The sequence below is a fragment of the Rhodococcus sp. 66b genome (genome assembly GCF_002076325.1).
Classification (GTDB): domain Bacteria; phylum Actinomycetota; class Actinomycetes; order Mycobacteriales; family Mycobacteriaceae; genus Rhodococcus_F; species Rhodococcus_F erythropolis.
This window is the reverse complement of sequence record NZ_MUZB01000002.1, coordinates 172,351-230,021: the sequence shown is the minus strand read 5'-3', so window position 1 is coordinate 230,021 and position 57,671 is coordinate 172,351. Positions and strand designations below refer to the sequence as shown.

Sequence of the window (57,671 nt, the reverse complement as noted above, 5' to 3'; positions counted from 1 at the left end):
CGGCGTGAAATACAGCCGATTCCACACCACGGCTCTGTGCTCGCCGACGCGTGCCGCCACACTGACCGGGCGCAACCACCACAGTGTCGGTATGGGTGTCATCTCCGAAATGGCCAACGCGGCACCGGGATACAACGGTACCCGCCCTGCCTCTGCCGCCACGGTCGCACGCGTCCTGCAGGGAAACGGCTATGCGACGGGCGCTTTCGGCAAGATGCACCAGACCCCGACGTGGGAGACCACCGCTGCCGGGCCGTTCGATCGGTGGCCGGTCCGTGAGGGTTTCGACAAGTTCTACGGTTTTCTCGGTGCCGAGTCCGATCAGTTCACCCCGGTTCTCTACGAGGACTTCACGATGGTCGACTTACCCAAGACGCCACAGGAGGGCTACCACCTGTCCGAAGATCTCGTCGACCACGCGATCGAATGGGTCGAGGGCGTCAACACGATGGACCCGGACAAGCCGTGGTTCTGCTACCTCCCCTTCGGCGCGTGCCACGCTCCACTCCAGGTCCCGGACCGCTACCTGGACAAGTACGTCGGCGAATTCGATCACGGGTGGGATCGCCAACGTGAGATCACCCTCCAAAAGCAGAAGGAACTGGGCGTCGTCGCTCCTGACACCGAGTTGGCCCCCTGGGCTCCGGGGCTCCCGCACTGGGACGAACTCGACGACGACCAGAAGAAGGTCTCGGCCCGTTTGATGGAGTTGTACGCGGCATTTCTCGAGCACACCGACGACGAGGTAGGCAGGCTCGTCGACCGGTTGCAGGAAATGGGTGTACTCGACAACACTCTGGTGCTCTACATGCTGGGTGACAACGGCGCCTCCGCCGAGGGCGGCATGGAGGGCTCGTTCAATTACCTCGCCGGCCTCAACGGTTACAAGAGTGCGACATCCGACGTACTGGCGCGCTACGACGAGTTGGGGACCGAAACCAGCTACCCGCACTATCCGGCGTCGTGGGCTCTGGCTCTCGACACCCCGTACCAGTGGGCCAAGCAGGTTGCGTCCCACTACGGCGGTACCCGAAACGGTCTGATCGCCCACTGGCCCAAGGGGATCGACAAGCCAGGAATCAGGGAGCAGTGGCATCACTGCGTCGACATCACGCCGACAATCCTGGAAGCTGCCGGGATTCCGGCACCGACCAGCGTCGACGGGGTCACCCAGAAACCGATGGAAGGCGTGGCGATGAACTACACCTTCGCCGAGCCCGACGCCGAAGAGCGCCACACCACACAGTATTTCGAGATCTTCGGCAACCGCGGAATCTACGATCACGGTTGGACCGCAGTCACGGCCCACCGCGCACCCTGGCTGATGGCCACTCACGGCCTCGAGCTCACACCGATGAGCGAAGACCGCTGGGAGCTGTACGACACCTCGGTCGACTGGTCGCAGGCCCGCGATCTCGCGGACGAGCATCCCGAGATCCTGGCCCGGCTCAAGGAAAAGTTCCTCGTCGAGGCGGCCAAATATCAGGTGTTGCCGCTGGACGACAGAACGGTCGGTCGCCACGCCACCGCGGAATCACGACCCCCGCATCCGATGATGGGCCGAAAGACCCTCACGCTGTACCCACACATGAACGGCCTGGTCGAGAAAGCCGCGCCGACGTTCTTCAACCGCTCGTACACGCTGACCGCGAGTCTGGGTAGCGTCGCCGACGGCATGCTGGTCAGCCTCGGTGGCCGGTTCGGCGGATTCGCTTTGTACATACTCGATTCCGTCCCCGTCTACTGCTACAACTTCAGCGGCGGTGGTCGGACCTTCGTGCGTGGGCGCAACCCGCTGGCACCCGATGCGCGCGAGGTGTCCGTCCACTTCGAGTACGACGGCGGCGGAATCGGCAAGGGTGGAACCGTAACCCTGAGCGTCGACGGCGAGGTGGTCTCCGAGGGCCGGATCGAGAAGACCACTCGGGCGATCTTCAGCATGAACGAACAGCTCGACGTCGGCATCAACCGGGGAAGCCCGGTCGCGGAAGAGTTCGCGGACAAGGGCACGTTCCGCTACGGCGGCAAACTCAACAGCGTGACGATCGACTTACGCTCCACCCGCGACGTGGTGTCCGCGGAGGAACGGGAGAAAATCTCACTCGCCGTGCACTGATCGAACAGGCGACGCTCGCCGATTGTGCAGCCGCACGCGATATCTGCCGTGCGGCTGCACAATCGCCCTGCGTCTATCCGACCGTGTACATCTGCAGGCACGGCCCGACCCGGCGAGCTTCCAGGATGTCGCGCGCCTTCTCACGCGCTGCGTTGAACTCCCAGGGCGCAGTGGTGCCCGGCACTCCGAATCGATATCTGCTCAAGGCACATGAACGCTGCGGTTCCGGTAGACGATCCAAGGCAGGTACCGCGTCGACGGAGAGCCCGCGTAAGTAGGAAACGTCTATGCTCTTGCCGCCCTCGAACCGCTCCACGTTCTTTTGCGCGATGTACGCATCGGGGTTGAACACCGCGAAGGCAAGCAGCGCGACGGCCGAAGTGGCGAGAACAGCTGTGGGCAGCCACTTCCCGGACATCCGAATACCTGCGACGAGCAACAACACGAACACGAAGCCAAGAAGCAGCTCTGTCGCGAAGACGCTGACCCGGAGCACCGTGAAACCGTACTGATTCTCGTACAACCACATCCGGTGCACAGCGGACGCCACGATCACCAGGCTGAAGACACACAGGGCACCTAGGAGTCCGCGGGCAAGACGCCTCGATCCAGCGTCGCGGCGGTCGATGTACCGCACTGCAACGGCGATGACGAGCAGCGTCAGCACGGTAACCGCCATGAGCTGCCAGAAACCCTCACGCGCGTAGTCCGCGTAGGTCAGTCCATCGGTCACCTGCACGTGCTCGTCTCCCCCGAACAGCGTCTTCGTCTGTACTGCAACAAAACCGAGGAACAGCACGTTGAGCACTCCGAGCGGGACCGCCCACTCCCACATCGGCAACGGCGTCGCCGGCGCAGGTGCAAACGCGTCCACCGTCGGCGTTCTGCGACGCAGGTACACCGCAACCAGCGTGCCGAACGCCATCACGACGCCGGCAAAGATCCGTGCTCCCGGGTTCGACACGGAGATGGCAGGAGCGAAGCCGCCGAAGATCTTCGCGAACTCCGGATCCGCACTCACGAACAAAGATCCGAAAATCAGCAGGAGAAGAATCGACACTGCGCTCACGACGACAACTCGCGCCGCCGGCACCCGCGGAGCAGAGCGGGTAGCAAGTTTTCGACGACGAACGAAGTTGACCGTACGGTGGGGTGCCCGCCAGGGAGCGACCGTTCCCAGAAGTATTCCGGTCCACGTCCGCCCGCCGATCAGAGTCCACGTGAACAGAACCCACGCAGCTACGACGCAGAGGAACACCAACCACTCCGCACCGCGAACGGCGGCAACGCCCAGAAGTGCGAGCATCCCCATCGCGGCGGCCCACTGCGTCGCAGACATCCGCGGCGGCGTCAGAATCCCGAACACGATCACCACGCCGACACCGACGATGACGTACGCGATACTCACGAAACCTGGATCGAGGATCAGGGCCGCCAGCGCCCCAACGCCGCTCGCGCCGACGAGCATCGAGCGGGTGGCCATCGACGTGCGATCGGGACGCCAGAACCGGCTGGGTCGCTTGGGTTTTGCAACCGGTATCGGCGCTTTCGGCGGAATGACTATTGGAGCGCTCATGTGATCTCCCATGTTTCGGGTTCAAATTTCGGGTTCGGAACTACGGGCGAATGCCTGATGAAGGCATGCGCCATCGCGAGATCTCTCGATCTCGTTGGAAACTTTGATTCAGCTCTGCGGCAGCACTACTCGAATGCAGCAGCCCGACTGGGCATCGACGACGGCGATCCTGCCGTCATGTAATTCGACCGCCCACTTCGCGATCGCGAGGCCGAGCCCGGTACCCCCGTCGGTCGATCCGCCGCGGATGAAGCGGTCGAACACTCGCTCACGGGCTTGTGGCTCGATGCCGGGGCCGTCGTCGTGGACATCGAGCACCAACTCCCCTGCACTGCCGGTACGTACTCGGATGACAACTTTCGTGTCGACGTTCCCGTGCTGAACCGCGTTGTCCACCAGGTTGGTCACCACCTGATGGAGGCGATCCGGATCGGCTACCACGGACAATTTCGGAGGCTTGACGTCTATCTCGATGTCGCCCGCACTCACACTCGACAGCTCACGTAGGAACGGCTCGACCTCGAAACGGCGGCGCTTCAACGGCATAGCGCCGCCCTCGAGTTTCGAGAGGTCGAGAAGGTCGGCCACCAGCGCTCCCAGTCGTTCCGTCTGCCGCAACGCCGATTTCATCATCGCCGGATCCGGTTCTTCGACACCGTCGACAACGTTTTCGAGCATGGCTTGCAAAGCGGTGATGGGCGTCCGTAATTCGTGGGAGACGTTGCCGATCAACTCGCGGCGGTACCGGTCGTCGGCCCCGAGGTCCTCGGCCATCCGATTGAACGCATGGGCGAGTTCGCCTACCTCGTCGCGGGAAGTCGCTCGTACCCGCCGCGAATAATCGCCGCGCGCCATCGCCTTCGCCGCGGCTGTCATCTCGCGAAGCGGTGACGTCATTCCGTGTGCGAGCACTTGTGTAACTCCGAGAGCGACAACCAACGCCGTCAGGAGAGCAAAACGAAACGGTTGTTGCGACGTCAGCCAGAAACCGCCCGCGGCGAACAACAGCGCTGCGACAACCAGGAGGCCGACCTTCACTTTGAACGATCGCATCGGGTCCAGCGGCCGCGGCCACCGTGCAAAGAGTCGGTCGACGCCGCTCATCGCGGCACGTCCCAGGCGTACCCGACGCCGTGAACGGTCCGGATCACGGAAGGTCCGAGCTTGCGTCGTAGAGCCTTGACGTGGCTATCGACGGTCCGACTACCCGCTCCCTCACCCCAGCCCCAGATCTCCTCGAGCAGCGACTCCCGCGGGATCGCCGCTCGCGGCCGCTCCGCCAGGTAGGCGATGAGATCGAATTCGGTGCGAGTCAGGTGGACTTCCTGCGTATCACGACGCACTCGACGTTCGGTCAGGTCGATCACGACGTCGCCGAACTCGAGCAAGTCGGCCACCGGGCGAGCAGCGTGCTCCGCACGATCAGCGCGCCGAAGCAATGCCTGAACACGGGCGACGAGGACACGCATGCTGAACGGCTTGCTCAGATAATCGTCGGCCCCGACGCCGAGACCGATCAGCATGTCGGTTTCATCGGCACGAGCGGTCAACATCAGCACGGGCACCGGGCGCACGGCCTGGATGCGGCGGCAGACTTCGAGGCCGTCGAATCCCGGCATCATCACGTCGAGCACCACTAGGTCGGCATCCATCTGCTCGCAACGGGTCACAGCACTGGGACCGTCGAATGCCAACTCGACGTCGTAGCCCTCGGCACGCAGCCTCGCTGCGATGGACTCGCAGATACTGACCTCGTCGTCGACCACGAGCACTCTTCGCTGACTCATGGAACTGACTGTATTCGGCCCTCGTGGATGAACCTGGGAGGACTTGTGAAGGTTCTGTGCAGGTTCTAGAACCTGCGGATGTTGTTGATCGGCAGATCCGCCAGCGGCTTCAGTCCGGTCGGAACACCAACTCCGTAGGCGTTGAACACCATTCCGAATCCGGCGTAGATGCCGACGTGCGTCGCACCGGGGTAGAAGGTGACGACATCGCCGGGCGCGAGGGCCCACCGAGGAACCGGCTGTCCGACGTTGGCCTGCTGTTGGCTGGTCCTTGGCAGATTCACTCCTGCCTGCCGAAACGCCCATTGCACCAGCCCGGAGCAGTCCCACGAGTTCGGCCCGACTCCGCCCCATTGGTAGGGCTTTCCGGTCTGAGTGCTCGCTGCTGCCAGCGCGATCAGGCCTGCCGGACTCGGAATGGGGAGGGCGGCTGATCCGCTGCTGATGCTTCCTGCGCTTCCCAGGCTGCCGGAGCTCCCGCTACTGCCGCCGCTACCGAGGCTCCCCGGGTCGGCCGAGGCGGGGGCAGCGGAGAGCAACAGGACGCTTCCGGTCAGCAGAGCAGCGACCGTTCCCGTGCGGAGTGTCGACTTCTTCATGCATCCGTCCTTCGTGGGAGTCGTTTCGGCGCGCGGCAGCGCACCTCGATAGCCGTGAACTGGTAAGACACGTGAAAACAAACACTTCGTTCGGATGTTAACGGCGTAGACGTGGTGTTCGGACAGGAATCATTGATCCTATTTGTCGGTTTTCGACAAACAGGCCTTACGTCCCGGCCTGGCAAAGATCAGGGAATGATCGGGGATTTCCTGGATCCGTCGGAGCCGGCGGATCCCTAGATTCGAAATCATGCGCTCATACCTCCTTGTCGCCGCGGTCATCATCGGAGCCACCACGGCGCTGATCGGTTGCTCGACGCTCCAGCGCGCAGTGGAGATTCAATCGGATCTCGACGGACTCACCAGGTCGGGTGTCGTCGGGTCGATCGCAACACTCGACGACGGCACCACGACGGCTGTCATGACCAGCGGCGTACCCAATCGGACCAACGGCGATTCGATCGGCAAGAATGATCGGGTCCGGATCGGAAGTGTGACAAAGACATTCACCGCTTCACTCGTCCTGCAGTTGGTGGCCGAAGGCAAGGTCGACCTCGACGCACCGATCGAGCAGTACCTCCCGGGCCTACTGCACGGCAGTGACATGGACGGCAGTGACATGGACGGCAGTGACATGGACGGCAGTGGCACAGACGGTAGCGCAATCACCGTGCGGCAACTGTTGCAACATCGCAGCGGCCTACCCGAGTTCGCCGGAGAACCCGGCGCCGACGAATGGATTGCCGCAAACGAGGACCGAACGCTGACGCCGTCCGCCGCGGTCGCCATCGCCCTCGGCAAACCGGCGCAATTCGTCCCCGGAACGTCGTTCGTCTACACCAACACCAACTACATCGTTCTCGGAATGCTCGTCGAATCGGTGACCGGCCGCAGCTACGCCGACGAACTTCAGTCTCGGATACTCGACCCGCTGGACCTGGAAGACACGTACCTCCCGGCGGCCGGTGAGCGCGACATCAGGGGCGATCACCTGACGGGCTATCAGGATCTCGATGGTGGCCTGACCGATGTTTCCCGCACGGAACCGTCGATCCCCTGGTCTGCCGGAGCGATGGTCTCGACGGGCACAGACCTGAACGCCTTCTGGCGTGCGCTACTCGACGGGCAGGTGGTGCCGGCCGAGCAGCTTGCCGAGATGACCACCCCTCAGGTCGGCGCCACCGAAGCCGAGGGGCTCGGGTACGGGATGGGCGTCGGCGCCACCGAACTTCCCTGCGGCGTCACCTATACCGGCCACAGTGGCGGGATCTACGGGTACTACACGCTGTCCGGTGCGACGCCGGATCGTGCGTTCACCGTGACGCTGACGTCGACGCCGAAGGACCAACCGGACACCGTCGCGATACTCTCGCACGCGCTCTGCCCCTGACGCTGTTACCAGTACTGATGACGCTGCCCGTCGGTATCCGCGACGAAGATGACCGCGTCGGCGCCGTCCAACTCCGAAGGTTTCAGCGGCAGATGCCCTGGCAGGATCGCTTCTCCCGCGGTGATCGACGGGCCGAGCGCGGCTAGCAGGGCCGGAGTCGAGAACAGGGCACGCCGACCGGTCGCATCGGCCAACGCTCCCTGCAGAGTGCCCGGATCACTGTCGGGGTTGGCGTCGGTTGCCAAAAATACGTAACGCTCCCCGAGGACAAGTCCGACAAGTGAGCCGGCGCTCCCCCAACTGACCACGTCGCCGTTGACCGGCATGTCGGACGGCACTCGCAAGAGATGGGCATTGTGTGCGAACAGCAGGCTCGGCCCGCGTCGCTGCTCCTGGGCGACGACCGCCAGCAGGTTCTCGGCCATCATCTCGGCACGCAGACTGAGCAGTGTTCCGATGCGATCAGGAGCGGAACTCGCCATCGCGGAGTGATAGCGCAAGAGCCCCAGAGCGGTGCGTGAATGTGCAAGGGCCAGGTCGTACCCGGCCGGGTCGGCGGGTCGCAGCACTGGTGCGGCGCGCCGCAGGACGCTGCCGAGGTCGTCCGCAATGATGCGCAGAGCGCGAGCATGATCGGAGTTGCCGACGGACGCAGCCGGATCGAACATCGCCGCCGGGTTGGTCCAGTCGGCGTCCTGACCCAGTAAAAGGTCGGCGTCGTCGAGAGATTGCGGCCGCAACGCGGCGGGCAGGAAGTCACCTGCCGCAGACAGTGCGCGGCGCGGGCTCGGTGCACCGGAGTACTCCACCGGAGCGTCGAAGCCGTAGAAGCGAACTCGGTCAGCCGGAGCGCGGCCGTCGTTGTACTCGCGTAGCCATTCGACGAGTTCGCGGTTTCCCGGTACCGCACCGAATCCGTGGCTGAAGCCTGTGGCGAGCACCTTCTCGATGTCCGCCTCTCCCCCGTTCACGTAGCCGTCGACAAGCAATGCCGCAAAGACATCTGTTTCGAGCACGATCGACCGATATCCTCGTTCGACCAGTTGGCCGAGAAGTTCGTTGCGCAGCAACGGAAAAGCCTTGATCCCATGAGTCGGCTCGCCGAGAGCGAGCAGAGCCGGCACCTCGGTTCGTGCTGCGAGCAGTTCGTCGACGGCACGACCAAGACTTGCCGCGTCTTCGAGTTGGCGGCCGAACTCACTCAGCGCTGGGGCAGTGGACATGATCATCCCTTTCGAAGGTGGACTGCCTTCGACAGTATCGTTGAAGATTCGGGTGAAACTTTTACAACAATTACCTGGGGCATATCGTGAAAAGCCTCAATCGGAGGTGATCAGTGCGGCCCATCGACCTTGCCCGTGAACACGGGTTGTCCGCACAGGCGATCCGCAATTACGACGACGCCGGCGTCCTTCCTCCGGCCGAGCGCAGCAACTCCGGCTACCGGCGATACACCCCAGTGCACGCGCAGGCCCTGCGCACTTTCCTCGCATTGCGCGGCGGTCACGGCCACCAGCGGGCCACGGAAATCATGCGTGCGACCAACCAGGGCGACACCGAGTCCGCCTACCGCCTGATCGACAGTGCACACGTGACACTGCTCGCCGAGCGAGGAACTCGCACCGAGGTAGCCGCAACGCTGGGGACTCTGTCCACCATGGCACCGGCACTGGTGCACGGTCCAGCGCTGACGGTCGGTGAGCTTGCGCGCCGTCTCGGCGTTCATCCGGCGACACTGCGCACGTGGGAAGAGCACGGCATCCTGCACCCCGAGCGCGAACGAGCAACGGGTTATCGCGAATACGGTCCGGAGTGTGTGCGCGACGCCGAGATCGCGAGGCAGCTGCGGCGCGGCGGCTACCGACTGTCGCAAGTCGCCCAGTTTCTCGATTCGCTGCGCGAGGCCGGCGGAGCGGACTCATTGGCAGCGTTCCTCGAATCCTGGCAAGACCGGCTGGCCACACGCAGTCGCAACCTTCTCGCCGGCGCGGCTCAGCTCGATGCCTATCTCACGATGCTGGATCAGACCTAGCCGGGCCGTCGTCGACGCAACCTATTCTCGCCCTGTGACGTCGCCCGGCTTCTTGTCCTCCCGCAGACCCCGCCAACTCGGGTGGCGAAGGCGTCCGGTCGCCGTCCAATCCATGAACCGCGCCTCACCGACGAGTTCAGGCCTCACCCACACCGCACCCTTGCGGTCATCTGCTGGAAGTTCCTCCTCGAACGGACTTTCCTTCTGACGCAACGGTTCCAGCAACGCAAGCAGTGACTCCAAATCACGATCACTGAAGCCGGTACCGACGCGCCCCACGTAGGTCAATCCGTCCTCACCCGGAATTCCCATGAGCAGCGCCCCGATCCCCTGCGCTCGATTGCCCTGCCCGGTGCGCCACCCACCGATCACCACCTCTTGGGTGCGCCAGTTCTTCACCTTGATCCAACTCGACCCCCGCCGCCCTGGAAGGTAGACCGATGCACGACGTTTGGCGACAATCCCTTCCCACCCGGCATCGGTACTCACCTCCAAGGCGTTCTCCGCCGTGCCCTCGATCTGCGGTGGTACCTCGAGCTCACCGACCTTGCCCGCCAACGCATTCAACACGGTGCGGCGATCCGAATAGGACTTCCGCAACAAAGACACTCCGTCGAGGTACAGAAGATCGAAGGCCAGGAACACCGGTTCCCCACCTCGCTGGAGGAGGCCGAAATCTGTAACTCCCGCGTCGTTGTACGCCACCACCTCACCGTCGAGAACCACGTCATGACCGTCCAGCACCTCGGCCAACCCGGCAAGGGCTGGATAGTCCCGGGTCTTGTCGTTACCCGCGCGACTGCGAAGCGACATTGTGCCCGAATGATATTCGAGAATCACTCGAATCCCGTCCCACTTTCCTTCGAAGGCCCACTCCTGCGGGTCGAGACCTTCGAGCGTTCCAGCGGTGGCAAGCATCGGCTCGAGATTCTTGGGAAACTCCGTTCCGAAACTCGCGTTCTGATCCTTCATCAGATGCATCAACCACTGATCACCCTTTGTCCGGATCAGCGCGAAGCGTCCCTGCACCCGCTCCCCACTCAAGCGCACGATCACCTCGTCTTCACGCCACTTCTCGGTCTCGTATGTCCCGGAATCCCAGATCGTCATCGAACCGCCGCCGTACTCCCCCTTCGGAATCGTGCCCGAGAACGTGGCGTATTCGAGCGGATGATCCTCGGTGTGCACGGCCAACCGATTTTCTCCGGCACTGGTCGGCACACCCTTCGGGACTGCCCAGGACACGAGCACACCATCCCGCTCGAGACGAACGTCGTAATGCAATCGTCTGGCGTGATGTTCTTGAATCACAAAGGTATTGCCCGCTGTCTCCTTGTCCACTGCAGCAGGGATCGGCTCCGGTGTCCGGTCGGCCGACCTCTTGTTGCGGTAGTGCGTCAACGTATCGGCTACAGACGCCGAGACCGGCGGATCCAGATCGCCCAGCAGATCACCGTCGGATTCGACGCGCTCCAGAACCTCGTCGAACAGCAGGTGGCGCAGTTTCGGATCGTCGAGTTCGTCCCAACTGCGCGGCGCGGCAACATAGGGTTGATCGCGACCACGCATCGAATACGGCGCAATGGTGGTCTTGGCTGCGTTGTTCTGACTCCAGTCCACGAAGATCTTGCCTGCCCGGACATTTCGCGCCATCGTCGCGGTGACGAGATCCGGGTGAAGCTTCTCGAGCCCGGTGGCGATCTGCTTGGCGACAGTCGACGCACCACTGCCGTCCAAGGCTCGATCCAGTGGAACGTAGAGGTGGATTCCCTTGCTACCACTGGTTACCGGATAGGCCGTCCACCCCAGAGTTGCGACCAGATCTCGAATCGACCTCGCCACCTCGGCGCACTCGGACAATCCGACGCCCTCACCCGGGTCGAGATCGAATACCAGTCGTGTCGCCGGACCACGCTCGGAACCGTCGAATCGCCATTGGGGAACGTGTAATTCGAGTGCCGCCTGTTGCCCCAGCCACGCCAGGGATGCAACGGAATCGAAAATCGGGTAAGTGACGACGCGATCAGAATGTTGCAGCGACGCACGCGTGAGCCACTGCGGGGCAGACGACGCCAGGTTCTTCTCGAAGAAGGACTGACCGTCCACACCGTTGGGCCAACGCTTACGAGTACCAGGTCTACCGACGACATGCGGAAGCATGACTGCGGCGATACGGGTGTAGTAGTCGATGACTTCGGCCTTCGTGGTGCCGCTCTCGGGGTAGAGGATCTTGCCCAGATTGGTCACGGACACGGTTGTGCCGTCGAGAGTGATCTGACCCCGATCCGTCGTTGCCATCTCCTCATTGTGCTGGATAGCGCTGCGTCTGGCAGTAGAAATCTGATGGATCGGAAACCTGCCGCTGCGCCAGGCCACGGGCAAGACTGGATTCTCGATGGGAGAGGAGACCACGATGACAGTTCGCAGTTCCGTGGAGCCGTTGGTGGACAACAACTGGCGGATGTTCGCCACCTGTAAAACAGTGGACCCGGCGGTGTTCTATTCGCCGGGTGAAGAGCGCGGACGCAATCGGGCTGCACGGGAGAGTTCCGCGAAGCAGGTGTGCTTCCGCTGCCCGGTCATTCGGGACTGCCTGACCTTTGCACTCGAGACCGCTGAACCGCACGGAGTCTGGGGTGGGACGACACCGTCGGAGCGCCTTGCACTGCGACGCTCAGCTGCGTGAACTCCGCTCACACGAGACCCCCGTCACGTCCAGACCGGACAAACAGGCAAGATGGCCTAGTGCCTATGACACGACGCGCAGTTGCCGTGACCGCGATCTTCGCTTCCTCGATCTTGTTGGGCTCGTGTTCGTCGCAGCCGGAGGCACCTGCGGCAGCAGATACCACCACCACGGTTCCCGAGGCGTTCACCAAACTTCCCTCGACGACCGCAGTGGACAAGTGCGGACCCCAGAGCGGGACCACCCTCGAAGACGGTGTCCTGACCATCGCCACTGACTCACCGGCGTACGCGCCGTGGTTCGTCGACAACGATCCGTCTAACGGCAAAGGCCTCGAGGGTGCGGTGGCCCGGGCGGTCGTCGACAAGCTCGGGTACAACACCGACCAGGTTCGCTTCACCACTGTCGCCTTCAACGACGCATTGAAACCAGGCCCCAAGGATTTCGACTTCGACGTCAATCAGTTCACGATTTCCGGGGATCGCCGCGCGAACGTCGACTTCAGCTCGCCGTATTACGCAGTGGCGCAGTCGGTGATCGCCTCACGCGGAAGCAAGGCCGCCGGTGCAAAGAATCTTGCGGATCTGGCCGGCTACCGTTTGGGCGCTCAGACCGATTCCACCAGCCTCGCGGCGATCACCGACACGATTGTTCCGACCACTGCGCCACGCGAGTTCGCGACCACGGACGACGCGAAAGCTGCGCTGGCCGCGGGCGAGATCGACGCATTGGTCGTCGACATCCCGACCGGATTTCACATCACCGAGAACGAACTGCCCGGGTCGGTCATCGTGGGTCAGTTTCCGCGGCCCAACGCAGTCACCGAATTCTTCGGTTTGGTGCTCGAGAAGAACAGTCCGCTGACCGAGTGCGTCTCCGCGGCAGTCGATGCGCTCTACGCCGACGGAACCCTCGAGAAGCTCGCAACCGAATGGATCACCGACAGCGCCGACGCACCCGTTCTCGAGTAGTTCAGCCGGCGCGCCCACTGATCGCGCCGACGAACACCTTCGGGATGTCTGCCGGTGTCGGAGCGAAGTGACTGCTACCGCCGGTGAGAGTCGAAATCTGCTCGAGCACATCGGTATCGGCGTCGTCGGTGACACCGATGGTGATGATCGGTACCGGCCGCGTCGGGTCCTGCTCGCGAGTCAGGGTGTCGAGAAGTTCCTGCAGGGCGATACCCGACGGATCGTCGTTGGCACCGTCGGTAAGCAGAATCACCGAATTGATCGAGGCCGGATCGTAGGACTGTTGCATGGACCGATACGCGGCGAGAACGCTGTCGTACAAACCTGTTCCGCCGCCGACGATCGAAGAGAGGTTGTCGATCCGAGACAGCAGTTTGCTCCGATGATCCGTGTCACCTTCGGTTGCATCCATACGGGCGACAGGTTCGAGTTCGCGGTAGTCCGTCCCGTCACCGAGGTCTACGGAGAACGCCCAGAGACCCAATTGTGCGTTGGCAGGAAACATTCGGATCGCGATGTCACCGGCCTGCGCCGTCGCGGCCATTCGAGTGACCCCGTCCTGCATGTAGTCCATGGACCCCGAGACGTCGACAACTGCCAGCGCGCGAGAAGGCCTGGACAGAATCTCGTACCGCGCAAGCGCTTTGGTGACCACAGACGGATCGGACGGCACCAGCGAGCCAACCTTTCCCACTCCACCGGCTACCGGTGGAGCCTGATCCGCGCCGCGGAACCCGAGGCCGGCAAGTACGGAACGCCCGGTGTCCGATGCCAGCGCTGCCGCCAGCAGTTTGCCGGCGTCGTCCGCCGCCGACGAGTCTGCACCCACACTTGCCATCGGGTAGTCCATGAAGACCGAACCGGACGACGGTACCGACGCGGTGAGTCGACTGTCCGCATGTGCGGCGAGATAAGCCTCGAAGGTCTGCTCGGTAGTCACCGCGGTTCCACCGGACGCGTCCACGGTTTGGATGCGCCCGGTCGAACCGGTTTCCTTCAGATTTCCGTACTGCGCTTGTGCCACCGGGACCAGGGCTGCCGAGATGGATGTGAGGTCCCCGCCCCGCGACTGGGTCTCGGCAAAGGCCGCCACGATCGGCGCGCTGGAGACGGCACTGGTCAGGGGATCGCCGATGTGCAGCGATGGAGCGCCGAGGACATCCGTCCATGCGCCGGGTGCCTCGGTACCCGGCGCAGAGACGGCGACAACCGGGGTGGAGGCGACCGAGTTACTGATCCGGCGAATCTCCTGCCCGCTCGCCGAAACCTTGTCCAGCCATTCGCTCGAATCAGGGATCCACAGTGCGGGCGCCGTACCGTCGGCGATCGCCGCGACGGTGAGCACGGGATCTTGCGGCGTCACGCTGAGCGAGCTGCATCCGAGATCCGCGGCGGGGATGGCAGCGGCGACAGCTTCGAGCCCCGAGGCGATCGACGGATCGGCCGCCACGGTCACGGTTTCCGGGTTGTCACAGTTGGTTGCCGTCGCAGCTGCGGCGGAGCCCGCACCGAGTTCTCCCTTGTCGCTGACGCTTTTGAACGTCACGGCGAATGCTGCCGTTCCACCGACTGCAACTACCGCCAAGAGTCCGATCAGAACCTGCACGGATCGAGGCATGGACGCAGGTGGTGCGCCGTACCCATGACGAGACGACATTGATCGAATCCTTTCCGGCGGGACCCGCATCAATAACCAACTGATGCCCGGTTTATCCCGCCGAAAAGAATCCTAACTCATGTTAGCGGTGAAGTAGCTCTATGTGGAAATCTCCACAAACTAGGTGTAGATCTGGACAAACTGGGCCAGTGACTTCTCCACATCGCCTTTGAGCGCCCGCGCCACACTCGAACCGATCGGGCCGAACAACGGCGCGCCGCCCAACTCGACTGTCAGCGCGAGTTCCGACCCGTCACCCTTTGCCTTCACGTCGAGTTCGAGACCGAGCTTGACCCCGCCCTTGCCGTCTCCCTTGAGCGAGATCGCCTTCGGGACGTCGTACTTCTTGATGGTCCACCGAACACGGTTGCGCAGGCCTTTCACCGTCACGACCGAGCTGATCTCGGTGCCGACACCCAATTGCTCGGGAAGTTCACTGCGCCATCCGTCGTGAACCACGAGCCAGTTTTCGTAGCCGCTGAGATCGGAGGCCTTGTCCCACACTTCTTGAGGAGGAAGCGGAACGTCGATTTTCACTGTGAGCTTTGCCATGGCAGAACAATAAGCCCCGTGCGCCTTTTCCGTAACCAGAGGTACCAGAAAGACGCACGGGGCTTTGCCCCTCTTAGTGGCTGACAGCCTTTTCGACGCCGACGCCGGTGAGGGAGCGAACTTCCATCTCCGCCTGCTTTGCCGGATCTTCGATCTTGTTGCGTCCGATGTACGTACCGACGATGCCGAGGACGAATGCCAGCGGGATCGAGACGATGCCGGGGTTCGAGAGCGGGAACCAGGCGAAGTCGGAGTTCGGGAACATCGACGACGGCTTGCCCGACACTGCCGGGGAGAACACGATCAGCGTCAAGCAGCTGACCAAACCGCCGTAGATGCTGAAGAGCGCACCGGTGGTGTTGAACTTCTTCCAGAACAGCGAGTACAGCAGGGTGGGCAGGTTCGCCGAGGCCGCCACTGCGAAGGCGAGGGCCACCAGGAAGGCGATGTTCTGCCCCATCGCCATGATGCCGAGAACGATGGAGACGAGTCCGATGACCACGACGGTGATTCGAGAAACTCGAACCTGCTGCTCCTCGGTTGCGTTGCCGCGCTTGATGACACTGGCGTAGATGTCGTGAGCGAACGACGCCGAAGCGGTGATCGCGAGACCGGCAACGACGGCGAGGATGGTCGCGAACGCCACCGCGGAGATGATGCCGAGGAAGATGGTGCCACCGAGCTCGAAGGCGAGCAACGGAGCGGCCGCGTTCTCCTTACCTGGCGCTGCCAAGATCTTGTCCGGTCCGACCATGCTGGCCGCGCCGTAGCCGAGAACCAGTGTGAACAGGTAGAAGGCACCGATGAGCGCGATCGCCCAGGTCACCGAGCGGCGAGCTTCCTTGGCAGTGGGCACCGTGTAGAAGCGCATCAGCACGTGCGGCAGGCCCGCAGTGCCGAGCACCAAAGCGATTCCGAGAGAGATGAAGTCGAGCTTCGTCATTCCGGAAAGACCGTACTTGGCACCGGGTCCGAGGATGTCTCGTCCCTGCACACCCTTGGTGGTGGAACTGTTGACCATGTCCTGCGCATTGGCGAGCAACTGAGAGAAGTTGCCGCGCACTGCCCACAGAACGAGTACGAACATGATTCCGGCTCCGGCAACCAGCAGAACTGCCTTGACCATCTGTACGTAGGTGGTGCCCTTCATGCCGCCGACCAAGACGTACACGATCATCAGCACACCCACGATCGCGACGACGATCGACTGTCCCACCTTGCCGTCGATGTTGAGCAGCAGGGCGACAAGTCCACCGGCGCCGGCCATCTGGGCAAGAAGGTAGAAGAGGGAAACGGCCAGGGTGGACAGGGCTGCCGCCATGCGCACCGGACGCTGCTTGAGCCTGAAGCTCAGGACGTCGGCCATCGTGAATCTGCCGGTGTTCCTGAGCAATTCGGCGACCAGAAGCAATGCAACCAACCAGGCCACAAGGAATCCGATGGAGTACAGGAAGCCGTCGTAGCCGTACACGGCGATCGCACCTGCGATACCGAGGAACGATGCCGCCGAGAGATAGTCGCCGGCGATGGCGAACCCGTTCTGCGGGCCGGTGAACTGCCCACCGCCGGTGTAGAAGTCGGATGCCTTCTTGGTGGTCCGGCTGGCGCGGATGACCAGCGTCATGGTCACGACGACAAACGCGAGGAAGATCGCGATGTTGAAGGCGGGGTTTCCTACGTCCGTTCCGGACGCGGCGAGTGTGGTGATCACTGTGCGGGACCTTCCAGTTCTTCACGGATGGCGGCGGAGCGGGGATCGAGCTCACGACCGGCGAACTTCACGTACCACGCGGTGATGGCGAAGGTCGTGACGAACTGCCCGAGGCCGAGGATGATGCCGAGATTGATGTTGCCGAGGACCTTGGTGGCCATGAAGTCGTGGGCATAGGTAGCCAGGACGACGTACACCGCATACCAGAGCAGGAAGAATGCAGTGATGGGGAAAACGAACTTGCGCAGACGCGTTCGGAGTTCCTGGAATTCGGGACTCGCTTGCATGTCTATGAATGCCTGGGCATCCGGGGTACGTCGCTCTTGCGGCGACCCCTCACTGATTTCTGCTGTGGACACTGCCGGCTCCTCGCCTCGCGTGTGAAGTGAACTACGCACAGACGTTAGTGAGATCGGAGTCACATGAAGATGCTGTGGCGCCAGTCACACGGTGAGCAGTCGCGCGCTGCGCCGAACGGTCAGGCAGGCGCGACCAACGGCAGAGGGTTCGGGCGGTGAAAGTCAGGGTTGGCGGAGATCGTCTTCGCGATCGGAGCCCATTCCGAGCCGTTCCGGGGCGTGCATCCGCGTGAAGATTCGCGCAATATCTGCCGGTATCTGCTTCGACGACACCTTGCTCACGACGATCATCGTGAGGAACGCCAGCGGCACGCTCACCGCGGCCGGGAACGCGAAAATGGCTGCCGGCCAGCCACCGAGGACGTCCTCCGACAAACCACCCAGGACGGCGACAGTGGCGGCAGTGCCCGCAACACATCCACCGACCACCATCCCCGCCCCCGCGCCGACGGCAGTCAGACCGCGCCACCAGATACCCAACACGAGCAGTGGGCAGAGCGTCGACGCGGCGACCGCGAACACCAACCCGACGGTTCTCGAGAGGTCGACCGACACCACCGCCAGCGACAGCACGAGCGGAACGAGCCCGGCCAGGAGCGCTGCAATACGGAAGTCTCGAACTCGTCCGCGGAGAACATCGGTACTGACGACGCCCGCGATGCTGACGAGCAATCCGGACGACGTCGACAAGAAGGCGGCAATGGCACCTGACGCGACGAGGGCTGCCAGCAGTTGTCCGCCCCACCCCGAGAACACCGAACCCGGCAGCAGCAACACCGCGGCGTCGGAGGTGCCCGTGATCAGAAGTTGCGGAACGTACAGGCGAGCGAAGACGCCGAGGAGGGTCGGAAACAGGTAGAACACGCTGACCAGACCGACAACTGCAAGCGAGGTCAGACGAGCGGCCCGGCCGTCGGGGTTGGTGTAGAACCGGACGAGAACGTGAGGCAGGCCGAGCGTTCCGAGGAAGGTCGCGAGCATCAGCGAGTACACCTGATACATCGGGTGCGGCCCGCCGAAACCCCAACCCGGGGTGATCCAATCCGAGTTCTGCGCGGGCGCTCCGGCGACGACGGGAACCGCGGCTCCCGCGTCGAGAACCATGGACATGCCTTCACCGAGGGTGTGCTCCCCCGGGCCCAGTGTCACGGTTCCTTCGACCACTCGCCCGTCGACTGTGCCGCCGCTGACCGTCACCGGCTCCGATACCTGGACGACGACGTCGGTGGTGATGTCGACGGTCGTCGCAGTGGTGACCGTCGGCGGCATCGACGCGCCGACGTCGTGATGATCGCCGAAGAAGTAGAAGGTCAGTGCCACAGCGGGAATCGCGACGGCAGTCAGTTTCAGCCAGTACTGGAAGGCCTGAACGAAGGTGATCGATCGCATCCCGCCGCCGACGACGTTGGCGATGACGATGACCCCGACCGCGACCCCGCCGATCCAGCTGGGAACCCCGAGCAGAATGTTGAGCGTCAGTCCCGCGCCTTGGAACTGTGGAATCAGATACAGGATGCACACCATCGCGACGACGAGCATTGCGAGCTTGCGCAATCGCGGTGAGCCGAGACGGAATTCGGCGAAATCGGGGACGGTATATGCACCGGAACGCCGAAGCGGTGCTGCGACGAACAGCAGCAGGGCGAGGTATCCGGCGGTGAATCCGATGGGATACCAGAGGGCGTCGGCGCCGTATTTCGCGACCAGCCCGGCCACGCCGAGAAACGAAGCAGCGGAGAGGTACTCACCGGAGATGGCCGTCGCATTCCACCGCGCGCTGACGGTTCTGGACGCGACGAGAAAGTCCGAGGTGGTACGAGCGAGCCGAACGCCGTAGATTCCGATAGCCACGGTTGCCACGGCCGCCGCAACGATGCCGAGCACCGTCAGCACCGGGATAGGTTGTCCTCCCACAGCGCCGCGCTCAGTCGTCCACGATGTCGTTGAAGTCCTGCTCGTTTCGCTCCGCACGACGCACGAACACCCAGCCTGTGGTCAACAGCAAGGGATACACGGCGCCGCCCATCACGAGCCACGGCAACCGGATGCCCAGGACTGCGACCTCCGACAGTGTCGGGAAGAGATGCGTCAGAAGCGGTACTGCACACAGGAGCCCGGCTGCGACGACGGCAAGGCGAATCGCCAGCCCCAACTGCGCGCGAACGAGACCGCGGATCATGGCGTCGCCGACTTCGGTCTGTTCCTGCACCTCCACCCGCGTACGGACGATCCGTGCGCCACTACGTTGCGCCAACACAACGCGCTCACGCTGCGGAGGATCGGACTGCGACGTCACCGTGACAACCAACTCTGCTTGGGCGCACGAACCAGTCGATCCTTGAGTTCACGGGTGTGTCTGCGGCTGACCGGAAGTTCGACGGCAGGCTTGTCTCCGTGCGGGCGCAGACAGACCACCAATCCGCTGCCTACTGTGCGGATGCCGGTGACCAGCGCCAAAGACACCAGGTAGGAGCGGTGCACGCGCAAGAAGCCCGCGTCGGCCCAGCGTGATTCGAGTGTCGAGATCGGGATGCGTACCAGGTGCGACTTCCCGGCGGTGTGCAAACGCGCGTAGTCCCCGTCGGCTTCCACCCACTCCACCGAGGAGCGTTGAACGAGCGTCGTGACGCCGCCCAGTTCCACCGGGATCACCTCGTCGGTGGACGCAGCTTCGGGCTTGTTCTCGCTCTTGGTGCGCCCGGCCAACCCCACGATCCGTTGAACGGCCTGAGCGAGACGCTCCTCTCGGAGCGGTTTGAGTAGGTAGTCGACGGCACCGAGGTCGAATGCATCAACCGCTCGATCGTCGTGCGCTGTCACGAACACCACGGGTGGTGGCGTCGCGAAGTTGGAGAGGATGCCTGCCAGTTCGAGACCGTCGAGTCCGGGCATGTTGATGTCGAGAAATACCGCGTCGATGCTTCCACCGCGCAGTATCCGCAACGCAGTCGTCGCATCCGATGCCGTGTGAACGTGCGCCACCGAGTCCTCGGCGCGCAGCAAGAAGGCCAGCTCGTCGAGGGCTGGTTTCTCGTCGTCGACGGCAAGGACGGTCAGCTGGGCATCAGTGTCAGTCTCGTTCACAACAGGTCCATGTTCCCACGACGGTTTCAGCCTGATCATCGAAGGCGAGAATCAGACGTGAATACCCTGCTTGAACTTGGGAACACGCATGCTGACCTTCGTACCGGCACCCGGCGCTGTCTCCACCACGAGTCCGTAGTCGTTGCCGAACGCGGCACGAAGTCTGTCGTCGACGTTGGCCAAACCGACGTGAGCAGCTTCGCGTGCGCTGGGTCGTCCCGATCCCGACTCGATGGCGTCAAGTGAGCCGGAACGCAGTAGTTCAGGGTCCATCCCCACACCGTCGTCCTCGACGCTGATGATGCAGTCAGGTCCCTCGTCCGCGGCCACGATGCTCACGGTCCCGCCCTCCGGCTTACTCGAAATGCCGTGACGAACCGCGTTCTCGACCAGCGGCTGGAGAGCCAGGAAGGGAAGAACCACGTTGAGCACTTCGGGTGCTATCTGAAGGCGGACGTTCAGCGCCTCCCCGAATCGCGCGCGTTCGAGGGTCAGGTAACGATCGATGTTGCGTAGCTCGTCGGCAAGCAGGGTGAACTCACCCGCAGATCGGAACGAATACCGGGTGAAGTCCGCGAACTCGAGGATCAGTTCTCTGGCCCGCGCCGGGTCGGTTCGAACGAACGACGCGACCGTGTTGAGCGCGTTGTAGATGAAATGGGGACTGATCTGCGCGCGGAGGGCACGCACTTCGGCGCGATCCAACAGGGCTCTGGACGCGTCGAGGTCGGCGAGTTCGATCTGGCTGCAGGCGTATCGAGCCACCTCGGTGACCGCTCCGAGCATTCCCGGCCACGGGTCTTCGCTGGTGACGATTCCCAGCACGCCGACCACGCCGATGTCCTCGATCAGCAGGGGCTGAGCGATCAGCGCTCGCACATGGTGATCGCTCGGTCCGCGCACCAGGTCCGAGTGGGTGACGAGCACCCGGCGTTCGCCTTCGATCGCGCGAATGGCGGCGTCGTGGAATTGATCGGACAACGCTTCGTGACGGCCGTCCCACGCCAGCAGATTTCCGGACGCGTCTGCGAGGCCCAGACCGGAACCGCCGGTCAGCTCGCGTAGGTGAGGCGCCGCCTCGGCGGCCGAATTCTTGTCGAGTCCACGCCGAAGTGGCCGCGCGGCAAGTGAAGCCGTATGGAGCGCGGCATGGACGGCACGCTCGGTCGGGGTGGTCACCTCACGTCTGGTGCGCATCCACACCGCTGTCAGTGCCCCGGCCACTGCGAGAATCAGCACGCTGAGAAGCGCGACCACGGCCGGACTCAACGCGAATCCTCGTCCAGTTTCCGGATCAGTGTTTTCGGAGCCACCGTGCGGTACGCATCTTCGACGACGTCGGCTACGTCGTTCCAGAATTTCTCGTCCTCGGTCTCGTCGGCACTCGGAACGTCGAGGTACACACCGATCCATCCCCGGCCACCCACGTACGGGGGGACGAAGAACCTCGTCGGATCGCGACTGACCCAATCTGCCTGCGCCCCAGGTGGGGCCGCGGCCCAGATCGCGAGGCGATCGTCGTGGTGGTGATCTGCCATGGTGACGAACTGCGGCGCTTTGCGCACGAAAAACGACGATTCACCGTGGCTGACCCGCTCGGTTGCCTCTGGCAATGCCAGTGCCAGAGCGCGGATTCGTGCCGACGCCGTCATCGATTCACGACCCGCAGGTATTCGGTGCCGGAACACCTGCAAATCGATCCTTCACCCACGCAACAGCTCCCGGCACAGCGGCGCCGTCCGCGTGACCTTCGCCCGGTCGCGCCTGGAATTCGATGACGTCACCTTCGGCGCAGGCACGTTCGACGGCCGCCTCGGTCCATTCCGGACGGATGAGGTTGTCATTGGTACCGACGACTACGTACATCGGACCGCTCGCGCGTTGACGTGGGAGAGCAACGTCGCTGAGCCACGCGTGAATTCGGTCCGCGTCCTCAGCGGTAGCTGGCCTGGTGTCGGCGGGCGTCACCTTTCCGACAAGACCCAACTTCTCCGTCGCGCGAGAGGTCAGGCACGAGGTGAGCAGGTCGTAGTTCTGCTCGAATGCGCCGCGCACGTAGTCGGTTCGTTCGAGCTCCGGATGGGTGAGGGACAGCCCTTCGAGTACATAGGGCAGCAGCAGTTGCTGAGGCAGTGACAGATTCACCTCGGAATCACTCGAGATGATCGGCGAGATGTCCGCTGCCGGGGACAGGTTTGCTGCACCGACGAATTCGAGTCCGTCGCCATAGGCGTCGGCTTCCTCGGCCGCTGCCCAGGAAGCCTGCCCGCCTTGGGAAAGCCCCAGAGTTGCCCACCGAGTCGAGGTGTCCGGAACGACGTTGCGCGCCGCTCGAACCGCGTCGGTGACGTTGAACGCCGCGGTGTCCGGTTGCAGGTAAGGATGCGGGTCCGGAGTGCCGAGGCCCTCGAAGTCGGAGACAGCGACCACGTATCCCGAGTCGAGAAACGGCGCGACCAGGCCGATCGTGCCGAAGAGGGTCGGCGAGGTCGACGGCGCGCAGTCGTCCGAAATACCCGTCGTGCCATGGCCGATGGAGACGATCGGCCAACCGCCCTCCGGCGGCGTTCCAGGCGGTGTGAACACGGTTCCCGATACCTGGGTCTCCCGGCCGTCGATACCGGAGGTGGAGCCGTACAGGATTTTCACCGCGCTCGCTCCGGACGCCGCCACTTCGGCTGTGCTGGTGAAGGGTTCACTGTCGAACACGACGCCGCGTTGCGCGCTGCTCTCGACCGGCGGGGTAGTCGTGGTTGCGTTGTCGGTGACAGAGACATCTGGCGAGGCATCCGATCCGCAGCCGACGCTCACGAGAAGCGCGCTCGCCACCACGACTCCCCAGCCTGCGCGTACCCTCGAACTCCGAACCGTCATACGCAGTGTTCCCCTCTATTTGCCCGCGCTGCCTGCTCGGCGACGCCTGACACGTTCCTCGGCTGCGGCCTCTTCGATGTCGAGTCCTTCCAATACGGTACGCAATACCTCGTCGTCGAGATCTCCGTCGTCGCGCGCGGCGATCAGTGCGACTCGCTGCGAGCGAAGGGATTGATGCCGGAATTTGTCGAAGAGCGCTCCCGCATTCCACAAGGCGGCCTCGCGATCGGCGTCCTCGTCGACCTCCTGGAGTTGAAGCCTCGCCTGCATCGAGCGGCGTACGCGCTCGACAATTGCCTGCAATTCCTTTCCGTCGATCCCCGACGGAGGGTGCGCAGCCGCGTCTGCCAACGCCTTCTCACCGGCTTTGCGAGAAATGTTGCGTGCCAACTCCATCTGTTCCTGAGTACGCAATTGTTCATAGGGATCCGCGACGTCGAGACGACGAATCAGGAACGGCAAGGTCGATCCCTGGATGAGCAGTGTCCCGACCGCGACGATGAACGCGATCGCCTGAATGACGCCGCGTCCGGGGAACGGCTCGCCGGACGAGAGCGCGAACGGGATACCGCCGGCCGCAGCAAGAGTGACGACACCACGCATTCCCGCCCACGAGACCACCAGATTCTGTTTCCACGTCAGTTGATTCTCGCGATCACGGCGCAGGGTTACACCGAATCGCACACGGGAGTAGCTCAGGAACAGCCACACCGGCCGAATCACGATGACCACGGCCAGGACTGCCAGACCGTACGCGAACACGTGAAGCACCGGAAGCCCGTCGGCGACAACATCGTCGATCACGAAGCTCAGTTGCAGCCCCATGTACGCGAAGACGAACATCTCGAGGAGCGTGTCCAGGCTCGACCACACCGAGCGCTCCTGCAGCCTGGTCATGATCGACGCGTCCGTCGAATAGTGTCCGATCACCAGACCAGCAACCACGACGGCCAGAACACCGGACGCGTGTAGTTCTTCAGCGGCCAGGTAGGCAGCGAACGGAAGGACCAGCCCCAAGCCGGTTTCGAGTGGAGAGTCGTACATGCGGGCGCGAACGAACTTGACGACAAACGCGAGCACCAAGCCGACGACAACGCCGCCGATTACTTCGTACGCGAAGAACAACAGGGGCGAATCCGTCGCAATTCGCGTTCCGGTCACGGCAGCGACCGCGACGGTGAAGAGGGTCAGCGCGGTCGCGTCGTTGACGAGCCCTTCGCCCGTGAGGATGGCGATGACTCGCTTCGGGAGCCCGAGTTTCTGACCGACCGCCACCGCGCTGACGGCATCGGTCGGCGCGATCACAGCTCCGAGCACGAGGGCGGCGCCGATAGTGAACTCGGGAACCATCCATTCGGCGAAGAAGGCAACCACGAACGCCGTCACCAGCACCATTCCGACGCCGAGACGCAGAATGGGCGCAAGGTTGCGTTTGAAGGTCGCGACCGAGAACTTGAGAGCGGCCGAGTAGAGAAGCGGCGGCAGGACCACACCGAGAATGACGTGGGGGTCCAGTTCGGGCCGCGGCATACCGGGGATGAAGGAGGCGACCGAGCCCACGGTCACCAGGACCAGCGGGGCCTGCAGGTTTCGTCGATTGGACAGCCCGGTGACTGCGATGGCGGCAATGACAACCAGCAGAATCCAGGTGAAGTTCACGCGTTCATTCTGCCCGCCGACCCTGGGAGTTCACCCAGCGGACGCACAGAAGCCCGCAACCTTTTCGGTTACGGGCCCCTGAGCAACGGTATGGCCGAATCCGGTTTTACTGCTTTTCGGGAACAGCCTTCTTGGCGGCCTCGGCTGCCTTGTCGATCTGATCGCCGTACTTGTTTCCGGTCTTGTCGTCGGCGATGTCGGCCACCTTGTCGATCGCGTCGTGAACCTTGTCGGAGTTCTCCGCTGCGAGCTCCTGGCCCTTTTCGACCAATCCCTTGACGTTGTCCAAGAAACCCATGTCCGTGTCCTCTCCCGGTGCTGACGCACATCCTTCGGCGGAATCGTTCCTCCGCGCCCTTCGATTCTCACAGGTCGACGGCCTCTACGCCAGAAAGCAGGTCCGTGCGTTCGAGCCGCGCGCAACTCGAGGTAGCGTTAACCCGCCAATAGCTGATTGATCACCCATCGACATCGACAGGTGCCCGGATTGAATGCAGGACTGCGCGGGACGGGGAGCGACCCCCACCCCACGCGTGAACTGCTGTCCCGGTGGTGGTCGGATCGCACCGATTACACCTGGCTCCCCCGATTCCTCGACACTCGCGGGCTGACCGTTCCCGGACGCAAATTAGTCGCGGTGTGGTGTTTTCTCTTCGCGCTGATCGCGGCGACCATGCAGTTGAGCCGCTTCGGTTCCGATTCCGCCCTCGCACGGTCCATCCTCGCAGTCGGGACCATCAGCGGGGTCTATGCCGGTTGCCGTTGGGTGCGAAACGAATCGTGGCCCACCTGGCGCCAATCCGTGGCCTTTGTCGTCTGGGCCGACCTCTGGCTCGCCGTCACGCTCTTCTTCGCGGTTCGCACAGCGTTCGTCGGAACGCTGGGTTGCGTCCTGTTCATCATGATCGGCTTCTACGCGGCGATAGTTCACAGTCCGCGTGTTGCCGTGACCCACATCGGCTGGGCTCTTGCTGTCTGCACGACGCTCGCTGCCATGGCGATGTCCGAGCCGGTCAACGACGACTGGGTGGTCGTGAATCTCTATCTGATGGTTGCCGGTGTGGTTTTCTCCACCGCGTGGATTCTGCAGATCGTCTGGCTGCGCCTGACCGACGACGCACGAAACGCTCACCGGGACTACCTCACCGCGACACTCAATCGCCGCGGACTCCAGGACGAGGCACAGCATCTGCTGCGCAGTGATCGAACGCAGGCTCTGATCGCACTGCTCATCGACGTCGACTCGTTCAAAATCCTCAACGACACGCACGGTCACGTAGCAGGTGACGACGCGTTGACCGCTGTCGCTGACCGCCTCATCGCTGCCGCCGGGCCCGAGGCAGTGGTGGCGCGAATCGGCGGCGACGAGTTCGTCGTCCTGCGCGGAGTCGATCGAGGAGATATCGAACAGGTCGCCACCGAGATACATTCGGCGGTCTCGTCCGACTCCGATCCCTATCCCGTATCCGCCAGTACCGGCGTCAGCGTCTACCTCTGTCCCGAGACGGACTTACCGGATCGGGCTGTCAACGAACTGATCGAGCACGCAGACAATGCGATGTACCGGGCCAAGAAGCGCGGCGGCGATCGCATTGCCTGGGTGCAGATGTTCAGGCGCTGAAACTACTTACTCACTGTGTGCGTGGTGATGCTCGCCGGGCAGGTCGTCGGGCGTCGCGAAAATCTTCCGCTTCTCCCCGTGCAGGCGTGCGCTGATCCACCACGAGAGTTCCACGAGCACAACGCCGATAGCGCCGAGGGTGATCGCGAGCGTCGTCGCAGCGACGTTGCTCGGATCAAGCTTGAAGAACTCACGAGTGAACGGCAGCGCGAACAGGATGAGGTACCCGGCAACCGAACCGCCGATCAGAACGAGCTTCCACCACACGTACGGCCGAGCAACGACGGCCAGGACCCACACGGCGATCATGATCAACGTGATGAGTGCACTGGTTCCGGCCTGGATCTTCTGGGTCTCCGTCTGGTCGGGGCCTTGGTAAGCCAACACGTAGGAGATGAACGTGGTGATGCCGATGATCAGGCCCGACGGCAACGCCAGACGCATCACGCGGGAGACGAAACCGGTTCGGGCGCGCTCGTTGTTGGGGGCGAGAGACAAGATGAAGGCCGGGATACCGATCGTGAACCACGCCGCGATCGTGACGTGGCGGGGCAGGAACGGGTACGGCAGCGGTTCGAAGTCGAAGACCTGGGACAGGACGCCGGTGATGCCGATCAGGAACGCAAGCACCACCGAGTAGACGGTCTTGGTCAGGAACAGATTCGACACACGCTCGATGTTGCCGATCACTCGGCGGCCTTCCGCGACGACGTACGGGAGCGTCGCGAACTTGTTGTCCAGCAGCACGATCTGGGCCACGGCTCGGGTCGCCGGACTGCCCGAACCCATCGAGACTCCGATGTCGGCGTCCTTGAGGGCGAGCACGTCGTTGACGCCGTCACCGGTCATCGCGACGGTATGTCCGCGAGACTGCAAGGCAGCGACCATTTCCCGCTTCTGATCCGGTCGTACTCGACCGAACGTCGTTGCTCCGTCGAGAGTGTCCGCCAGCTTTTCCTGATCGCTGGGAAGATCCCGCGCGTCGATGGGACGGTCACCACCCTCGAGCCCGAGGGAACCGGCAACGGCGCCGACGGAAACCGCGTTGTCGCCGGAAATGACCTTGACCGCGACCTTCTGGCTCGCGAAGTACTCCAACGTCTCCTGCGCGTCCGGACGCACCTTCTGCTCGAGTACGACCAGAGCCTCAGGGGTGACGGTGCCCGGCGCGTCGGCGTCGTCGACGGGAAGGTTGCTGCTGCCGAGCATGAGCACACGAAGTCCGCTCGAACCCACTTCTTCTGCCTTGCGGGCCATCTCCGAGTCGGGATCGAGCAGCACGTCCGGGGCACCGAGCACCCAGTTGCCGTGACTGCCGTACGACTGGCCACTCCACTTCTTCGCCGAGGAGAACGGCGCGAGCGCGGTGGCTTCGCCCCAACCGGAATCGTCGGAGAGAGACTCGCGAATCGCCAGAACGCTCGCGTTGGGGCGAGGGTCGGACGCAGCCATCGCGCTCAACGCTGACTTGACTGCAGACTCCCCTGATCCACCCGGCGCCACGTCGACCTCGGACAGGCGCATGCCGTTCTCGGTCAGCGTTCCGGTCTTGTCCGCGCACACCACGTCGACACGGGCCAAGCCTTCGATCGCCGGCAACTCCTGAACGAGGCACTGGCGCTTGCCCAATCGGATGACACCGACCGCAAAAGCAATGGACGTCATGAGCACAAGGCCTTCGGGAACCATCGGAACCAGCGCTGCCACCATGCCGTTGAGCGCGGGTCGGATCGGCAAGCCGATCGTGAAGAGCTGATTGAAGATGATCAGCGCTCCCGCCGGAATCATCAGATAGGTGATGAATTTCAGGATCTTGTCGATACCGCTGCGCAGTTCCGAATGCACGAGGGTGAACTTGCTCGCCTCTTCGGCCAGCTTGGCCGCGTATGCATCTCCACCGACCTTGGTGGCGCGGTACGCGCCGCTACCTGCGGCAACGAAACTGCCCGACAGCACTTGCTGGCCGCTCGCCTTGTGAACCGGATCAGCCTCACCGGTGAGCAGCGATTCGTCGACCTCGAGTGCGGCAGAACTGACCACCTCACCGTCGACGACTATCTGGTCACCGGATCCGAGTTCGATAATGTCATCGAGCACAACATCTTTGGGCGCCATTGCCACGGCGACGCCGTCACGCCTGACCATGGGCTTGGCCTGACTCACGATGGCCAGAGCGTCGAGCGTGCGCTTGGCGCGGATCTCCTGGATGATGCCGATACCGCTGTTCGCGATGATCAACAACCCGAACATGCCGTCAATGATCGAACCCGTCGCGAGCACGATCACCAACAACACGGTCAGGATCGCGTTGATGCGAGTGAAGACGTTGCCGCGAATGATGTCCTTGACCGAGCGGGACGCCCGGTCCGGTACATCGTTGGTTTGTCCCGACGCGATCCTTGCTGCAACCTGATCGGCGGTCAGACCGCGGGCGACGTCGACGTCGTCCGGCAATCGCTCAGGCGCTACCGCCACTGCTGTCTCTTCTGAACTGGTGTGCTCGTGAGCCATGGTCAAAGATTACGCACCCGGAGCAACTAATCAGGGTTCGACTCGACCGGCAACCACGTCCGCGGCACTTCTCCGCTCAGCCCAGTGGTATCCACCACTTCGACGGCGGTGTCGGTGACAACGCGTCGATCCTGCCGCCAGGCATCGGGACCGACACTGTTGTGCCCGCCTCTGCGGCCGACTCGTTGAGGCGAATGATCGGCTCCGACCACGAGTGAAACGCGAGGTTGAAGGTCGCCCAGTGGATCGGTACGAAGACACCGCGCGATCCGTCGCCCTTGTTGAGGTCGATGTGTGTCTGCACTGCCTCTTCCGGATTCATGTGAATGTCCGGCCAGCGCACGTCGTACGCGCCCACGGGGAGAAGCGTCAGATCGAAAGGCCCATAGGTTTCACCCAACTGTTCGAAACGTGATGTGTATCCGCTGTCTCCGCCGAAGAACACCCGGTGTTTCGGACCGGCGAATACCCACGACGCCCACTGCGTCGTGTTCCGGACGAGGCCACGACCGGAGAAGTGACGAGCCTCGGTGCACGTGAGGACCAGGTCGTCGATTTTTGTCGACTCGTCCCAGTCCAATTCCACGATCCGGTTCTCGGGCACCTTCCAGTGCCGCAGGTGAGCCCCGATACCGATCGGAACGACAAACGGAGCGGTCTGGGTGCGAGTCAGAATCTTGACCGTCGCCATGTCGAGGTGGTCGTAATGATCATGCGAGATGACTATCGCATCTACCGTCGGTAGATCAGCCAAGGCCACGGGAGTGGGATGCATACGTGCGGGACCTACTGTGGCCGAGGGTGATACGCGTTCGCTCCACACCGGATCGGCGAGAACGCGGTAACCGTCGACCTCGACGAGAACACTCGAATGGCCGTACCACGTCACGGCCGCGTCACCCGCTACCGACGGCGCCAGCGGAGTGGCCAACGGAATCGGCTGACGCGGCCGACCCGTCGACCCCCGTGTAGCCATCGACTTGAACATCCCGGCATCGGTGCCCGGAACCAGAGTGCTGCTGGGCTCCGAGTTGTGGAACTGGCGGTCCCGGTATCGCGGGGACATCGCCGCGTACGGTTGCACTGTGTTTCGCGACGCCCCGATCTGCGTCGGGATTCCCCATGCGGCTCGCGCCACCCACCCTGTCGCCGCGGCAACAGCCGCAACTCCGAGAACCGTCGTCTTCTTCATTCAGACGAGCGTAGCCACTATCTGTCCCGCGTGCCTGGTGCCTGTTTTCCCTGCAACGAGCTTTACTTTCCCTTGAATACGGGAGGGCGGTTCTCGATGCGGGCGGCGCGGGCTTCCTGGACGTCCTCGCTGAGCCAGGCGGCGTGGAGGGCGTCGAGTTGCTCGGGAGACTGTTCCTCCATGGTGCCGTCGTCGTTGAGAACCATCTTCATGTGCCGCAACGACAGCGGTGCGAGATTGGCGATGCGGTGCGCCCATTCCTGAGCGTCGTCGAGGGTTCCGAGCTTGTTGGCGAGACCGCGAGTGAAGGCTTCCTCGGCGCCGATCTGTTCGATGCCGAGCAGAATGGTACGCGCCGGACCGCCGCCGACCAGCGACGCGAGCCGACGCATGGTCCACTTGTCCACCGAGACTCCGAGAGTGGCCGCGGGGATTCCGAAGCGAGCGGTCGGTGCCACGACGCGCAGATCCGACGCGATGGCCAACTGGGTACCGGCGCCGATGGCCGGACCGTTGACAGCGGCAATGACGGGGATGGGCGCCGTGTCGATCGACCGGAGCATTTCGAACAAGCGGTCGGTGAAGCCCTCCATGTAGACGTCGCCGGACAGGTCCGCGCCTGCACAGAACGCCGATCCCTCACCGGTGATGACGACAACGTGCGCATGCTCGGCGACTGCCGCGTTCATCGCGTCCCGTATTGCGATGCAGAGTTCGGCGCTGAGCGCATTACGACGCTCGTGACGCTGCAACTCGATGGTCACGACGTTGCCGTCACGGGAGAACCCGATCATGTCCGCTCACTTTCGTTTCTGGAAGGCTCGACACACGGGAGTTCCGAGGCGCCGCTACCGTCCGCATACTTCTCTGCAGCTAAGTTCTGTACATCAGGAGGTTAGATTACCGATGAGTACAGACGACCTTGCCGCACAGCAACCACACCCGGTTGACGTGGTGGTGATCGGCGCGGGACAGGCCGGACTCTCCGCCGCGTACTACCTGCGCAAGTTCGGAATCGAACCCGAATCGGGGTTCGTGGTGCTCGATCATGCGTCCGGTCCGGGTGGAGCGTGGCAGTTCCGCTGGCCGAGCCTGACACTGAGCACCGTCAACGGTGTGCACGACCTCCCGGGGATGTCCTTTGCGGAAACCACCGGTACAGACGCCGAACAAGTGCCTGCATCGGTGGCGGTCCCCCATTACTTCGAACTGTACGAAAAGCAATTCGAACTTCCCGTCCACCGCCCGGTACACACACGGGTGGTGTGTCCGAGGGAAGAGCGACTGCGAATCGAAACCGACCAGGGGGTGTTCGCGGCGCGAGGCTTGATCAACGCGACGGGAACCTGGGAGCGCCCCTTCATCCCCCACTATCGCGGGGCCGAGTCCTTCCGTGGCCGACAGCTCCATACGAAGGACTATCGAACCGCTGCGGAGTTCGAAGGCAAACATGTTGTGGTGGTCGGCGGCGGTATCTCGGCCGTCCAACTGCTCGACGAGATCTCACGCGTCACGACCACTACCTGGGTGACGCGGCGCGAACCCGAGTTCCGCGACGAGCCGTTCACGCCGGACATCGGCCGCGATGCGGTTGCCATGGTCGAAGATCGTGTACGACGCGGCCTGCCACCGGGATCCGTTGTCTCGGTGACCGGCCTCCCCGTGACGCCTGCCATCCGGGCAGCGCGAGAGCGTGGTGTGATGAATCGACTGCCGATGTTCTCCGAAATTCTTCCGAACGGCGTGAAGTGGGCCGACGGTACCGTCGTCGACGCCGATGTCATCTTGTGGTGCACCGGTTTTCGTAGCTCACTCGATCACCTGGCGCCGTTGCACCTGCGCGGACCGGGTGGCGGAATCCCGATGACCGGGCGCCTCGCCACGCAGGTCGAAGCCGACCCTCGCGTACACCTGGTGGGATACGGACCGTCGTCGTCGACGATCGGAGCCAACCGCGCCGGCCAAGCGGCGGCGCGCGAACTGACCGCGTACCTGGGAATCGGCGAATGAACAGAATACTGATTCCGGGCGAAACCTGCTGGCGCATCGAACCGGCCGACAATCTTGCCTGCATCGTCGACGCCGCTGACTACTTTCATCATGCGAAGTCCGCAATGCTGCAAGCCGAGAAGCGAATCATGTTGATCGGCTGGGACTTCGACACGCGCATCAAACTCGAACCAGGCAAGCAGACGCTCGACGGCCCCAACCGATTGGGAATGTTCCTCCGCTGGCTGGTCCGCGAGAAACCCGACCTCGAAATCCTCGTACTCAAATGGAACATCGGCGCGTTCACCGCAATTGGGCGCGGCATGACTCCCGTCTTCGTGTCCAACTGGCTGACCGACGAGCGCCTTCGGTTCGAGATCGACGGTGCCCACCCGGTTGGTGCGGCGCACCATCAGAAAATCATCGTCATCGACGACGCTCTGGCATTCTGCGGCGGCATCGACATGACGGTGGACCGCTGGGACACCTCGGATCACGTCGACCGCAACGACTACCGGATCACACCGAGCGGAAGACGTTACGGCCCTTGGCATGACGCAACCACGGCGGTCGACGGCAATGCTGCCGCGGCCATCGGCGAATTAGCGCGGGCACGCTGGAAATCCGCAACCGGAGAGGACCTCCCACCGGTCCAGAGCACTGCGACGCCGTGGCCGGTCAATTTGGCTCCTACCTTGCGCGTCGTCGACGTGGCCATCGCCAGAACGCTGCCGGAACTCGGCGAACGCACAGAGGTACGCGAGATCGAGGCGCTCTATCTCGCGGCCATCGCCGGGGCAGAACACACGCTGTACATCGAAAGCCAGTACCTCGCCTCACGCACGCTGGCCGAGGCGATTGCCGCGCGTCTACGTGAGGCCGACGGGCCGGAGATCGTTCTGGTCATTCCGCGCAATGCCGATGGATGGCTCGAACAAAAGGCGATGGACGGGGCACGCCACGACCTGCTGCATTTGCTGTGGTCGGCCGATATCCACGACCGGTTCGGTGCGTTCTATCCCGTGACCTCTTCCGGCGCACCAATTTACGTGCATGCCAAGGTCCTCGTGATGGACGATCGCCTCCTGCGAATCGGGTCGTCGAACCTCAACAACCGTTCGATGGGCTTCGACACCGAGTGCGACATCGCCGTCGAATCCGACGACGACGCCGATGTCGAGTTGCGCGCCTCGATCATCGGATTGAGGCGCCGGCTACTCAGCGAGCACCTCGACGTCACCGAGGAAGAAGTCGACGACGCGTTGAGTGAGCAGTCACTGTTGTCGACGGTTCGCGCTCTCTCGACCTCCGACGCTCGCAGTCTGCGCGAATTCGACCGGAATACAGTCGACGGCGAAGACCACGTGCTCGCTGAAAATGCACTGATGGATCCCGAGCGCACGCCGCCCAGACTGAGCGATCGAATCGAAGGATTGCGCCGCCTGCTCGGCAAACGCTGAGACTCTAGAACACGCGCACGCAGTGCCCGGCTGCCAGCGCGAGTTCTACGAGTGTTGCACCGTGAACACTCGGGACGAGCGCGATGAGAAACGTATCGCTGTCGCTGTCGAGCCAGGCAAGTGAAACGCCCGTCTCGGTGATGTTGTCGCCGACTCGAGCGAGAAGCGATTCGAGTCCGGCAGCTCGATCGAAGTTCATGGCAAGACTCTGCGCCCACTCCCACGATCCTGCCGGCGCCGACTCGAGCGCTCGTAGCTGACCGAGAACCTCGGCAGCGTCCTCGTTCCAGTCCACCCAGACCAGGAGTTTTCGGTCGTGTAACGCGTCGACGAGAGCAAACCACGCCAATTCCGGGTGCGGCTTCTCGAGCGTCTGTGAGTACAGCTCGTTCTGTACTTCGACATACCGTTCCGGATACTCGATCGCGAGCGTCACCCGGTCGATGACGACAGCGCTGTCAGGGGCGAGCAGTTCGGCGATCGCGCGCAACGCGTCGCGAGCAGGTCCACCCACTATGTCTCCAAGGTTCGATTCGGTCATCGGTGCGGTTTCCACAGTCTGACATGCGAGTGCGCCTCGTTCGGACGTGTCCTCTATGTCAGGTCCTGAGGCAGATCCTCCGGAGATTCCCGCGCGCCGCATATCAACGAGTCGACGAGTTACCGAATCGAACAACCCGGCTATCCCATTCGCCGCACTTGTCCGTTTACCCTTTCACCTGGCCTTACAATCCGGATATAGTCATCGGCGATCCATGAAGCCAACTGGGATGTAGCGAGCCAGCGAACAGTCTGTTACCGTTCAGCTAACTACCCCTTCTGGTCAAACCGGATTGAAGGGGTTCGGGCAATGACCCACGGGGGGTTGACGTGAAGGGGCCATGTTCCGCATGAAACACGATTCACACACGACAACCTCTTGGTGGTCGATCGGCGAATGGCGCCTGGGATGGAAGGTCATCGCCGTTCTCGCATTGCCGATGATCGTCGCCGTCGTCCTCGGCGCACTTCGAGTTCAGACAGAACTCGAAGAAGCCGCACAGCTGAGTTCCTCGTCCGAGCGTGCCCTCGCAGTGCCCGCGGCGATCAACCTCGAATCCGCACTGTACGAACTCGCCGAAGCCGCATCGGCACGCACTGACACCGGCCCGGCAACACAAGCAGTTTCGGACGCAATGGACCAACTGGTAGACGCCGCGCGCGCGTTCCAGTCCGACGGCGACCTCAACGACCAAGTGACTTCGGCGCTCGCCGAGAGCCGTTCCATCACCGAGGAGATCGCCGCCGGCGCGGTGGCTCCCGCACGCTTGGTTTCGCGGGTCGGCGAAGTCTCGCGCGCACTCTCGAGCACCTTCACCAGCGTCGTCGAGCATTCTCAACGCCCTGTCCTGCGCGAACAAGGTGGTCGACTCTCCGCACTCTGGGAAGCGCGACGAGCGCTGGCCGAACAACGAATCCTCTTCGGCTCCGGTGATCCGGACCAGCAAGCTCGTACGTCGATGGTCAGTGCTGCCGGTGCCGAACTGGTCGCTCTGAACAACATTCTGGCCATCGACGGGAGTAACGACACCGTCCAGACCCTCAGCAACTCTGCTCAGAACCGGATCAACGCCCTCGGATCAACTCCGTCGACCTCTCCTCTGGGGAGCCGCGTCGGCGCCGATCTGAAATCCGGCAACGACCAGTACAACAGCCTGACCGACACCACCGTCACCGAGTTCGGCGACACCGTCACCGCCGAATCCAATGCAGCACGAACCGCAGCACTCCGTGACACTGCAATCGTGCTCGGCGCGGTCCTGCTGGCACTGGCCATCGCCCTCGTCATCAGCCGATCGCTCATCGATCCGATCCGCCGGTTGCGATTTGCCGCATTGCAGGCCGCACGACGCGGACTCCCCGACGCGATCGAACGAATTCGCGCAGGTGCCAGTACCGACGAACTCGACTTCGCCCGTGTCCCGATCCGCACCCACGAGGAAATCGGCGAGCTTGCGCGCGCGGTGGACGACATGCACGGTCAGGCCATCACGCTTGCCGGCGAGCAGGCCACCCTGCGGCGCCAGGTCAACGACATGTTCGAAACGCTGTCGCGGCGTAACAAGTCCCTCGTCGACCAGCAACTCGGTTTGATCGAACAGTTGGAGCAGGACGAAGACGACCCGCGTCGCCTCGAGAATCTGTTCCGGCTCGACCACATCGCCGCGAGAATGCGTCGAAACGGCGACAACTTGCTGGTTCTCGCCGGAACCGATGTACGCCGCGCCAGGACCGCCCCCGTCGCTCTCGGCGATACCCTTCGCGCCGCGGTATCAGGAGTCGAGGAGTATCGACGCGTCGAACTCGGGCAGATCCCGCCCGGAGTCGTCACCGGTCATGCTGCCCCGGACGTCGTTCACCTCATCGCTGAGCTGCTCGACAATTCTCTGCGGTACTCCCCACCGGAGACCACCGTCTCCATCAACGCTGCCCGCACGATCGACGGCTCCATGATCGTCGAGATCGCAGATCTCGGTATCGGCATGTCGCCTGCCGATATCCTCGATGCCAACGAGCGCCTCGCCGCCGGCGGCGAGATGAGCGCGGATACAGCGCGTCGCATGGGTTTGTTCGTCGTGAGCCGAATCAGCCGTCGCTACAACATCTCTGTGCGCCTGCGCCCGACGGCAACGTCATCGACGCACAGCGGCATCACCGCAACGGTGCTCCTACCGACGTCGATACTCGATTCGTCTCGGGGACCCGAGATCCGCACGCCGCGAACCGGACCCGTTCCCACGCTCGATCGGACTCCCCCTCCCACACCGCCTGCACCGTCATGGTCACAGCCCGTCCCGACCGAATCCGCACCCCCGCGGCCTGCGACCAGAAGTTTCGCTGATCTCCCGCGTCGAACGCCCGGTAACAGTACCGATCGGACCGAGACGTTCGCCCCGATCACACCGCAATCCACTCCTACGGCAACAGCGCCTTCGGGATTGCCACGTCGCACTCCGGGCACAAGTGGAGTACCGGCAGTCAGCACCTCGACTCCGACCACTGCTGCACCCGCCACCTCGGTGTCGTCCTTCGCTCCTCTGCCCGATCCCGAGGGCACAAGCACATCGACGTCCCTTCCCGTTCGTACTCCGTCGCCGGAATTCGCCTCGCCGGCACAGGGTCCCGAGATCCCGGTGGGTCCACAACCGTCGACAACCCCGCCGCCGCGGCACCGGCTCTCAGCCCCGACGCCGACAAATACTGCGGCATTCTTCTCCTCACGCACCCGTGACGGGCTCTCTGCTCGCGCATCGGTGAGGGCTGACGGCGCGGGCGACGGCAACTCGAACGACGTACCCTCTGCTCCGACCACGATGCCGATTTTCGCCCGGATGGTGTCGGAGTGGCTCGTGGATCCGACGGCGGAGACTTCAGCGGCTTCCACCGGCAGTTCGTGGACCACCGACGCGGATCAAGGCTGGCTGGCCGCTCGGACCTCGTTCGAGATGCCGGTCACCAAGATCGCCGATTCCGGTCTGCCCATTCGAGATCGCGGAGCCCGCCTGGTTCCTGGTGCCGTCGGCGGAGGCGGTACGACACAGCGCCATGCATCCAATCCGGCGGACGTCCAACGTGGTTGGAGCAGTTACCAATCCGGAGTACAACGAGGGCGTCGGCGCGCCGCCGACCATCAGCCCGATGGCGGACAGTCTTTCGAATCGTCCACGATGTTGCACAACGATGAAGGAGAACAGTGAACACTGTCGGAGCCCAAGAGACTCCCCGCGCACTCGACTGGCTGGTTTCGGCTTTTGCCCGAGACGTGCCGGGTGTGAGTCACGCGATCATCGTCTCAGCCGACGGGTTGTTGACCGCCTCGAGCACACACCTTCCGCTCGATCGGGCGGATCAATTGGCCGCTGTCACTTCCGGACTCGCCAGCCTGTCCGCGGGGGCGTCACGCCTCTTCGACGGTGGGGCCGTCATGCAGTCCGTCGTCGAGATGGAGAACGGCTACCTGCTTCTCATGGGCGTCGGTAGCGGCGCTTACCTTGCCGCCCTCGCTGTCGCCGGATGCGACATCGGCCAGATCGGTTACGAAATGGCGACTCTCGTCGATCGCGTCGGGACCACGATGGACATTGCCCCGCGAACGTCGCAGGGTATTTGAGTTCGATGCCTCACCATCAATCCGAGTACGACGACGCCGAACCCAGCTTGGTCCGGCCGTACGCGCTCACCGAAGGTCGGACCCTGCCGTCCATCGACCTCCCGCTCGAAGCGATCATCGCGACGATCGAGGACGTGGTCTCGAACAATCTTGCACCGCAGGATATTCGTGCATCGATCGTCGCACTCTGCGAGCAGCGGATCTCGATTGCCGAGATCGCTGCCCACCTCGGTGTTCCGATCGGAGTCGTGCGGGTACTGGTTGCCGACCTCGTAGTAGCCGGATCACTGGAAATACATGCCACTCTGCGAAGCGACGCATCTCGAGTCGAGCGACGCGAACTGATCGAAAGGACCCTCAGTGGACTTCGGGCACTCTGACTCATCGTCTCGCGTGAAATCGACAAAAATCGTGATCGCCGGGGGTTTCGGTGTTGGCAAGACAACGCTTGTGGGGACCGTCTCCGAAATCGTCCCCCTTCGCACGGAGGCAATGGTCACCGACGCCAGCGACGGTATCGACAATCTCGGTTCCACTCCCGACAAGAGCACCACGACGGTCGCGATGGACTTCGGGCGCATCACTCTCGCCGACGACCTGGTCCTCTATCTGTTCGGAACCCCGGGACAGCGCCGCTTCTGGTTCATGTGGGACGACTTGATCACCGGTGCGATCGGTGCGGTCATTCTGGTCGACACGCGCCGCCTGGAAGACAGCTTCGCTGCAGTCGACTTCTTCGAGGCGCGAGGGCTCCCGTTCATTGTGGCGGTCAACCGTTTCGACGGCGCACCAATCCATTCGGCGAGCGATCTCCGGCAGGCATTGGCGCTACCCAACCGCGTTCCCATGATCGAGATCGACGCCCGAAACCGCGAATCGGCCAAACGCGCGCTGATCGCCGTCACCGAGTACTCCCTCGAACGACTTGCAGCTGAAGCAGTCGTCTAGATGAATCACCAGATGCGAATCGTCGCCGAAAGGAACTGGCATGTCGGATGAAATGCACCATTTCTCGATGGGAATCTGGCTGCTCGGGCTCGCCTACGTCGTGTCCGTGGTCGGGTCGGTAGTCGGCCTGGCGTGCACCAGGCATTCAGCGTCGGCGACGACAACCGCCACACGCATGCGATGGCTAGCCATGGCTGCCCTGTCGATCGGTGGTGTCGCCATCTGGCTGATGCACTTCATCGCCATGCTCGGCTTCGCAGTCCCCGGCAGTCCCATTCGATACAACCTCGGATGGACCGTGATCTCCGCGATCATCTCAGTAGGTGCTGTTTTTGTCGGTCTGCTGATCATCGGGACCGAATTCCGCTGGACGCGGCTTCTGATCGGCGGCGTGGTGACCGGTCTCGCCGTGAACATCATGCATTACACCGGCATGCGCGCCTTGCGCTTTCAGGGTGAGATCCACTACGACCTGCTCTTCGTTGCATTGTCGGTTCTCATCGCAGTCGTCGCCGGAACCGCTGCACTGTGGTTCACCATGGTGCTCGAGTCCACGATTCTGCGTTTTGTCGCCGGAATCATCATGGGCATCGCCGTCGTCGGTATGCACTACACCGGAATGGCCGCAGTCGAGGTTGTTCACGACGCGGCAGCCCCGGCGCCGCAGGGACTCGAAGTGTTCTCATTCCTCTTCCCTGTCTTCGTTCTCGGCCTGCTGGCGTTGGCAGTTCCGATTGTCGCCGTGCTGACAGCACCCAACCGTGCGACGGCACGGATGGAATCCGCCGCCGACGACCTGGCGTTCGAAGCACGAGAGTTCGCGACCTCGAACTGAGAGGAGTACGGGGCGAGTCGATGTGAATCGACGACGCCCCGTACATTGCGGGGATGGTGGATGCCGGACACAACCCCCCGTCGTCGGCCGACGCGGCACTGGTCGTGATCAGTGGTTTGCCGGCCACCGGCAAATCGACGATCGCGCGGGCGCTTGCTCAGCATCACAAGATCCCCTACGTGCGGATCGATACCATCGAACAGTCGCTGATCCGCAGCGGTATCGCTGATGTATCCGGGACCGCCGGATACATCACCGGGTACGCGCTCGCCGCCGAACAATTGCGACTGGGACTCTCGGTAGTGGTCGAATGCGTCAACCCAGTCGAGGCGACACGAAACGCCTGGTCCGCTACCGCACTACATAATTCGGCGCGCTTGCTCAGTGTCGAAGTCATCTGTTCGGATCCCGACGAGCATCGCCGACGCGCAGAACGGCGAGTCGTCGACATCCCGGATCTTGTACTACCTACGTGGCAGGAAATCCTGGATCGAGACTACGAGCCGTGGACCACGGAACGGCTCGTGCTCGACACCGCAATCATGAACTCCGAGAGCGCAGTACGACGAATAACTGCCAGAATATTCACCGAATGAGAGCTGCTCACAGGGTGAGAACGAAGAATGCACTGTTCGGATCTTCGCGGTAGTTTCCGAACGGTGGACACGGGACGAACCCGAATCTCGCATACAGTCGGCGTGCCGGATCGAAGAAGTCCTGTGTGCCGGTCTCCAATTCGAGTTGCCGGTAACCTCGTTGTCTCGACTCGTCCACGACGTGTTGAAGAAGTCGCGTACCCACGCCACGCCCTCGAGCTACCGATGAGGTTCGCATCGACTTGATCTCGCCACCGGTCGACGACCGTTCCTTGAGTGCAACACAACCGAGTAGATCGTCACCTTCGCTCCACAGCGTCCACATGGTCACGGAGCTATCCGTCAGCCCGGTGATGTCCAGCGCGTGAACGCTGTCCGCGGGCGAGGTCGCATGCATGTCGGCGAGATGTTCGGTCAGTAGAGCACGGACCACATCCCGACTCAGGTCGTCAATTTCGATTCGCACGGATCCTCACTGTCCTCTTCGCTTCCGGCAGCATCGAATGAAAGTATGACTGGCCATCACTTCGGCGAAGGCTTGGCCCGTACGTGGATGCGTTCTCCTTGGGGGCCGAACAGACTCAGTACCTCGACCGGGCCGCCGCCGTCACTACCGAACCAATGCGGGTTTCGGGTGTCGAATTCAGCAGCTTCACCCGTACCCATCACGATGTCGTGATCGGCCAACACCAACCGCAACCTCCCCGACAAGACGTACAGCCATTCGTAGCCGTCGTGCACTTGCGGGTCGGGGTCCGTCTGGCTTGCCGGGATGGTCATCTTGAATGCCTGCAGCCCACCGGGTTGCCGAGTCAGCGGCAATACCGTTCGCCCACTGACGCTTCGAGGCGCACTCTGGATACGTGGATCGGCGACCTGTGGTGCCGCCACCAGTTGGTCCAACGGCACTTGGTGGGCAAGCGCGATCGGAAGCAGCAACTCCAGACTGGGTCGACGCTCCCCCGCTTCGAGCCTCGACAGGGTGCTCTTCGAAATACCGGTGGACTCGGACAGCGCTGTGAGCGTGACGTTCCTCTGTGTACGAATGCGTTTGAGGCGCGCGCCGATCTGCGAGATGGCGGCATCGATGTGCGGACCGTTGACATTCATGGTGCCGAGTCTGACGACGATTCCCAGAAATGGCAACATTAGTTGCTGACGAACCTCCTCCGCGAGCAATCTGTGCTCATGCGAACACACACTGAAACAGAGATCCTCGACGCCGTGATCGTCGGCGGTGGCGCCGCCGGACTCAGTGCAGCCCTGGTGTTGGGTCGTGCTCGGCGCTCGGTCGCCGTCATCGATTCCGGCAAACCGCGCAACACACCGGCAGCACACATGCACGGCTTCCTCTCACGAGACGGCATGGCGCCAGGTGAGTTGCTCGCCGTCGGACGCAGCGAATTACAGACGTACGGAGTCGAATTCAAACGCGACGACGTAGTCAACATCTCGTGGCGCGGTATCGAACCCGGCTTTGTCGTCGAACTGTCGGGAGGCACGACGCTCGAAACTCGCACTGTGCTGGTTGCCACCGGCCTACGGGATTCACTCCCGGAAATACCAGGAATCGAGGAGCTTTGGGGGCAAAGCGTGCTCCATTGCCCGTACTGCCATGCGTACGAGATCAGCGACCAACCGATCGGCGTTCTCGGCGGCGACGCTCGCGAGATGTCACTTCACCAGGCGTTTCTACTCCGACAGTGGTCGTCGGATGTGACGTTCTTCCCCGACAATATCTCGCTCACCCCCGACGAACGCGCGCGACTGGCTGCCCGAGGAGTGACGGTTGCCGACGGATCGGTATCTGGATTGGTCTGCGAGAAAAGCAAACTGAAAGCCGTCGAACTCGACAACGGCCAACTGGTTGCGCGCTCAGCACTGTTCGTTGCGCCGCGTTTCGTTCCGAACGACGCACATCTGACGCGACTCGGCTGCAAAGCCAGCCCCACGGGATTCGTGGCTGTCGATCATTCCGGCGCCACCAGTGTTCCCGGTATCTGGGGCGCCGGCAACGCCGTCGACCCTCGCGCACAGGTAATCAATGCTGCGGCTGCAGGTTCAACCGCGGCGATCGCAATCAACGGATACCTGGTAGAGCAGGACGTCGAATCGGCTCTTCGCTCGACCGACCCTGAAGGTGGTTTCTCGGCGGCCATGGAGCAGGGCGTCTGCGAGATGAACGGCGGCAGCGCCCTTCACGGCATCTGACCGAAGCGTCTAGGTCGCGGGGCCGCCGTGCAACTTCTCGTAGGCGGCCTTCTCGGCGTCGTGGCGCGAGACCTTCTTCGGGTTCTCGAGGTCGGAAGGCAAACCGTGACGCTCGAGGCGACGCGACCTGTTCTGAGCCATGTAGGAGACCGAATAGAACAGCGCCAGAAGCACTCCGAGCAGCACCATCGACGCCCGCAGGGCCCACGGCCCGGGGAAGAGCATGAAGGCCGCGAAGACGGGAATGAACGGCACCATGCTGCGGATCAGGTGACGTGGCACAGCCCAGTCACCGATCAGGTCGTTTCGCACCCAGTCCTGCATCGAATCGGGTAACTTGCGCCCCACTGAATAACCCAACCACTGAAGGGGATTCGGGCTCGTGCGTTGCTTTTTGGAAGTCACGGAAGTCACCTGTTCGGTACGCATCGGTCTTGACGCAGTCGTCACGTTTCTTTCAGATGTGGTCATCACATTTCTCTCATTGGTCCAAAGCGCCGGCGCGGAGCGCGGCCTCGTTGACCCGCGTCAGAACGTTGTGGAGTTCTTCGAGTTCGGCGAGGCTGACGCCGAGCTTCGCGACAACCGCCGGCGGGATCTTCTCCGCCTCGTCACGCAGTGCCACACCGGCTTCGGTGAGGTCGACGTCGAGTTGACGTTCGTCGGCGCGGCTACGGGTTCGCGTGATCAACCCGGACGCCTCGAGTCGCTTGAGGAGCGGCGAGAGTGTCGGCGAATCGAGCTGCAATGCCTGCCCGATTTCCTTGACCGCCATCGGCGACTTCCCCCACAGGGCAAGCATCACCAGATACTGGGGATGTGTGAGGCCCATCGGCTCGAGCAGTGGCCGGTAGACGGACAGGACTGCCCGGTTCGCGACCGCAAGTGCAAAACACACCTGCCGGTCGAGAGCCAGCGGATCGTCCATCTGCGTCTGCGGAGCCTTCGTCGTCATGACTCCGATGTTACCAGATTGATTAGTGCAGTAACTATTATCGCACTAATCAATCTGGCGATGATCGTCACTCTTCTCCAACGTCGACGTGGGTTGCCCGGTGAGGCCCACGTGCGCTTCCGCCCTCATTCGCTCCACCATGTGCGGGTAGTGCAGCTCGAACGCCGGACGCTCGCTACGGATGCGCGGCAACTCGGTGAAGTTGTGACGCGGCGGTGGGCAGGTGGTCGCCCACTCCAGCGAGTTTCCGTAACCCCACGGATCGTCGACGGTGACCACCTCGCCGTAGCGGTAACTCTTGAAAACGTTCCAGATGAACGGCAGTGTCGACGCGCCGAGCACGAAGGCGAAGATCGTGGACACCGAGTTCAGCACCGTGAATCCGTCCGAGGGCAGGTAGTCGGCGTAACGACGGGGCATACCTTCGCCACCGAGCCAGTGCTGGACGAGGAAAGTGCCGTGGAAGCCGACGAACGTGGTCCAGAAGTGCCACTTGCCGAGGCGCTCGTCCATCATGCGACCGGTCATCTTCGGGAACCAGAAGTAGATACCGGCGTACGTGGCGAACACGACCGTACCGAAGACCACGTAGTGGAAGTGGGCGACAACAAAATACGTGTCGGTGACGTGGAAGTCGATCGGCGGACTCGCGAGAATAACGCCCGACAGACCACCGAAGAGGAAGGTGATCAGGAAGCCGACCGAGAACAGCATCGGCGATTCGAAGGTCAACTGCCCCTTCCACATCGTGCCGATCCAGTTGAAGATCTTCACACCTGTCGGCACGGCGATCAGGAACGTCATGAACGAGAAGTAGGGCAGGAGAACAGCACCCGTCGCATACATGTGGTGAGCCCACACCGCGATGGACAGAGCTGAGATCGCCAGTGTCGCGTAAACCAAACCGGTGTATCCGAAGATCGGCTTACGGCTGAAGACCGGGAAGATCTCCGAGACGATGCCGAAGAACGGCAGCGCGATGATATACACCTCGGGGTGCCCGAAGAACCAGAACAGGTGCTGCCACAACAGAACTCCACCTGACGCTGGGTCGAAGATGTGTCCACCGAGATGGCGGTCGACGAACAGTCCCATGAATGCGGCGGTCAGTAGCGGGAACGCCATCAAGATCAGGATGCTGGTGATGAAGATATTCCAGGTGAAGATCGACATCCGGAACATCGTCATGCCTGGTGCGCGCAAACAGATCACCGTGGTGATCATGTTGACCGCACCGAGAATAGTGCCGAGACCGCCTACTGTCAGTCCGAAGACCCAAAGGTCGGCTCCGACGCCGGGGCTGTGCACCGCACCCGACAGCGGGGTGTACGCAGTCCAACCGAAGTCGGCAGCGCCGCCCGGCGTGAGGAATCCGCCGAGTACGATCAAACCACCAAAAGTGAAGAGCCAGAAGCCGAATGCGTTCAAGCGCGGGAAGGCCACGTCCGGGGCACCGATTTGCAGCGGAAGTATGTAGTTCGCGAAGCCGAAAACGACGGGCGTCGCGTACAGCAACAACATGATCGTGCCGTGCATGGTGAACAACTGGTTGAACTGCTCGTTCGAGAGGAACTGCATCCCGGGGACAGCCAGTTCCGCACGCATGAACAGGGCCATCAGGCCGCCGATCAAGAAGAACACGAAAGCCGTGATCATGTACATGATCCCGATCTTCTTGTGATCGGTGGTCTTGATCATGTCGAACATCCACGACCCCTTGGGATCACGACGCTTCGGGTACGGCCGCTCCGGAATCGGCTCCAGCTCTCCGGTCCGCTCGTCCGGCACCGTTGTTGTCATGCTCGCGCGTCCTCTTTCGTGCTCGATACCACCCTCAAGAACTTTCCGCACGACCATATCGCATGTTAATAGTTAATGCACAAACTAAGTTTGGTCGACGTGGACATCAATCGAAAACCGAACGTACGCAACCTTTTGCAGATTTCGGTGAGATAAAGTCAGGCGGCGGAATAGGTCAAGGGTCCGCCACGTTGAACAAACCCGTGACTCTTCCCGACACATCGACAGCACCCGAGGCCCCCGCGTTGCGCGGCCTCTTCGAGCCTTTCGAGGTCAAATCACTCTCGTTGCGCAACCGTTTTGCGATGGCCCCGATGACTCGCGCCTTCTCTCCTGACGGAATCCCCGGCGCCGACGTGGCCGAGTACTACCGTCGTCGCGCAGCGGGCGGGGTCGGCCTGATCATCACGGAAGGCACCTATATCCCGGACCCGGCAGCCGGCCCGCACACCCGCGTACCGCGCATCTACGGTGATTCGAGCCTGGGCGGCTGGAAGTCGGTAGTCGACGCCGTGCACGCCGAGGGTGGATCGATCATTCCTCAGCTGTGGCACCTCGGAGTCGAGCGCGGCGAAAACTCGCGTCTGAACCCCGAGGTCGAAACCGTCAGCCCCTCCGGCCTGGCGCTGGACGGCACCCGTCTGGGACGAGAATTCACCACCTCGGATCTCGACACCTTGAAGCAGTCGTGGGTCGACGCCGCACTCAACGCGAAGAACACCGGTTTCGACGGGCTCGAGTTGCACGGAGCGCACGGCTACCTGCTCGACGAATTCCTGTGGGCCGGAACCAATGTCCGCACCGATGAATACGGCGGATCACTGGAAGCCCGCACCCGTTTCCCGGCCGAGGTCGTCGCCGCAATCCGAGAGGCTGTCGGAAACGAGTTCGCGATCGTCTACCGATTCTCGCAGTGGAAGTCCGGCCACTACGACGCTCGTATCGCCCAGAGCCCGGCTGAACTCGGCCGCATCCTCACTCCCCTGGTCGACGCCGGCGTCGACGTTCTGCATCCGTCGACGAGGCGCCACTGGGAACCGGCGTTCGCTGAACTCGACGGTGAAGACGGCAAGCTCGGCCTCGCTGGCTGGACGAAGAAGCTGACCGGGTTGCCGACCATCACCGTCGGCTCGGTCGGACTCGACTCCGTGTTCACGACGGCATTCACCGGCGACGCCGCATCGGCTGTCACGGGGCTGGAGCGTCTCGAAGCTCAGTACGATAGGGGTGAATTCGACATGGTTGCCATCGGACGCGCGCTGCTCGCCGATCCCGAGTGGGTCGAGAAGCTCCGCACCGGACGCGCGGACGAGCACATCGCATTCACTGCAGAACATCGCACGCACCTGAACTGACCTCGCACGACAGAACGGCACTCCCGCGATTGCGGGAGTGCCGTTCGTGGGTCTACCGGAAGTTCTAGCTGCCGAGCGTGACCGGGTCGGGGCCGATGCGGCCGGCCGGGTCGTCGAGAGCACCGATCGCGTTGATCTGTTCCGGCGTCAGTTCGAATCCGAAGACATCGAAGTTTGCGGCGATACGTTCGGGGGTCACCGACTTCGGAATCACCACGTTTCCGATCTGCAGGTGCCAGCGAATGATCACCTGAGCCGCGGTGACGCCATGAGCGTCGGCGATAGCGGTGATGACGGGGTCACCGAGAACAGTTCCCTGGCCGAGCGGGCTCCACGCTTCCGTCGCGATTCCCTTGCCGGTGTGGAAGGCGCGCAGTTCGGCTTGGTTGAACTTGGGGTGAAGCTCGATCTGGTTGAGGACCGGCACCTCACCGGTTTCACCGATGACACGCTCGAGGTTCTCGATGGTGAAGTTGGAGACGCCGATGGATCGAACCCGTCCGTCCGCCTTGAGCTTCTGGAATGCCTTGAAGGTCTCGACGTACAGGTCCTTGGACCGAACCGGCCAGTGGATCAGGTACAGATCGAGGTAGTCGAGACCCAACTTGTCGAGGCTGGCGTCGAAGGCGGCAAGCGTCGAGTCGTAGCCCTGATCGTCGTTCCACAGTTTTGTCGTGATGTACAGGTCTTCGCGGGCGATGCCGGATTCGGCGATCGCGCGGCCGACGCCCACCTCGTTGCCGTAGATCTTGGCGGTGTCGATACTGCGGTAACCGGTCTTCAGAGCGGTGGAGACGGCTTCCTGCGTCTCGTCGTCCGGAACCTGGAACACACCGAATCCCAGTGCGGGGATCGTCTTACCGTCGTTCAGAACAATGGTCGGTACAGAGGTCACATCGTTGGTCTCGGTCATATGTGGATCCAACGCACGGGCGCCAGGAGGCATTCCCCACCGAACCTCCTCTTCGCACCCTTGTCGCACCCGAAATGCCGGTCTACCTTGGAATACAAGTAATCGAATCGCCTCGAGAAAAGAGAGAGCGATGAATCTCGGATATCGCCTCGCCTACAAGGTCGGCGTCACTCCATGGGAGCACACCGGTCACGGCTTCGACGCTCAACTGTCCGGCCTTCTGGATGCGATTCCCCTCCCGGACGGTGGCCGTGCACTCGATATCGGTTGCGGCACCGGACGCCATTCCATCGAGCTGGCGCAACGCGGGTGGCACGTCACCGGCGTCGACGCCGAACAGGAACCGCTGGACAAAGCGCGCATTCACGCGCGTGAAGCACACGTCGACGTCCGGTTCCTCCACGAGGACGCGGCAGACCTGCACATTGCTGTCGACGGCGGGCACATGCTGGTGCTCGACATCGGCTGCTTTCACGGGCTCACCGATCATCAACGACGCGACTACGGGAGGTCGGTCAACGCGATCACCGCACCCGGGGCGTCCATGGTGATGTTCGCATTCGGGCCAGGTCACCGTTGGCCGATGCCACATGGCGTCTCCGAGGAGGACGTCATGCGAGTATTCGACGGTTGGTCGATGGCCTCGAGTACGGCCGCCGACGTGAGTGAATCGCCACTTCCGGTCCGTGCGGCACATCCGTGCTGGTACCACCTGGTCCGTGACTGACTGCTGTGCGCCTTTATTAACCGCCCGCGGTTAATAAAGGCGCACAGCACCGATTAACACAGGCGCACAGCGCCGGGGATACTTCTCAGGTGACTGCAACACTGCGCATCAGCGGCCTCTCTGCCTCCCGGGGAGAACGCACTCTGTTCTCCGACCTCGATCTCACCGTCGCGCCCGGCAACGTCATCGGCCTCGTCGGCGCGAACGGCGCCGGCAAGTCGACGCTTCTCACCGCACTGGCGGGAATCGGAACTGCCGACGTCGAAGGTTCGATCATCCTCAGCCCGCCAGACGCTGCGGTGGGTTATCTCGCACAGGAACCCGACCGCATCGAGGGCGAGACCGTCCTCGAGTTCCTCGGCCGACGCACCGGCGTCGCGCACGCCGAGGCGGTCATGAACGCCGCGGCCGAAACCCTGGCTGAAGCGGAGGAGGATCTGTACTCTCCGGCTCTCGAACGCTGGCTCGCTCTCGGCGGCGCCGATCTGTTCGAGCGCGCCGAGAAGGTGGTCGAAGAACTCGGGCTCGGAGTTCCGCTCGAAGCTCACATGACGGCACTGTCCGGCGGTCAGGCCGCACGCGCCGGGCTCGCGTCGCTGTTGCTCTCGCGCTACGACATTCTCCTGTTGGACGAACCCACCAACGATCTCGACCTGCGGGGTCTCGAGCAGTTGGAGCGATTTGTCGCCGAGACCCGAGCGGCGCTGGTTGTCGTGAGCCACGATCGCGAGTTCCTCTCGCGCACCGTCACGGGGATCGTGGAACTCGATCTGGCACAACAGGACATCGCCGTCTACGACGGCGGCTACGAGTCGTACCTCGCCGAACGCGAGATCGCCCGCCAGCACGCACGCGAGGCGTTCGAGGAATACGCAGGCACCCGCTCCGATCTCGAAGATCGCGCACAGATGCAGCGCAACTGGATGGAACACGGCGTCCGCAATGCGCGTCGTAAGGCCAAGGACAACGACAAGATCGGACGCGGATTGCGGACCGAGTCGACGGAGAAGCAAGCCGCGAAGGCACGCCAGACCCAACGTCGCATCGAGCGACTCGAAGTGGTCGAGGAACCGCGCAAGGAGTGGGAACTTCGCATGGAGATCGCGGCGGCTCCGCGGTCCGGATCCGTTGTCGCAACCACGAATGGTGCCAAGGTAACGCGCGGTCAGTTCACGTTCGGTCCGGTCACGACACAGATCGACTGGGGCGATCGAATCCTCGTCACGGGCGCGAACGGGGCAGGCAAGACCACCCTCCTGAACGTTTTGCTCGGCAAACTCGTCCCAGACGAGGGCATCGCGTCCTTGGGTTCCGGTGTCGCGATCGGTGAGATCGATCAGGCGCGTGGATTGTTCGAAGGTGATCAACCAGTCGTCGAGGCCTTCGGCGCTCAGGTTCCGGACTGGCCCGATGCCGATGTCCGTACTCTGCTCGCCAAGTTCGGCCTGCGCGGACACCACGTACTCAGATCTGCCGCTTCCCTGTCCCCCGGCGAAAGAACAAGGGCTGCACTTGCTTTGCTCCAAGCTCGCGGCGTGAACCTACTGGTACTGGACGAGCCGACGAACCATCTCGACCTTCCGGCGATCGAACAGCTCGAGCAGGCGATGGAATCCTTCGAGGGAACCCTCCTCCTGGTCACTCACGATCGACGCATGCTGCAGTCCACCCGAAGCACGCGCCGGTGGCGAATGGAGAACGGACAGCTCTTCGAGGAATAGCCAACCGACTCTGCTTGCGCAGACAACCCGCGTGTGCAACTATTTATCAGGCGCACGCAATAGTTGCATGCGCGGCATAGGTGGTCACGGGCGACACGATCGCCCTTCGAACCGCCACACCCAGTCTTGAAAGGCGCTCTTCAATGTTGTCGATCCCCGACCGCACACTGACTCACGGAACCACCGGCGAACCGATCACCATCCCGCAACTCGGGTACGGCGTTTTCCAGGTACCGGACGCACAGACCGAAGAGGTCACTGCCACCGCTCTCGAGATCGGCTACCGCCACATCGACACGGCCGCAATCTACGGAAACGAAGCCGGTGTCGGCCGCGCCATCGCTAGTTCGGGTGTTCCGAGGTCAGAGCTTTTTGTCACCACCAAGTTGTGGAATGACGATCAGGGCCACGACCGAGCGCTCGCCGCGTTCGACACGAGCCTCGACAAGCTCGGCCTCGACTTCGTCGACCTGTATCTGATCCACTGGCCGGCACCGGCAAAGGGCCTGTTCGTGGAGACGTGGGCCGCTTTCGAGGAGATCCTCGCCTCCGGCCGTGCCCGTGCGATCGGCGTGTCCAACTTCCTGCCCAAGCACCTCGAACTGCTGGCCGAGCACAGCTCGATCACCCCGGCCGTCAACCAGATCGAATTGCACCCCAGACTGCAACAGCACGCGTCACGGGAATACGCGCGAAGTCGCGGCATCGAAATCGAGGCATGGAGCCCACTGGGACAGGGAACTATCCTCGACGACCCGACCATCGGGAAAATCGCTGCAGCACACGGAAAGAGCCCAGCGCAGATCATTCTGCGCTGGCATCTCGAACAGGGACACACCGTTCTGTCGAAGTCGGTGACACCTGCCCGCATGCGCGACAACGCCGCAATCTTCGACTTCGCACTCGATACCGACGAGTCAGCTGCCATCGCAGCGCTGAACACCGACAGCCGTGTCGGACCCGATCCAGTCGAATTGAACTGAATCAAAACGGCTTCAGGAATTTTCGTGGGGAGTCAACGTCAGCAGCACGGAATCGACGGACTGCTCGGCCAGGAGCGCGTCCAACGGTAAGTGACGGAACAACGCTCGGTAATAGATCGGCGACGCCAGGGCATCCAGGACGAAGTCCAGGTCGAAGTCGCTCCGAATGTCGCCGCGTAGCCGCGCCGATTCCAGCACTGCCGCAGTGGAATCGCGTCGTGGCTGAAAGAATGCCGACTGGAAATCCCGCGCCAATTCCGGGTCCGCCGCCAGATCCGCAACCAACGCGGGCAGGATCCGCCCAACTACCGTTTCGCTCAGCCCCACAACCAATGTCGTGATGCCGGCGAACAGGTCTGCCCTGAGATCGCCGGTGTCCGGCGTTGGATCAGTACCGATGTGCGCCACGACGACGTCGACCACCAGATGCCGCTTCGACGGCCATCTCCGGTAGATGGCGGGTCGATGCACGCCGGCTCTCGTCGCCACCGAACCGATTGACAGCTCCGCATAACCGTTCTCCCCCAACAACTCCAGGGTTGCCGCCAGTACGGCGTCGTCGATCCGCTCGTCGCGGGCGCGCACCATCTACAGCACCGGTCGCGGCATGAGCACCAGACGCCAGCCGTCGGGATCTTCGAAAGTCATCCCCGCATTCTCCTCCCAGTACGGATTCTCGGCGCCAACGGGTTCGTGCCCTGCTTCACCCAACCGCTGAACTACCTCGTACATCGCCGACTCGCCGGCGAAGTAGAGCACCAACAGGTTGTCCTGCGTCGGCGCCGGGCACGGGCTTCCGTCTTCGTGGGTCGTGAATTCGAGGTGATAGTTCGAATCCGGCAGCCCCAGCATGATTCCGTCGTACCCGGCATGACCGGAGAACCGGTAGAGCTCGGGCAATCCCAGACAGTCGCGATAGAACGCAATCACGTCGTCGAGCCTGTCGGTGGGTCGCGCTATACGCACTTGCACTACTGCGAGTTCGTTCGGCCAAGTTGCCATTCTTAAACAGTACAGTACGTACCGTAATGTTTCGAGAAGATGGCCTCCAGCCTCCCGACGGCAGCTCGCTGCAACTACAAGCGATCATTCTCCGGAAACGCCGCTTTGGGCATGAACTTCGGCCTGGCGAACAGCACAGAGAGATTGGTGGGCTGCGACTCCACCGGGCGATCGGACCGATACAGCAAGGCCTGCTGCGGGGTACTCACCCATTCGCTGGCGAAAATCTCACCGATACGGCCCACCGGCACGTGCGATCCATCCTCGAGTCGAACGGTGACGTCTGCGCCGGCGTCCGACTGGCCGTACACGACCCACCACGATTCACCCTCAACGTCCCCTGGAGTGTGCTGACCGATACCGATGACGGCACCTTTTTCCATCGCATCGCGCCAGACCACTTCACGCCCTTGCGGTCCCACGCTGTAACTACCGTCCTCGCGCACCTGCACGACGAGACAAGACTTCTCGAGCACCAACTTTTCGACCACCATGCGACGCCCCTTCTGTTGCCCGAACCCTATCCGCCGACACCACCCAGAAACGACATCTTCGCGGTTCATGTTGACAAACTGTTGGGTTTTTACAACACTTTGATGCATGAGCCCAGTCCGACGGGGAGACGCGCTCCCCATCTTCAATCGCATCGGAGTGCTTCGCGCCGAGCGGAAGATGAGTCGGGCCCAACTTGCACAACTCGTCGACGTCAACCCGCAGACGGTGGGGGCGCTCGAACGCGGCGATCACTACCCCAGCCTGGATCTCGCGTTCAGGATCTGCTGGGTGTTCGACCTTCCGGTCGAAGCGGTGTTCTCCCGGACGGAGTTCGGGCCGCTGTCGACGGAGGTCTACCGGAATGCACTGTCGACGGAGGTCTACCGGAATGCACCGTCGACAGAGGTCTACCGATCTGACCGCACTACCGAGGGGAGTGAAAAGCCCAGTGCCTGAATCAAATCTGATCGACCGCTACCAGGCCCACCGCACTCGGCGGTTCCTGCAGAACGAGGAGACGTTCCGACATTGGCTCCCGAATTGGCGAACCCGTCGACGTCGGCGGATGCTCGTCATCGCCCTCGGAGTCCTGTTCGCCACGATGGTTGCCATCGGCATAGCGTGCCTGTTCAACCCACTGTTCGCGGTGGCATGGCCGGTCCTCACCCTGTTGTTCCTACCGACGTGGTCTTCACTTCAAATCGTGTCGGGCAGGCAAGGGGATGCGCCGCGGCATGCTCTGGACGAATGGGAGATCCAGCAACGCAACGACGCCCGTTCCGTCGGGTTGAGCGTGACTCAATCGTTGGTCTTCATTGTCGCCATTTTCCTCATTTTCACCTCGTCGGTGCAGTGGAATGTAGAGAGACTGCCTTACTCGGGAGGTTTATTGGCACTGACTGCAATGCTGATCGGCGCGTGCACGCCCGCGATGATTCTCTCGTGGACCAATCCAGACCCGGATCCGATTGATTCCGAAGAGTTCGACCTCTGACCCGTATTTCCGAAGCGCACCACTCGACCGATGGGAAGGACCCATGTCAGCCACCCTCACGATCGACGGCATCTCGAAACGCTACGGCGACGTCGTTGCACTCGACAACCTCAGTTTCGAAGTGCGACCAGGCGAGATCTTCGGATTCGTCGGCAGCAACGGCGCCGGCAAGACGACCACGATGCGCATTGCGCTGGGTGTGCTCGGAGCAGATTCGGGGGAAGTTCGCCTCGGCGGCAAACCCGTCGACCTCGACGTGCGTCGCACTATCGGATACATGCCGGAGGAACGCGGCCTCTACCCCAAGATGAAGGTGGGCGCGCAACTTTCCTATCTGGCCGAGCTACATGGACTCTCGAAAGCCGATGCGCATGCGGCGACAGAGCGCTGGACCGAACGTCTGGGTATCGCCGAACGCGTCAAGGACACCGTCGACTCCCTGTCCCTCGGTAATCAGCAACGTGTGCAGCTCGCGGCCGCGCTGGTTCACGATCCAGCGGTACTCGTTCTGGACGAACCGTTTTCGGGCCTTGACCCCGTAGCGGTCGATGTCATGAGTGACGTGTTGGTCGAGAAGGCTCGCACCGGTGTTCCCGTAATCTTCTCCAGCCATCAGCTGGATCTGGTGGAGCGCTTGTGCGATCGCGTGGGCATCATCAGCCGCGGCAGCATGCGAGAGATCGGAACCGTCGACGAACTACGAGGCAAGGGCGACGGCCGAATCGAAGTCTTCGCCCCTGACGCGCCGGTCGGCTGGGCACACCATCTGATCGGTGTCACCACACTGAGCCACCTCGACGGTCGAACGCTCCTGAGCGTCGACGGAACCGCCGACGATCAGCAGATCCTGCATGCAGCGTTGAAAACCGGACCGGTGCACGAGTTCACGCTACGACGTCCGTCACTGACCGATCTGTTCCGAGAGGTAGTAGCCGCATGAGCAACCAGTTGAGCGGAGGTCGAGCCATCGGGTTGGTCGCCCGACGCGAATTCATGACGCAGATCTCGAAGAAGAGTTTTGTGATCAGCAACGTCATCATTCTGGTCGCGATCGTCGGCGGCATCATCGCCTTCTCACTCTTCTCCGGCGGCGACGAGGACAAGTCGAAGATCGGCTTGGTCGGCAACCAATCACTCAGTGCCACGATGGTGTCCATCGGCGACACCCTCGGAAATCCGGTGACGGTGACGGAGGTTTCCGACGACGGAACCGCGCGTAACCAGGTCAAGGACGGCGACCTCGACGTGGCCGTGATCGCTGGATCGGGCGGCGGCGTCACTGTCGTGACCAAGAAGGAAGTGCCCACGAATCTGCGCGCCGTCATCGAGAGTTCCGTTGCACAACAGGCACAATCGAATGCGCTCTCCGCCGCGGGGATCGATCCGGCTCAGCTCGCCGAAGCCACGTCCACCGCAGTGGTCACCATCGATGCCATCGATCCCCCGGATCCCGAACAGGGCCAACGCATAGCGATGTCGATCGCTGCTGTGGTGCTCCTGTACATGCAGATCCTGCTGTTCGGAACGTACGTGGCGATGGGCGTCGTCGAGGAGAAGTCCAGTCGCGTGGTCGAGCTGCTGCTCTCCACTCTTCGTCCGCTGCAGTTGTTGTGGGGCAAGGTTCTCGGAATCGGTGCTGTCGGCCTGATGCAGATGGCTGCCTATGCCGTCGCGGGCGTCGCCACCGGACTGGCGACGGGCGTCCTGACCGTGACGGGCACCGCGATCGGCGTTCTGTTCGGCACTCTCGGGTGGTTCATTCTCGGCTTCCTCTTCTTCGCCGTGCTGTACGCCGCCGCCGGGTCCATGGTCTCGCGGCAGGAGGACGTCAACGCCACCGCGATGCCTCTCGCGCTGCTCGTCATGGCGATGGTCAGCGTGGCTTTCGTTTCGGTGAGCAATCCAGAAGGAACCCTGAGCAACGTGTTGAGTTGGATTCCGCCGTTCTCGGCAATCCTCATGCCCCTGCGCATTTCCGCCGGTGTTGCTTCTCCGTTCCAGATCGTGGGAACGATTCTGCTGATGCTGGTGGTGACTGCTGCGCTGTCGATGATCGCGGCAAAGATCTACCAGCGCTCCATCCTTCGTATCGGCAAGGTCGTTTCGTGGAAAGAGGCGTTCGGACGCTGATTCTCCAGCGCACAACTGGCGCCACGCGATCCCGGCGGCACCCCGTCCAGGTAGGTTCATCCTGGACGGGGTGCTGCTTACTTGGAGGACGTTGTGCGAATCTCGGCCGAAGAACTACTCACTGCGGTACTCGATCCCGAGAGCTTCGTCTCTTGGGACTCCCCGCCCGTCGACGTCGGACCTGGCCCGAAATACGCAGAAGACCTGGCGAAGGCCCGCGAGAAGAGCGGAGTGGACGAGTCCGTCGTCACCGGTGTCGGTACGGTTCGGGGCCGTCGAGTCGCGGTAATTGCCTGTGAATTCAGCTTTCTCGCCGGTTCCATCGGAGTCGCCGCGGCCGAGCGGATCGTGACCGCCGTCGAACGTGCTACGGCAGAACAACTCCCGCTGCTCGCCTCGCCCACCTCTGGCGGAACGCGGATGCAGGAGGGCACCGTCGCCTTCGTTCAGATGGTGAAGATCGCTGCGGCAGTGGCTGTTCACAAAGCGGCACACCTGCCCTACCTGGTATACCTGCGCAATCCCACCACCGGCGGGGTCTTTGCCTCGTGGGGATCCCTCGGCCACATCACCGTCGCGGAACCCGGTGCTCTGGTGGGATTCCTCGGACCCCGTGTCTACGAATCGCTGTACGGCGAAAAGTTTCCCGACGGTATCCAGACGTCCGAAAACTTGTATCGCAACGGCGTTATCGACGGCGTCGTACCCGTCGACCGCCTCCGTCTGCTGGTCAATCGAGCGTTGTGCGTGCTCACCGATCCCCCGGCCCCGGCGGCCACGGACCCGATTCCCTCACCCGAGATTCCCGATGTTCCCGCCTGGCAGTCGGTGATGCTCTCGCGCCGGGCCGATCGACCCGGCATCCGGCAGTTGCTCCGCCATGCCGCAACTGAACAGGTACCGCTCAGCGGCACCGGGCAGGGTGAAACCGACAAGACGATCTTGCTCTCGCTCGCCCGCTTCCGAGGCTTTCCGTGCATCCTGCTCGGCCAGGACCGCAGTGGCCAATCCGCGCTCACCACGATGGGACCGGCTGCGCTCAGGGAAGCGCGACGGGGCATGAAACTTGCCGAAGAACTACAACTCCCGCTTGTCCTCGTGATCGACACTTTGGGCGCGTCGCTGTCCAAAGAAGCTGAAGAACGTGGACTGGCCCCTGAGATCGCCCGTTGCATCGCCGACCTCGTGACGCTGAAGACCCCGACAGTGTCGGTGTTGCTCGGTCAGGGAACAGGCGGCGGGGCGCTCGCGCTGCTGCCCGCCGATCGGGTACTCGCGGCACAGAACGGGTGGCTCGCTCCCCTGCCGCCGGAAGGCGCAAGCGCGATCGTCCATCGCGACATCAGTCACGCACCGGAGATGGCGGCAGCGCAGGGCATTCGTTCGTTGGATCTGCTTCGAGACGGCGTGATCGACGCGATCATTCCCGAAACGCCTGACGCGGCCGACGAACCCGTGGAATTCTCCAAGAGGGTAGGGGCTGCGATAGCGCACGAACTCTTCATGCTTGCCGAAGAGTCGGACACCGATCGCCAGTCCTCCCGTATCGCGCGCTATCGAAACCTGGGAGTTCCGCAATGACGACGAAGGACCGGAATGCGCTGACGCTGCCGCACAGTTACGACCGCGCGGCACTCGCTCGTTTCGAATTGTTCCTGTTCGCGGGCATCGCCACCGTGTTGATCACCCGCGCTTATCTGGCGGCAACGGGCTATCCCCAGATCGGGGGCGGCGCCCTCCACATCGCACACGTTCTCTGGGGCGGATTGCTGATGGCCGTCGCCATCGTCGCGACCGCCATCACCGAAGGCTCTCGCACCCGTGACCTGGCCACGCTCGTCGGCGGAATCGGATTCGGTCTCTTCATCGACGAGGTCGGAAAATTCGTCACCGCCGACGTCGATTACTTCTACCAACCTGCCATCGCGATCATGTACGTCGTCTTCGTTCTCTTCTATCTTGCCGCGCGCGAGGTGGTAATTCGGCGCGGAATGAATGATCGTCATCGGCTCGCCATCGGGGCGCGAGCG

General features: G+C 62.7%; 56 protein-coding genes (2 of these 56 only partly in view). 25 read left to right on the top strand and 31 right to left on the bottom strand.

The window, feature by feature from the left end; translation table 11 throughout:
- On the top strand, nt 1–2,116 hold the 3' portion of the coding sequence (locus B0E55_RS04070; RefSeq protein ID WP_080909141.1) for an arylsulfatase. The gene continues 221 nt to the left of window position 1, outside the view; 2,116 of the gene's 2,337 nt are visible here — the last part of the coding sequence; its start codon lies off the left edge, out of view; the stop codon is at nt 2,114–2,116.
- Nucleotides 2,117–2,189: 73 nt separating this feature from the next.
- On the opposite strand, the gene B0E55_RS04065 is transcribed toward B0E55_RS04070, so the two are convergent.
- The 4 genes from B0E55_RS04065 to B0E55_RS04050 form a co-directional block, all read right to left on the bottom strand.
- The gene (locus tag B0E55_RS04065; protein ID WP_241896000.1) at nt 2,190–3,692 is read right to left on the bottom strand and encodes a DUF4153 domain-containing protein; all 1,503 of its coding nucleotides are present in this window, start codon (nt 3,690–3,692) and stop codon (nt 2,190–2,192) included.
- 108 nt (nt 3,693–3,800) lie between these two features.
- Nucleotides 3,801–4,796, bottom strand: coding sequence for a HAMP domain-containing sensor histidine kinase (locus B0E55_RS04060; RefSeq protein ID WP_029255973.1), 996 nt, complete (start codon nt 4,794–4,796; stop codon nt 3,801–3,803).
- On the bottom strand, nt 4,793–5,479 hold the full coding sequence (locus tag B0E55_RS04055; protein WP_020908708.1) for a response regulator transcription factor: 687 nt from the start codon (nt 5,477–5,479) through the stop codon (nt 4,793–4,795). The genes B0E55_RS04060 and B0E55_RS04055 overlap by 4 nt, the downstream gene beginning before the upstream one ends.
- 65 nt (nt 5,480–5,544) lie before the next feature.
- Entirely contained in the window at nt 5,545–6,078 is a 534-nt protein-coding gene (locus B0E55_RS04050; protein WP_080909139.1) for an NlpC/P60 family protein, read from the bottom strand.
- A gap of 250 nt (nt 6,079–6,328) precedes the next feature.
- Between B0E55_RS04050 and B0E55_RS04045 the strand changes: the two genes are divergently transcribed.
- Complete coding sequence (locus tag B0E55_RS04045) at nt 6,329–7,468, top strand: serine hydrolase domain-containing protein (RefSeq protein ID WP_080909138.1); 1,140 nt, start codon at nt 6,329–6,331, stop codon at nt 7,466–7,468.
- A gap of 5 nt (nt 7,469–7,473) precedes the next feature.
- Here B0E55_RS04045 and B0E55_RS04040 read toward each other — a convergent pair whose 3' ends face one another.
- Nucleotides 7,474–8,697 carry an erythromycin esterase family protein gene (locus B0E55_RS04040; protein WP_080909137.1) on the bottom strand — a complete coding sequence of 408 codons (1,224 nt, stop codon included), beginning with the start codon at nt 8,695–8,697 and terminating at the stop codon, nt 7,474–7,476.
- Nucleotides 8,698–8,804: 107 nt separating this feature from the next.
- Here B0E55_RS04040 and B0E55_RS04035 point away from each other — a divergent pair, with 107 nt between their 5' ends.
- Entirely contained in the window at nt 8,805–9,500 is a 696-nt protein-coding gene (locus tag B0E55_RS04035; protein ID WP_080909136.1) for a MerR family transcriptional regulator, read from the top strand.
- Nucleotides 9,501–9,521: 21 nt separating this feature from the next.
- Here the strand turns inward: B0E55_RS04035 and B0E55_RS04030 are convergent, their stop codons facing one another.
- On the bottom strand, nt 9,522–11,798 hold the full coding sequence (locus tag B0E55_RS04030; RefSeq protein ID WP_080909258.1) for an ATP-dependent DNA ligase: 2,277 nt from the start codon (nt 11,796–11,798) through the stop codon (nt 9,522–9,524).
- A 115-nt stretch (nt 11,799–11,913) separates the two neighbouring features.
- Between B0E55_RS04030 and B0E55_RS04025 the strand changes: the two genes are divergently transcribed.
- Both B0E55_RS04025 and B0E55_RS04020 read left to right on the top strand, forming a co-directional pair.
- Nucleotides 11,914–12,186 carry a WhiB family transcriptional regulator gene (locus tag B0E55_RS04025; RefSeq protein WP_019744832.1) on the top strand — a complete coding sequence of 91 codons (273 nt, stop codon included), beginning with the start codon at nt 11,914–11,916 and terminating at the stop codon, nt 12,184–12,186.
- A gap of 65 nt (nt 12,187–12,251) precedes the next feature.
- Complete coding sequence (locus B0E55_RS04020; RefSeq protein ID WP_080909135.1) at nt 12,252–13,157, top strand: ABC transporter substrate-binding protein; 906 nt, start codon at nt 12,252–12,254, stop codon at nt 13,155–13,157.
- 1 nt (nt 13,158) lies between these two features.
- Here the strand turns inward: B0E55_RS04020 and B0E55_RS04015 are convergent, their stop codons facing one another.
- The 12 genes from B0E55_RS04015 to B0E55_RS03960 all read right to left on the bottom strand — a co-directional run bounded on the left by B0E55_RS04015 (nt 13,159) and on the right by B0E55_RS03960 (nt 25,351).
- Nucleotides 13,159–14,814: a substrate-binding domain-containing protein gene (locus tag B0E55_RS04015; RefSeq protein WP_080909134.1), complete on the bottom strand. Its 1,656-nt coding sequence runs from the start codon at nt 14,812–14,814 to the stop codon at nt 13,159–13,161.
- A 120-nt stretch (nt 14,815–14,934) separates the two neighbouring features.
- A complete protein-coding gene (locus tag B0E55_RS04010; RefSeq protein ID WP_003939735.1) occupies nt 14,935–15,366 on the bottom strand; it encodes a type II toxin-antitoxin system Rv0910 family toxin in 432 nt (143 codons plus the stop codon).
- Between the two features lie 73 nt (nt 15,367–15,439).
- Complete coding sequence (locus B0E55_RS04005; protein WP_003939876.1) at nt 15,440–17,077, bottom strand: solute symporter family protein; 1,638 nt, start codon at nt 17,075–17,077, stop codon at nt 15,440–15,442.
- The gene (locus B0E55_RS04000; RefSeq protein WP_003939976.1) at nt 17,074–17,436 is read right to left on the bottom strand and encodes a DUF485 domain-containing protein; all 363 of its coding nucleotides are present in this window, start codon (nt 17,434–17,436) and stop codon (nt 17,074–17,076) included. The genes B0E55_RS04005 and B0E55_RS04000 overlap by 4 nt, the downstream gene beginning before the upstream one ends.
- A gap of 162 nt (nt 17,437–17,598) precedes the next feature.
- The gene (locus tag B0E55_RS03995) at nt 17,599–19,350 is read right to left on the bottom strand and encodes a sodium/solute symporter (protein WP_019744836.1); all 1,752 of its coding nucleotides are present in this window, start codon (nt 19,348–19,350) and stop codon (nt 17,599–17,601) included.
- A 10-nt stretch (nt 19,351–19,360) separates the two neighbouring features.
- On the bottom strand, nt 19,361–19,732 hold the full coding sequence (locus tag B0E55_RS03990) for a membrane protein (protein WP_003939880.1): 372 nt from the start codon (nt 19,730–19,732) through the stop codon (nt 19,361–19,363).
- Complete coding sequence (locus B0E55_RS03985) at nt 19,729–20,520, bottom strand: LytR/AlgR family response regulator transcription factor (protein WP_047889180.1); 792 nt, start codon at nt 20,518–20,520, stop codon at nt 19,729–19,731. The genes B0E55_RS03990 and B0E55_RS03985 overlap by 4 nt, the downstream gene beginning before the upstream one ends.
- 51 nt (nt 20,521–20,571) lie before the next feature.
- Entirely contained in the window at nt 20,572–21,789 is a 1,218-nt protein-coding gene (locus tag B0E55_RS03980; RefSeq protein ID WP_019744838.1) for a sensor histidine kinase, read from the bottom strand.
- Entirely contained in the window at nt 21,786–22,172 is a 387-nt protein-coding gene (locus B0E55_RS03975) for an MmcQ/YjbR family DNA-binding protein (RefSeq protein ID WP_019744839.1), read from the bottom strand. The genes B0E55_RS03980 and B0E55_RS03975 overlap by 4 nt, the downstream gene beginning before the upstream one ends.
- A gap of 4 nt (nt 22,173–22,176) precedes the next feature.
- Nucleotides 22,177–23,394 (bottom strand): lipase family protein, encoded by a 1,218-nt coding sequence (locus tag B0E55_RS03970; RefSeq protein WP_080909133.1) that lies wholly within the window; start codon nt 23,392–23,394, stop codon nt 22,177–22,179.
- A gap of 15 nt (nt 23,395–23,409) precedes the next feature.
- Nucleotides 23,410–25,053, bottom strand: a complete 1,644-nt coding sequence (locus B0E55_RS03965; RefSeq protein WP_019744841.1) for a Na+/H+ antiporter — start codon at nt 25,051–25,053, stop codon at nt 23,410–23,412.
- A 106-nt stretch (nt 25,054–25,159) separates the two neighbouring features.
- On the bottom strand, nt 25,160–25,351 hold the full coding sequence (locus B0E55_RS03960) for an antitoxin (protein ID WP_003940164.1): 192 nt from the start codon (nt 25,349–25,351) through the stop codon (nt 25,160–25,162).
- A gap of 180 nt (nt 25,352–25,531) precedes the next feature.
- On the opposite strand from B0E55_RS03960, the gene B0E55_RS03955 reads away from it, so the two are divergent.
- Complete coding sequence (locus tag B0E55_RS03955; protein WP_020908721.1) at nt 25,532–26,674, top strand: GGDEF domain-containing protein; 1,143 nt, start codon at nt 25,532–25,534, stop codon at nt 26,672–26,674.
- A gap of 6 nt (nt 26,675–26,680) precedes the next feature.
- Here B0E55_RS03955 and B0E55_RS03950 read toward each other — a convergent pair whose 3' ends face one another.
- The 3 genes from B0E55_RS03950 to B0E55_RS03940 form a co-directional block, all read right to left on the bottom strand.
- Nucleotides 26,681–29,185 (bottom strand): HAD-IC family P-type ATPase, encoded by a 2,505-nt coding sequence (locus B0E55_RS03950; protein WP_019744843.1) that lies wholly within the window; start codon nt 29,183–29,185, stop codon nt 26,681–26,683.
- Nucleotides 29,186–29,261: 76 nt separating this feature from the next.
- On the bottom strand, nt 29,262–30,377 hold the full coding sequence (locus tag B0E55_RS03945) for an MBL fold metallo-hydrolase (protein WP_019744844.1): 1,116 nt from the start codon (nt 30,375–30,377) through the stop codon (nt 29,262–29,264).
- Nucleotides 30,378–30,439: 62 nt separating this feature from the next.
- On the bottom strand, nt 30,440–31,171 hold the full coding sequence (locus tag B0E55_RS03940; RefSeq protein ID WP_019744845.1) for an enoyl-CoA hydratase: 732 nt from the start codon (nt 31,169–31,171) through the stop codon (nt 30,440–30,442).
- A 112-nt stretch (nt 31,172–31,283) separates the two neighbouring features.
- Here B0E55_RS03940 and B0E55_RS03935 point away from each other — a divergent pair, with 112 nt between their 5' ends.
- Together B0E55_RS03935 and B0E55_RS03930 are read left to right on the top strand one after the other, a co-directional pair.
- A complete protein-coding gene (locus B0E55_RS03935; RefSeq protein WP_029255983.1) occupies nt 31,284–32,387 on the top strand; it encodes an NAD(P)-binding domain-containing protein in 1,104 nt (367 codons plus the stop codon).
- A complete protein-coding gene (locus B0E55_RS03930) occupies nt 32,384–33,826 on the top strand; it encodes a phospholipase D-like domain-containing protein (protein WP_020970434.1) in 1,443 nt (480 codons plus the stop codon). Before B0E55_RS03935 ends, B0E55_RS03930 begins: the two co-directional genes overlap by 4 nt.
- Nucleotides 33,827–33,830: 4 nt before the next feature.
- Here the strand turns inward: B0E55_RS03930 and B0E55_RS03925 are convergent, their stop codons facing one another.
- Nucleotides 33,831–34,367, bottom strand: coding sequence for a DUF6630 family protein (locus B0E55_RS03925; protein WP_020970435.1), 537 nt, complete (start codon nt 34,365–34,367; stop codon nt 33,831–33,833).
- 349 nt (nt 34,368–34,716) lie between these two features.
- Between B0E55_RS03925 and B0E55_RS03920 the strand changes: the two genes are divergently transcribed.
- Genes B0E55_RS03920 through B0E55_RS03895 form a run of 6 tightly spaced genes read left to right on the top strand, consistent with a single transcriptional unit; the run spans nt 34,717 to nt 40,355 of the window.
- Nucleotides 34,717–37,563, top strand: a complete 2,847-nt coding sequence (locus B0E55_RS03920; protein WP_241895999.1) for a HAMP domain-containing sensor histidine kinase — start codon at nt 34,717–34,719, stop codon at nt 37,561–37,563.
- Entirely contained in the window at nt 37,560–37,976 is a 417-nt protein-coding gene (locus tag B0E55_RS03915; protein WP_003940329.1) for a roadblock/LC7 domain-containing protein, read from the top strand. The genes B0E55_RS03920 and B0E55_RS03915 overlap by 4 nt, the downstream gene beginning before the upstream one ends.
- A 5-nt stretch (nt 37,977–37,981) precedes the next feature.
- Nucleotides 37,982–38,356, top strand: a complete 375-nt coding sequence (locus B0E55_RS03910; RefSeq protein WP_019744850.1) for a DUF742 domain-containing protein — start codon at nt 37,982–37,984, stop codon at nt 38,354–38,356.
- A complete protein-coding gene (locus B0E55_RS03905; RefSeq protein WP_003940118.1) occupies nt 38,337–38,924 on the top strand; it encodes a GTP-binding protein in 588 nt (195 codons plus the stop codon). The genes B0E55_RS03910 and B0E55_RS03905 overlap by 20 nt, the downstream gene beginning before the upstream one ends.
- A 40-nt stretch (nt 38,925–38,964) precedes the next feature.
- Nucleotides 38,965–39,759, top strand: a complete 795-nt coding sequence (locus B0E55_RS03900; protein ID WP_019744851.1) for an MHYT domain-containing protein — start codon at nt 38,965–38,967, stop codon at nt 39,757–39,759.
- Nucleotides 39,760–39,812: 53 nt separating this feature from the next.
- Nucleotides 39,813–40,355 carry an AAA family ATPase gene (locus tag B0E55_RS03895; protein ID WP_020970437.1) on the top strand — a complete coding sequence of 181 codons (543 nt, stop codon included), beginning with the start codon at nt 39,813–39,815 and terminating at the stop codon, nt 40,353–40,355.
- A gap of 7 nt (nt 40,356–40,362) precedes the next feature.
- Here the strand turns inward: B0E55_RS03895 and B0E55_RS03890 are convergent, their stop codons facing one another.
- Together B0E55_RS03890 and B0E55_RS03885 are read right to left on the bottom strand one after the other, a co-directional pair.
- Complete coding sequence (locus B0E55_RS03890; RefSeq protein WP_080909131.1) at nt 40,363–40,821, bottom strand: GNAT family N-acetyltransferase; 459 nt, start codon at nt 40,819–40,821, stop codon at nt 40,363–40,365.
- Nucleotides 40,822–40,877: 56 nt separating this feature from the next.
- Entirely contained in the window at nt 40,878–41,504 is a 627-nt protein-coding gene (locus B0E55_RS03885) for a helix-turn-helix domain-containing protein (protein WP_019744854.1), read from the bottom strand.
- A 33-nt stretch (nt 41,505–41,537) separates the two neighbouring features.
- On the opposite strand from B0E55_RS03885, the gene B0E55_RS03880 reads away from it, so the two are divergent.
- Entirely contained in the window at nt 41,538–42,566 is a 1,029-nt protein-coding gene (locus B0E55_RS03880) for an NAD(P)/FAD-dependent oxidoreductase (RefSeq protein WP_080909257.1), read from the top strand.
- A gap of 9 nt (nt 42,567–42,575) precedes the next feature.
- Here B0E55_RS03880 and B0E55_RS03875 read toward each other — a convergent pair whose 3' ends face one another.
- Genes B0E55_RS03875 through ctaD form a run of 3 tightly spaced genes read right to left on the bottom strand, consistent with a single transcriptional unit; the run spans nt 42,576 to nt 45,321 of the window.
- The gene (locus B0E55_RS03875; RefSeq protein WP_044479364.1) at nt 42,576–42,995 is read right to left on the bottom strand and encodes a DUF5313 family protein; all 420 of its coding nucleotides are present in this window, start codon (nt 42,993–42,995) and stop codon (nt 42,576–42,578) included.
- A 52-nt stretch (nt 42,996–43,047) separates the two neighbouring features.
- Nucleotides 43,048–43,521 carry a MarR family winged helix-turn-helix transcriptional regulator gene (locus B0E55_RS03870; RefSeq protein ID WP_019744857.1) on the bottom strand — a complete coding sequence of 158 codons (474 nt, stop codon included), beginning with the start codon at nt 43,519–43,521 and terminating at the stop codon, nt 43,048–43,050.
- A 45-nt stretch (nt 43,522–43,566) separates the two neighbouring features.
- A complete protein-coding gene (gene ctaD / locus B0E55_RS03865; protein WP_020970441.1) occupies nt 43,567–45,321 on the bottom strand; it encodes an aa3-type cytochrome oxidase subunit I in 1,755 nt (584 codons plus the stop codon).
- Between the two features lie 203 nt (nt 45,322–45,524).
- Here ctaD and B0E55_RS03860 point away from each other — a divergent pair, with 203 nt between their 5' ends.
- Nucleotides 45,525–46,676, top strand: coding sequence for an NADH:flavin oxidoreductase (locus tag B0E55_RS03860; protein WP_020908734.1), 1,152 nt, complete (start codon nt 45,525–45,527; stop codon nt 46,674–46,676).
- Nucleotides 46,677–46,740: 64 nt separating this feature from the next.
- Here B0E55_RS03860 and B0E55_RS03855 read toward each other — a convergent pair whose 3' ends face one another.
- On the bottom strand, nt 46,741–47,589 hold the full coding sequence (locus tag B0E55_RS03855) for an aldo/keto reductase (protein WP_080909130.1): 849 nt from the start codon (nt 47,587–47,589) through the stop codon (nt 46,741–46,743).
- A gap of 130 nt (nt 47,590–47,719) precedes the next feature.
- Here B0E55_RS03855 and B0E55_RS03850 point away from each other — a divergent pair, with 130 nt between their 5' ends.
- From B0E55_RS03850 to B0E55_RS03840, 3 genes are all read left to right on the top strand, one after another.
- Nucleotides 47,720–48,316 (top strand): class I SAM-dependent methyltransferase, encoded by a 597-nt coding sequence (locus tag B0E55_RS03850; protein ID WP_080909129.1) that lies wholly within the window; start codon nt 47,720–47,722, stop codon nt 48,314–48,316.
- Nucleotides 48,317–48,405: 89 nt separating this feature from the next.
- Nucleotides 48,406–50,037, top strand: coding sequence for an ABC-F family ATP-binding cassette domain-containing protein (locus tag B0E55_RS03845; protein ID WP_080909128.1), 1,632 nt, complete (start codon nt 48,406–48,408; stop codon nt 50,035–50,037).
- Between the two features lie 143 nt (nt 50,038–50,180).
- Nucleotides 50,181–51,020, top strand: a complete 840-nt coding sequence (locus B0E55_RS03840) for an aldo/keto reductase (RefSeq protein ID WP_080909127.1) — start codon at nt 50,181–50,183, stop codon at nt 51,018–51,020.
- Nucleotides 51,021–51,032: 12 nt separating this feature from the next.
- On the opposite strand, the gene B0E55_RS03835 is transcribed toward B0E55_RS03840, so the two are convergent.
- The 3 genes from B0E55_RS03835 to B0E55_RS03825 form a co-directional block, all read right to left on the bottom strand.
- Nucleotides 51,033–51,608, bottom strand: a complete 576-nt coding sequence (locus B0E55_RS03835; RefSeq protein WP_080909126.1) for a TetR/AcrR family transcriptional regulator — start codon at nt 51,606–51,608, stop codon at nt 51,033–51,035.
- Complete coding sequence (locus B0E55_RS03830; RefSeq protein WP_080909125.1) at nt 51,609–52,022, bottom strand: VOC family protein; 414 nt, start codon at nt 52,020–52,022, stop codon at nt 51,609–51,611.
- Between the two features lie 74 nt (nt 52,023–52,096).
- Nucleotides 52,097–52,516 carry a hypothetical protein gene (locus tag B0E55_RS03825; protein WP_029255992.1) on the bottom strand — a complete coding sequence of 140 codons (420 nt, stop codon included), beginning with the start codon at nt 52,514–52,516 and terminating at the stop codon, nt 52,097–52,099.
- A 106-nt stretch (nt 52,517–52,622) separates the two neighbouring features.
- On the opposite strand from B0E55_RS03825, the gene B0E55_RS03820 reads away from it, so the two are divergent.
- The 6 genes from B0E55_RS03820 to B0E55_RS03795 form a co-directional block, all read left to right on the top strand.
- Complete coding sequence (locus B0E55_RS03820; RefSeq protein ID WP_020970449.1) at nt 52,623–52,973, top strand: helix-turn-helix transcriptional regulator; 351 nt, start codon at nt 52,623–52,625, stop codon at nt 52,971–52,973.
- Nucleotides 52,966–53,511 carry a hypothetical protein gene (locus tag B0E55_RS03815; RefSeq protein WP_020970450.1) on the top strand — a complete coding sequence of 182 codons (546 nt, stop codon included), beginning with the start codon at nt 52,966–52,968 and terminating at the stop codon, nt 53,509–53,511. The genes B0E55_RS03820 and B0E55_RS03815 overlap by 8 nt, the downstream gene beginning before the upstream one ends.
- 43 nt (nt 53,512–53,554) lie before the next feature.
- The gene (locus tag B0E55_RS03810) at nt 53,555–54,451 is read left to right on the top strand and encodes an ABC transporter ATP-binding protein (RefSeq protein ID WP_019744869.1); all 897 of its coding nucleotides are present in this window, start codon (nt 53,555–53,557) and stop codon (nt 54,449–54,451) included.
- The gene (locus B0E55_RS03805; RefSeq protein WP_019744870.1) at nt 54,448–55,641 is read left to right on the top strand and encodes an ABC transporter permease; all 1,194 of its coding nucleotides are present in this window, start codon (nt 54,448–54,450) and stop codon (nt 55,639–55,641) included. Before B0E55_RS03810 ends, B0E55_RS03805 begins: the two co-directional genes overlap by 4 nt.
- A gap of 93 nt (nt 55,642–55,734) precedes the next feature.
- Complete coding sequence (locus tag B0E55_RS03800; RefSeq protein ID WP_019744871.1) at nt 55,735–57,222, top strand: acetyl-coenzyme A carboxylase carboxyl transferase subunits beta/alpha; 1,488 nt, start codon at nt 55,735–55,737, stop codon at nt 57,220–57,222.
- A protein-coding gene (locus tag B0E55_RS03795) for a hypothetical protein (protein WP_060938175.1) crosses the window boundary here: on the top strand, nt 57,219–57,671 show its 5' end (the start). 588 nt of this gene lie beyond the right edge of the window; 453 of the gene's 1,041 nt are visible here — the first part of the coding sequence; the start codon lies at nt 57,219–57,221; its stop codon lies beyond the right edge, outside the window. Before B0E55_RS03800 ends, B0E55_RS03795 begins: the two co-directional genes overlap by 4 nt.

Coding starts and splice junctions, on each gene's coding strand:
- B0E55_RS04065 (WP_241896000.1), bottom strand. CDS start 3,692: ATGAGCGCTCCAATAGTCATTCCGCCGAAAGCGCCGATACCGGTTGCA.
- B0E55_RS04060 (WP_029255973.1), bottom strand. CDS start 4,796: ATGAGCGGCGTCGACCGACTCTTTGCACGGTGGCCGCGGCCGCTGGAC.
- B0E55_RS04055 (WP_020908708.1), bottom strand. CDS start 5,479: ATGAGTCAGCGAAGAGTGCTCGTGGTCGACGACGAGGTCAGTATCTGC.
- B0E55_RS04050 (WP_080909139.1), bottom strand. CDS start 6,078: ATGAAGAAGTCGACACTCCGCACGGGAACGGTCGCTGCTCTGCTGACC.
- B0E55_RS04045 (WP_080909138.1), top strand. CDS start 6,329: ATGCGCTCATACCTCCTTGTCGCCGCGGTCATCATCGGAGCCACCACG.
- B0E55_RS04040 (WP_080909137.1), bottom strand. CDS start 8,697: ATGATCATGTCCACTGCCCCAGCGCTGAGTGAGTTCGGCCGCCAACTC.
- B0E55_RS04030 (WP_080909258.1), bottom strand. CDS start 11,798: ATGGCAACGACGGATCGGGGTCAGATCACTCTCGACGGCACAACCGTG.
- B0E55_RS04025 (WP_019744832.1), top strand. CDS start 11,914: ATGACAGTTCGCAGTTCCGTGGAGCCGTTGGTGGACAACAACTGGCGG.
- B0E55_RS04020 (WP_080909135.1), top strand. CDS start 12,252: ATGACACGACGCGCAGTTGCCGTGACCGCGATCTTCGCTTCCTCGATC.
- B0E55_RS04015 (WP_080909134.1), bottom strand. CDS start 14,814: ATGTCGTCTCGTCATGGGTACGGCGCACCACCTGCGTCCATGCCTCGA.
- B0E55_RS04010 (WP_003939735.1), bottom strand. CDS start 15,366: ATGGCAAAGCTCACAGTGAAAATCGACGTTCCGCTTCCTCCTCAAGAA.
- B0E55_RS03975 (WP_019744839.1), bottom strand. CDS start 22,172: ATGACGGCGTCGGCACGAATCCGCGCTCTGGCACTGGCATTGCCAGAG.
- B0E55_RS03970 (WP_080909133.1), bottom strand. CDS start 23,394: ATGACGGTTCGGAGTTCGAGGGTACGCGCAGGCTGGGGAGTCGTGGTG.
- B0E55_RS03960 (WP_003940164.1), bottom strand. CDS start 25,351: ATGGGTTTCTTGGACAACGTCAAGGGATTGGTCGAAAAGGGCCAGGAG.
- B0E55_RS03950 (WP_019744843.1), bottom strand. CDS start 29,185: ATGGCTCACGAGCACACCAGTTCAGAAGAGACAGCAGTGGCGGTAGCG.
- B0E55_RS03945 (WP_019744844.1), bottom strand. CDS start 30,377: ATGAAGAAGACGACGGTTCTCGGAGTTGCGGCTGTTGCCGCGGCGACA.
- B0E55_RS03940 (WP_019744845.1), bottom strand. CDS start 31,171: ATGATCGGGTTCTCCCGTGACGGCAACGTCGTGACCATCGAGTTGCAG.
- B0E55_RS03935 (WP_029255983.1), top strand. CDS start 31,284: ATGAGTACAGACGACCTTGCCGCACAGCAACCACACCCGGTTGACGTG.
- B0E55_RS03930 (WP_020970434.1), top strand. CDS start 32,384: ATGAACAGAATACTGATTCCGGGCGAAACCTGCTGGCGCATCGAACCG.
- B0E55_RS03925 (WP_020970435.1), bottom strand. CDS start 34,367: ATGACCGAATCGAACCTTGGAGACATAGTGGGTGGACCTGCTCGCGAC.
- B0E55_RS03920 (WP_241895999.1), top strand. CDS start 34,717: ATGAAACACGATTCACACACGACAACCTCTTGGTGGTCGATCGGCGAA.
- B0E55_RS03910 (WP_019744850.1), top strand. CDS start 37,982: ATGCCTCACCATCAATCCGAGTACGACGACGCCGAACCCAGCTTGGTC.
- B0E55_RS03900 (WP_019744851.1), top strand. CDS start 38,965: ATGTCGGATGAAATGCACCATTTCTCGATGGGAATCTGGCTGCTCGGG.
- B0E55_RS03895 (WP_020970437.1), top strand. CDS start 39,813: ATGGTGGATGCCGGACACAACCCCCCGTCGTCGGCCGACGCGGCACTG.
- B0E55_RS03885 (WP_019744854.1), bottom strand. CDS start 41,504: ATGTTGCCATTTCTGGGAATCGTCGTCAGACTCGGCACCATGAATGTC.
- B0E55_RS03875 (WP_044479364.1), bottom strand. CDS start 42,995: ATGCGTACCGAACAGGTGACTTCCGTGACTTCCAAAAAGCAACGCACG.
- B0E55_RS03870 (WP_019744857.1), bottom strand. CDS start 43,521: ATGACGACGAAGGCTCCGCAGACGCAGATGGACGATCCGCTGGCTCTC.
- ctaD (WP_020970441.1), bottom strand. CDS start 45,321: ATGACAACAACGGTGCCGGACGAGCGGACCGGAGAGCTGGAGCCGATT.
- B0E55_RS03855 (WP_080909130.1), bottom strand. CDS start 47,589: ATGACCGAGACCAACGATGTGACCTCTGTACCGACCATTGTTCTGAAC.
- B0E55_RS03850 (WP_080909129.1), top strand. CDS start 47,720: ATGAATCTCGGATATCGCCTCGCCTACAAGGTCGGCGTCACTCCATGG.
- B0E55_RS03840 (WP_080909127.1), top strand. CDS start 50,181: ATGTTGTCGATCCCCGACCGCACACTGACTCACGGAACCACCGGCGAA.
- B0E55_RS03835 (WP_080909126.1), bottom strand. CDS start 51,608: ATGGTGCGCGCCCGCGACGAGCGGATCGACGACGCCGTACTGGCGGCA.
- B0E55_RS03830 (WP_080909125.1), bottom strand. CDS start 52,022: ATGGCAACTTGGCCGAACGAACTCGCAGTAGTGCAAGTGCGTATAGCG.
- B0E55_RS03825 (WP_029255992.1), bottom strand. CDS start 52,516: ATGGTGGTCGAAAAGTTGGTGCTCGAGAAGTCTTGTCTCGTCGTGCAG.
- B0E55_RS03820 (WP_020970449.1), top strand. CDS start 52,623: ATGAGCCCAGTCCGACGGGGAGACGCGCTCCCCATCTTCAATCGCATC.
- B0E55_RS03810 (WP_019744869.1), top strand. CDS start 53,555: ATGTCAGCCACCCTCACGATCGACGGCATCTCGAAACGCTACGGCGAC.
- B0E55_RS03805 (WP_019744870.1), top strand. CDS start 54,448: ATGAGCAACCAGTTGAGCGGAGGTCGAGCCATCGGGTTGGTCGCCCGA.